General features: G+C 34.4%; 59 protein-coding genes and 2 tRNA genes (1 of these 61 running past the window's edge). 42 read left to right on the top strand and 19 right to left on the bottom strand.

Features of this window, described 5'->3' with window-relative positions; genetic code table 11:
- Positions 1-1,059 carry the 3' portion of an ATP-grasp domain-containing protein gene (locus QZV68_RS05270; RefSeq protein WP_296879269.1) on the top strand. The gene continues 33 nt to the left of window position 1, outside the view, so only the last 1,059 of its 1,092 coding nucleotides appear in the window; its start codon lies off the left edge, out of view; the stop codon is at positions 1,057-1,059.
- A 2-nt stretch (positions 1,060-1,061) separates the two neighbouring features.
- Positions 1,062-2,084, top strand: coding sequence for a hydantoinase/oxoprolinase family protein (locus tag QZV68_RS05265; protein ID WP_296879267.1), 1,023 nt, complete (start codon positions 1,062-1,064; stop codon positions 2,082-2,084).
- A 28-nt stretch (positions 2,085-2,112) separates the two neighbouring features.
- On the opposite strand, the gene QZV68_RS05260 is transcribed toward QZV68_RS05265, so the two are convergent.
- From QZV68_RS05260 to QZV68_RS10245, 3 genes are all read right to left on the bottom strand, one after another.
- Positions 2,113-2,673, bottom strand: a complete 561-nt coding sequence (locus QZV68_RS05260; RefSeq protein ID WP_296879265.1) for a CDP-2,3-bis-(O-geranylgeranyl)-sn-glycerol synthase — start codon at positions 2,671-2,673, stop codon at positions 2,113-2,115.
- 182 nt (positions 2,674-2,855) lie between these two features.
- Positions 2,856-4,010, bottom strand: a complete 1,155-nt coding sequence (locus QZV68_RS05255) for an NCS2 family permease (protein ID WP_363136998.1) — start codon at positions 4,008-4,010, stop codon at positions 2,856-2,858.
- Positions 3,968-4,192: a hypothetical protein gene (locus QZV68_RS10245; RefSeq protein WP_363136996.1), complete on the bottom strand. Its 225-nt coding sequence runs from the start codon at positions 4,190-4,192 to the stop codon at positions 3,968-3,970. Before QZV68_RS10245 ends, QZV68_RS05255 begins: the two co-directional genes overlap by 43 nt.
- Positions 4,193-4,534: 342 nt before the next feature.
- Here QZV68_RS10245 and tes point away from each other — a divergent pair, with 342 nt between their 5' ends.
- The 7 genes from tes to QZV68_RS05220 all read left to right on the top strand — a co-directional run bounded on the left by tes (position 4,535) and on the right by QZV68_RS05220 (position 9,200).
- Positions 4,535-6,040 (top strand): tetraether lipid synthase Tes, encoded by a 1,506-nt coding sequence (gene tes, locus QZV68_RS05250; RefSeq protein WP_296879264.1) that lies wholly within the window; start codon positions 4,535-4,537, stop codon positions 6,038-6,040.
- A gap of 92 nt (positions 6,041-6,132) precedes the next feature.
- Complete coding sequence (gene hacB / locus QZV68_RS05245; RefSeq protein ID WP_296879262.1) at positions 6,133-6,618, top strand: homoaconitase small subunit; 486 nt, start codon at positions 6,133-6,135, stop codon at positions 6,616-6,618.
- 24 nt (positions 6,619-6,642) lie between these two features.
- Positions 6,643-7,269 (top strand): HVO_0476 family zinc finger protein, encoded by a 627-nt coding sequence (locus tag QZV68_RS05240; protein ID WP_296879260.1) that lies wholly within the window; start codon positions 6,643-6,645, stop codon positions 7,267-7,269.
- Positions 7,270-7,272: 3 nt separating this feature from the next.
- A complete protein-coding gene (locus QZV68_RS05235) occupies positions 7,273-8,550 on the top strand; it encodes a tRNA (N(6)-L-threonylcarbamoyladenosine(37)-C(2))-methylthiotransferase (protein WP_296879258.1) in 1,278 nt (425 codons plus the stop codon).
- A 145-nt stretch (positions 8,551-8,695) separates the two neighbouring features.
- Positions 8,696-8,893 (top strand): histone family protein, encoded by a 198-nt coding sequence (locus tag QZV68_RS05230; RefSeq protein WP_296879273.1) that lies wholly within the window; start codon positions 8,696-8,698, stop codon positions 8,891-8,893.
- A 159-nt stretch (positions 8,894-9,052) separates the two neighbouring features.
- Positions 9,053-9,124: transfer RNA gene (locus tag QZV68_RS05225), tRNA-Val, on the top strand.
- A gap of 3 nt (positions 9,125-9,127) precedes the next feature.
- Positions 9,128-9,200: transfer RNA gene (locus QZV68_RS05220), tRNA-Phe, on the top strand.
- Between the two features lie 96 nt (positions 9,201-9,296).
- Here QZV68_RS05220 and deoC read toward each other — a convergent pair.
- Positions 9,297-10,016, bottom strand: coding sequence for a deoxyribose-phosphate aldolase (gene deoC, locus QZV68_RS05215; protein ID WP_296879256.1), 720 nt, complete (start codon positions 10,014-10,016; stop codon positions 9,297-9,299).
- A 57-nt stretch (positions 10,017-10,073) separates the two neighbouring features.
- On the bottom strand, positions 10,074-11,738 hold the full coding sequence (locus tag QZV68_RS05210) for a tRNA uridine(34) 5-carboxymethylaminomethyl modification radical SAM/GNAT enzyme Elp3 (protein WP_296879254.1): 1,665 nt from the start codon (positions 11,736-11,738) through the stop codon (positions 10,074-10,076).
- A 111-nt stretch (positions 11,739-11,849) separates the two neighbouring features.
- Here QZV68_RS05210 and QZV68_RS05205 point away from each other — a divergent pair, with 111 nt between their 5' ends.
- Together QZV68_RS05205 and QZV68_RS05200 are read left to right on the top strand one after the other, a co-directional pair.
- Positions 11,850-12,125, top strand: coding sequence for a PRC-barrel domain-containing protein (locus QZV68_RS05205; RefSeq protein WP_296879252.1), 276 nt, complete (start codon positions 11,850-11,852; stop codon positions 12,123-12,125).
- Between the two features lie 25 nt (positions 12,126-12,150).
- Entirely contained in the window at positions 12,151-12,450 is a 300-nt protein-coding gene (locus QZV68_RS05200) for a DUF2098 domain-containing protein (RefSeq protein WP_296879250.1), read from the top strand.
- 26 nt (positions 12,451-12,476) lie between these two features.
- On the opposite strand, the gene QZV68_RS05195 is transcribed toward QZV68_RS05200, so the two are convergent.
- On the bottom strand, positions 12,477-14,558 hold the full coding sequence (locus tag QZV68_RS05195; protein ID WP_296879248.1) for a DEAD/DEAH box helicase: 2,082 nt from the start codon (positions 14,556-14,558) through the stop codon (positions 12,477-12,479).
- Between the two features lie 131 nt (positions 14,559-14,689).
- On the opposite strand from QZV68_RS05195, the gene QZV68_RS05190 reads away from it, so the two are divergent.
- Positions 14,690-14,950, top strand: coding sequence for a thioredoxin family protein (locus QZV68_RS05190; RefSeq protein WP_296879246.1), 261 nt, complete (start codon positions 14,690-14,692; stop codon positions 14,948-14,950).
- Between the two features lie 32 nt (positions 14,951-14,982).
- Positions 14,983-16,065: a cobalt-precorrin-5B (C(1))-methyltransferase CbiD gene (gene cbiD, locus QZV68_RS05185; RefSeq protein ID WP_296879243.1), complete on the top strand. Its 1,083-nt coding sequence runs from the start codon at positions 14,983-14,985 to the stop codon at positions 16,063-16,065.
- Here the strand turns inward: cbiD and QZV68_RS05180 are convergent.
- Both QZV68_RS05180 and QZV68_RS05175 read right to left on the bottom strand, forming a co-directional pair.
- The gene (locus QZV68_RS05180; RefSeq protein WP_296879242.1) at positions 16,062-16,607 is read right to left on the bottom strand and encodes a DUF2115 family protein; all 546 of its coding nucleotides are present in this window, start codon (positions 16,605-16,607) and stop codon (positions 16,062-16,064) included. The genes cbiD and QZV68_RS05180 overlap by 4 nt on opposite strands.
- Positions 16,608-16,632: 25 nt before the next feature.
- The gene (locus QZV68_RS05175) at positions 16,633-17,100 is read right to left on the bottom strand and encodes a DUF2115 family protein (protein ID WP_296879240.1); all 468 of its coding nucleotides are present in this window, start codon (positions 17,098-17,100) and stop codon (positions 16,633-16,635) included.
- A gap of 151 nt (positions 17,101-17,251) precedes the next feature.
- On the opposite strand from QZV68_RS05175, the gene QZV68_RS05170 reads away from it, so the two are divergent.
- The 11 genes from QZV68_RS05170 (at position 17,252) to QZV68_RS05120 (ending at position 29,884) form a co-directional block, all read left to right on the top strand.
- A complete protein-coding gene (locus QZV68_RS05170; protein WP_296879238.1) occupies positions 17,252-18,331 on the top strand; it encodes a glycosyltransferase family 4 protein in 1,080 nt (359 codons plus the stop codon).
- Between the two features lie 2 nt (positions 18,332-18,333).
- Positions 18,334-19,200, top strand: a complete 867-nt coding sequence (locus tag QZV68_RS05165) for a shikimate kinase (protein WP_296879236.1) — start codon at positions 18,334-18,336, stop codon at positions 19,198-19,200.
- A complete protein-coding gene (locus tag QZV68_RS05160) occupies positions 19,197-20,639 on the top strand; it encodes a succinylglutamate desuccinylase/aspartoacylase family protein (RefSeq protein ID WP_296879234.1) in 1,443 nt (480 codons plus the stop codon). The genes QZV68_RS05165 and QZV68_RS05160 overlap by 4 nt, the downstream gene beginning before the upstream one ends.
- A gap of 25 nt (positions 20,640-20,664) precedes the next feature.
- On the top strand, positions 20,665-21,204 hold the full coding sequence (locus QZV68_RS05155) for a 30S ribosomal protein S17e (protein ID WP_296879232.1): 540 nt from the start codon (positions 20,665-20,667) through the stop codon (positions 21,202-21,204).
- 251 nt (positions 21,205-21,455) lie between these two features.
- Complete coding sequence (locus QZV68_RS05150) at positions 21,456-22,676, top strand: aspartate kinase (RefSeq protein ID WP_296879230.1); 1,221 nt, start codon at positions 21,456-21,458, stop codon at positions 22,674-22,676.
- On the top strand, positions 22,673-23,566 hold the full coding sequence (dapA, locus tag QZV68_RS05145; RefSeq protein ID WP_296879228.1) for a 4-hydroxy-tetrahydrodipicolinate synthase: 894 nt from the start codon (positions 22,673-22,675) through the stop codon (positions 23,564-23,566). Before QZV68_RS05150 ends, dapA begins: the two co-directional genes overlap by 4 nt.
- Before the next feature lie 12 nt (positions 23,567-23,578).
- Positions 23,579-24,400 carry a 4-hydroxy-tetrahydrodipicolinate reductase gene (gene dapB, locus QZV68_RS05140; protein WP_296879226.1) on the top strand — a complete coding sequence of 274 codons (822 nt, stop codon included), beginning with the start codon at positions 23,579-23,581 and terminating at the stop codon, positions 24,398-24,400.
- A gap of 9 nt (positions 24,401-24,409) precedes the next feature.
- Positions 24,410-25,459: an aspartate-semialdehyde dehydrogenase gene (gene asd / locus QZV68_RS05135; RefSeq protein ID WP_296879224.1), complete on the top strand. Its 1,050-nt coding sequence runs from the start codon at positions 24,410-24,412 to the stop codon at positions 25,457-25,459.
- A 230-nt stretch (positions 25,460-25,689) separates the two neighbouring features.
- Positions 25,690-26,847 (top strand): hypothetical protein, encoded by a 1,158-nt coding sequence (locus QZV68_RS05130; protein WP_296879222.1) that lies wholly within the window; start codon positions 25,690-25,692, stop codon positions 26,845-26,847.
- 378 nt (positions 26,848-27,225) lie between these two features.
- Positions 27,226-28,839, top strand: coding sequence for a thermosome subunit alpha (gene thsA, locus QZV68_RS05125; RefSeq protein ID WP_296879220.1), 1,614 nt, complete (start codon positions 27,226-27,228; stop codon positions 28,837-28,839).
- A gap of 43 nt (positions 28,840-28,882) precedes the next feature.
- A complete protein-coding gene (locus QZV68_RS05120) occupies positions 28,883-29,884 on the top strand; it encodes an adenosylcobinamide amidohydrolase (protein WP_296879218.1) in 1,002 nt (333 codons plus the stop codon).
- Positions 29,885-29,921: 37 nt separating this feature from the next.
- Here QZV68_RS05120 and QZV68_RS05115 read toward each other — a convergent pair whose 3' ends face one another.
- The 3 genes from QZV68_RS05115 to xseA form a co-directional block, all read right to left on the bottom strand.
- Positions 29,922-31,082, bottom strand: coding sequence for a KamA family radical SAM protein (locus tag QZV68_RS05115; RefSeq protein WP_296879216.1), 1,161 nt, complete (start codon positions 31,080-31,082; stop codon positions 29,922-29,924).
- 139 nt (positions 31,083-31,221) lie between these two features.
- Positions 31,222-31,440 (bottom strand): exodeoxyribonuclease VII small subunit, encoded by a 219-nt coding sequence (locus QZV68_RS05110; RefSeq protein WP_296879214.1) that lies wholly within the window; start codon positions 31,438-31,440, stop codon positions 31,222-31,224.
- Entirely contained in the window at positions 31,440-32,693 is a 1,254-nt protein-coding gene (gene xseA / locus QZV68_RS05105) for an exodeoxyribonuclease VII large subunit (RefSeq protein WP_296879212.1), read from the bottom strand. Before xseA ends, QZV68_RS05110 begins: the two co-directional genes overlap by 1 nt.
- A 209-nt stretch (positions 32,694-32,902) precedes the next feature.
- Between xseA and QZV68_RS05100 the strand changes: the two genes are divergently transcribed.
- Genes QZV68_RS05100 through pyrE form a run of 3 tightly spaced genes read left to right on the top strand, consistent with a single transcriptional unit; the run spans position 32,903 to position 36,332 of the window.
- On the top strand, positions 32,903-35,545 hold the full coding sequence (locus QZV68_RS05100; RefSeq protein WP_296879210.1) for a PEP/pyruvate-binding domain-containing protein: 2,643 nt from the start codon (positions 32,903-32,905) through the stop codon (positions 35,543-35,545).
- A gap of 29 nt (positions 35,546-35,574) precedes the next feature.
- Positions 35,575-35,805: a PRC-barrel domain-containing protein gene (locus QZV68_RS05095; RefSeq protein ID WP_296879208.1), complete on the top strand. Its 231-nt coding sequence runs from the start codon at positions 35,575-35,577 to the stop codon at positions 35,803-35,805.
- Complete coding sequence (pyrE, locus tag QZV68_RS05090; RefSeq protein WP_296879207.1) at positions 35,805-36,332, top strand: orotate phosphoribosyltransferase; 528 nt, start codon at positions 35,805-35,807, stop codon at positions 36,330-36,332. Before QZV68_RS05095 ends, pyrE begins: the two co-directional genes overlap by 1 nt.
- Before the next feature lie 34 nt (positions 36,333-36,366).
- Here the strand turns inward: pyrE and QZV68_RS05085 are convergent, their stop codons facing one another.
- From QZV68_RS05085 to QZV68_RS05070, 4 genes are read right to left on the bottom strand one after another with little or no spacing between them, the layout of a single operon-like run.
- Positions 36,367-36,873 (bottom strand): molybdenum cofactor biosynthesis protein B, encoded by a 507-nt coding sequence (locus tag QZV68_RS05085; protein ID WP_296879205.1) that lies wholly within the window; start codon positions 36,871-36,873, stop codon positions 36,367-36,369.
- Positions 36,874-36,888: 15 nt separating this feature from the next.
- Complete coding sequence (locus tag QZV68_RS05080) at positions 36,889-37,191, bottom strand: ArsR family transcriptional regulator (RefSeq protein ID WP_296879204.1); 303 nt, start codon at positions 37,189-37,191, stop codon at positions 36,889-36,891.
- Complete coding sequence (locus tag QZV68_RS05075; protein ID WP_296879202.1) at positions 37,178-37,993, bottom strand: winged helix-turn-helix domain-containing protein; 816 nt, start codon at positions 37,991-37,993, stop codon at positions 37,178-37,180. Before QZV68_RS05075 ends, QZV68_RS05080 begins: the two co-directional genes overlap by 14 nt.
- Positions 37,994-37,998: 5 nt before the next feature.
- Positions 37,999-38,784, bottom strand: coding sequence for a winged helix-turn-helix domain-containing protein (locus QZV68_RS05070; protein WP_296879200.1), 786 nt, complete (start codon positions 38,782-38,784; stop codon positions 37,999-38,001).
- A gap of 295 nt (positions 38,785-39,079) precedes the next feature.
- Between QZV68_RS05070 and QZV68_RS05065 the strand changes: the two genes are divergently transcribed.
- Genes QZV68_RS05065 through QZV68_RS05050 form a run of 4 tightly spaced genes read left to right on the top strand, consistent with a single transcriptional unit; the run spans position 39,080 to position 42,519 of the window.
- A complete protein-coding gene (locus QZV68_RS05065) occupies positions 39,080-39,586 on the top strand; it encodes a type II toxin-antitoxin system VapC family toxin (RefSeq protein WP_296879198.1) in 507 nt (168 codons plus the stop codon).
- Entirely contained in the window at positions 39,583-40,704 is a 1,122-nt protein-coding gene (locus QZV68_RS05060) for a DUF2117 domain-containing protein (RefSeq protein ID WP_296879196.1), read from the top strand. The genes QZV68_RS05065 and QZV68_RS05060 overlap by 4 nt, the downstream gene beginning before the upstream one ends.
- Positions 40,705-40,720: 16 nt before the next feature.
- Positions 40,721-41,695: a methanogenesis marker 2 protein gene (locus tag QZV68_RS05055; protein ID WP_296879194.1), complete on the top strand. Its 975-nt coding sequence runs from the start codon at positions 40,721-40,723 to the stop codon at positions 41,693-41,695.
- Between the two features lie 11 nt (positions 41,696-41,706).
- Positions 41,707-42,519: a DUF4013 domain-containing protein gene (locus QZV68_RS05050; RefSeq protein WP_296879192.1), complete on the top strand. Its 813-nt coding sequence runs from the start codon at positions 41,707-41,709 to the stop codon at positions 42,517-42,519.
- Between the two features lie 9 nt (positions 42,520-42,528).
- Here QZV68_RS05050 and QZV68_RS05045 read toward each other — a convergent pair whose 3' ends face one another.
- Positions 42,529-43,275 (bottom strand): thermonuclease family protein, encoded by a 747-nt coding sequence (locus QZV68_RS05045; RefSeq protein ID WP_296879190.1) that lies wholly within the window; start codon positions 43,273-43,275, stop codon positions 42,529-42,531.
- A 126-nt stretch (positions 43,276-43,401) separates the two neighbouring features.
- Between QZV68_RS05045 and QZV68_RS05040 the strand changes: the two genes are divergently transcribed.
- From QZV68_RS05040 to QZV68_RS05015, 6 genes are all read left to right on the top strand, one after another.
- A complete protein-coding gene (locus QZV68_RS05040) occupies positions 43,402-44,949 on the top strand; it encodes a methanogenesis marker 3 protein (RefSeq protein ID WP_296879189.1) in 1,548 nt (515 codons plus the stop codon).
- Complete coding sequence (locus QZV68_RS05035; protein ID WP_296879187.1) at positions 44,921-45,391, top strand: methanogenesis marker 6 protein; 471 nt, start codon at positions 44,921-44,923, stop codon at positions 45,389-45,391. Before QZV68_RS05040 ends, QZV68_RS05035 begins: the two co-directional genes overlap by 29 nt.
- Positions 45,392-45,399: 8 nt before the next feature.
- The gene (locus QZV68_RS05030; RefSeq protein ID WP_296879185.1) at positions 45,400-45,855 is read left to right on the top strand and encodes a methanogenesis marker 5 protein; all 456 of its coding nucleotides are present in this window, start codon (positions 45,400-45,402) and stop codon (positions 45,853-45,855) included.
- 4 nt (positions 45,856-45,859) lie between these two features.
- Positions 45,860-47,101, top strand: a complete 1,242-nt coding sequence (locus QZV68_RS05025; protein WP_296879183.1) for a methanogenesis marker 15 protein — start codon at positions 45,860-45,862, stop codon at positions 47,099-47,101.
- A gap of 16 nt (positions 47,102-47,117) precedes the next feature.
- A complete protein-coding gene (locus QZV68_RS05020; protein ID WP_296879180.1) occupies positions 47,118-47,678 on the top strand; it encodes a methanogenesis marker 17 protein in 561 nt (186 codons plus the stop codon).
- 66 nt (positions 47,679-47,744) lie between these two features.
- Positions 47,745-48,611, top strand: a complete 867-nt coding sequence (locus QZV68_RS05015) for a radical SAM protein (RefSeq protein WP_296879178.1) — start codon at positions 47,745-47,747, stop codon at positions 48,609-48,611.
- Between the two features lie 84 nt (positions 48,612-48,695).
- Here the strand turns inward: QZV68_RS05015 and QZV68_RS05010 are convergent, their stop codons facing one another.
- Both QZV68_RS05010 and QZV68_RS05005 read right to left on the bottom strand, forming a co-directional pair.
- The gene (locus tag QZV68_RS05010; RefSeq protein WP_296879176.1) at positions 48,696-50,588 is read right to left on the bottom strand and encodes a PP2C family protein-serine/threonine phosphatase; all 1,893 of its coding nucleotides are present in this window, start codon (positions 50,586-50,588) and stop codon (positions 48,696-48,698) included.
- The gene (locus QZV68_RS05005) at positions 50,585-50,965 is read right to left on the bottom strand and encodes an ATP-binding protein (protein ID WP_296879174.1); all 381 of its coding nucleotides are present in this window, start codon (positions 50,963-50,965) and stop codon (positions 50,585-50,587) included. The genes QZV68_RS05010 and QZV68_RS05005 overlap by 4 nt, the downstream gene beginning before the upstream one ends.
- A gap of 385 nt (positions 50,966-51,350) precedes the next feature.
- Between QZV68_RS05005 and QZV68_RS05000 the strand changes: the two genes are divergently transcribed.
- The 4 genes from QZV68_RS05000 (at position 51,351) to QZV68_RS04985 (ending at position 54,430) form a co-directional block, all read left to right on the top strand.
- Positions 51,351-52,271 carry a manganese-dependent inorganic pyrophosphatase gene (locus tag QZV68_RS05000; RefSeq protein WP_296879172.1) on the top strand — a complete coding sequence of 307 codons (921 nt, stop codon included), beginning with the start codon at positions 51,351-51,353 and terminating at the stop codon, positions 52,269-52,271.
- 230 nt (positions 52,272-52,501) lie between these two features.
- A complete protein-coding gene (gene mtnA, locus QZV68_RS04995) occupies positions 52,502-53,431 on the top strand; it encodes an S-methyl-5-thioribose-1-phosphate isomerase (protein WP_296879170.1) in 930 nt (309 codons plus the stop codon).
- A 148-nt stretch (positions 53,432-53,579) separates the two neighbouring features.
- On the top strand, positions 53,580-53,792 hold the full coding sequence (locus QZV68_RS04990; protein ID WP_296879168.1) for a hypothetical protein: 213 nt from the start codon (positions 53,580-53,582) through the stop codon (positions 53,790-53,792).
- Between the two features lie 311 nt (positions 53,793-54,103).
- The gene (locus QZV68_RS04985; RefSeq protein ID WP_296879166.1) at positions 54,104-54,430 is read left to right on the top strand and encodes a hypothetical protein; all 327 of its coding nucleotides are present in this window, start codon (positions 54,104-54,106) and stop codon (positions 54,428-54,430) included.
- Between the two features lie 141 nt (positions 54,431-54,571).
- Here QZV68_RS04985 and QZV68_RS04980 read toward each other — a convergent pair whose 3' ends face one another.
- Positions 54,572-55,585 (bottom strand): class I SAM-dependent methyltransferase family protein, encoded by a 1,014-nt coding sequence (locus QZV68_RS04980; RefSeq protein WP_296879164.1) that lies wholly within the window; start codon positions 55,583-55,585, stop codon positions 54,572-54,574.
- Between the two features lie 35 nt (positions 55,586-55,620).
- Between QZV68_RS04980 and dph5 the strand changes: the two genes are divergently transcribed.
- Entirely contained in the window at positions 55,621-56,412 is a 792-nt protein-coding gene (gene dph5 / locus QZV68_RS04975) for a diphthine synthase (RefSeq protein WP_296879162.1), read from the top strand.
- Positions 56,413-57,671 lie beyond the last annotated feature (1,259 nt).

Genomic DNA, 57,671 nt, shown 5'->3' with positions numbered 1-57,671 from the left:
TTTGAATATTTCACTGCTTCTGGCGAAAAGGACAAATGCATAATTTCAGAAGCAGAAGCTCTGATATTTGCACTTTTAGATGATTTGAAGGATTTTAATATTGATTTGGTCATTAACGAATCTTATGAGGGTGCCGTTAAGGACTATGAAAATGTCAATCCGATTTTCATAGATGTTGATGTTGTCGACTGGCTGAAGGACAATGCAGAAAATTTCACAAAGGCTATTTTCATATCTGCAGAAAACGACAACAATCTTTTTAACATCACTGAAATCCTTGAGAAAAATAATGTTGAAATATATAACTCTTCAGCGGATGCCTGCCTAAAATCTTCGGATAAGTCACTGTCCTATGAGGCTCTTTCCAATATAGTTCCTCAGCCAAGGACGTTTCGCTTTAAGATAGACCCTAAAGGATACTGGAAAAGGGCAATTGAAAATTTACATGAAAAATGGCAAGCCGAAGATCCTTTAACACAGTTGAAATTAATTATAAAGCCTTTGACAGGTGTGGATTGTGAGGATATTGTCATAATTGAAAAAATTGAAGATTTAACTTTGGATTTGGATAAAATATTCCGTCCGGGTTCCAGAGTCATAGTTCAGGAATACGTTGAAGGAACAGATATTAGTGTCAGCCTGATTTCAGATGGCAAAAAGGCAATTCCAATAAGTTTAAACAAGCAGTTCGTAGAGCTTAAAGATGATAAGGCAAGATATCTTGGTGGAGAGTTGCCTTTTGAAAGTGAATATCGTGATGAGGCATTTGAGATAGCTACAAAGGCAGTTGAATCAATTGATGGCCTGAAAGGATTTGTGGGTGTTGACCTGTTAATCAATGCCGATGAAAAGGATATCTATTCAGTCTATCTTTTAGAAATCAATTCAAGATTCACAACACCTTATGTCGGACTTAAGGAAATTGCCAATTTCAATATAGGCAAATCAATAATTGATTTGATTGATGGAAATGTAAGTATTGATGATATTGATGTTTCCCTTGATGGAAAAGTGGAATTCAAAAAATCCGGAGACAATCTGGAAATTAGGAGAATCTAATCATGAAAGTAGCTGGTTTTGACATCGGTGGAGCAAACACTGATTTGGCGGTAATCGATTTTGACGGTGAAGAAATCAAAAGCATTGAAGTTGATTTTGCATATCTTCCAATGTGGAGCAACAACGACGATTTGTCAGGAGTTCTGGTAGAACTGATTGAAAATATCTGTCCGATAAGTGAAATAGATGCTGTTGGAATTTCAATGACTGCAGAACTAGTCGATGCATATGACACTAAAAAAGAGGGTGTTCTGGATGTGGCTAAAAAATGCGAAGAAACCTTCGACTGTCCTGTCGCTTATGTGGGAATCGAGGGGATGATGTCAATTGAAGGAACTGAAAAAGACCCTCTTAAGGCAGCTGCGGCAAATTGGATTGCTACAGTTCAGATTGCAACTCTGATTTCAGATGACTGTATATTCATAGATACAGGAAGCACAACAACTGACATCATACCGGTCAAAGGAGGTAAGGAGTGTGCTATTGGCAAATCTGATTTTGACAGGTCTGCTACTGGAGAGCTGGTTTATACAGGAACATTGAGGACAAATTTGGCCAGTTTCCTGGACAAGGTGGAATTGAAGGGAAAAGAATATAGAGTTGCTTCAGAATTGTTTGCGCAAACCGCTGATGTTTATATGCTTTTGGATTTGATAAGTGAAGATGATTATGTCTGCGACACTTTTGATGGTGAGTCAAAATCAAAAATAGACTGTGCAAAAAGAGTTGCCCGTGTTGTCTGTGCAGATTTGGAAATGCTGTCTATGGATGAGGTTATTGAAATGTGCAGATTCATACATCAAAAGCAAGTTGAACAGATTGCAGATGGCTTGAAACAAGTTCATGAAACACAAGGCATTGATTTGGTTGTAACAACTGGTTTGGGCAAAGATATTTTAGATAAGAAAGCTGCTGAATTGCTTGGACTTAAAGTTAAGTCCATGGGTGATGTTTTAACTGATGAAGAATGTGTCGTTGCGCCGGCTGTCGGAACTGCAGTGATGATGAACAAGTATTTGAAATAGAGGTATAAGCCTCTAAAAACTATTTTTTTTAGTACCATACATCTTTTATTCCGAGCAGGTAAGCTCCTCCGTTTGCTATCAGATGTATAATTAAGGTCAATAGGATAGCAGTTACAACGAATAACAGGTTTAGTTTAACTATTGGGGAAACCAATATCAATGCAACTATTATAAAATCAAGCTGATCAAGGAATGGTGCAGGCTTTCCTCTGCCAATTCCAATTCTTCTTTTTAAAAAGCTACCCAGTGCATCTCCAAGCAATGCACCGAAACCGAGAAGGAATCCTATTAGTATTCCGCTGGATACATCGGTCACTATTGGGGTTATGAGGTATGGTCCTATTGAGGGAAGTATAAATGGGGCAAGGTATCCTTGGATTGCTCCGGTAAGCATTCCGATTAGTGTTCCTGCAGCAAGGCCTCTCCAAGTAACTCCGTCACCTATCCATCTAATGCCTTTGCTGTCTGTCTTTCCGAAATCGACTGGTGTTCCTCCGCCGAATGCAAGTGCTCCTCCGTTTGAAAAGTAAGCTGGGAGTATGAAGTATAATGTTGTCAAACAACCCAGTAGTAAGATGCCTATTTCCATTAAGTTTTCTCCATTCTATTTTAGTATATATATGTTAGAGGTAGTATATATTAATTAAGTTGTAACATTATATGATTTAAAAATTGGTTTTTCATCATAGTAATTGCGTCAGTTACAGCTGATTTTGTTTTTGCTATTATTATTTAAATTATAAAAATGATGGTTAAACTCACATAAGTGAGTTAAAGTCCAAAGAATATGTAAATTCCAAATATAATCGCCAGTATACATACTCCCACATTGATTTCTTCGAATTTTCCGGTAGCAATTTTTCCAACAGTATATATTATGAATCCCCATGCAATGCCTAAAGAAATCGAATAAGTCAATATCATCATAATTATTGTCATAAATACGGTGGAAGTAACCGTCATGTCATTCCAGTCAATAGCTTTTAATTGTGTAATAATCAGGATACCAACAATTATTAAAGCTGAAGTTGTAACAGATATTTTAAATAAGGACAGGATTAACGGTGAAATGAAAATTGATAGAATAAACAGTATGCCGATTACAATGGCTGTTAAACCTGTTTTTGCTCCACTTTCAATGCCTGTTGCACTTTCAATAAATGTGGTAACTGTGCTTGTACCAAAAATTGAACCTATAATTCCTCCTAAAGCATTGGAAAGTAATGCTTTTTTAATTCTTATAGGTTTACCTTCTTCATCAAGTAATCCGCATTCTCTGCCTAATGAAATTAATACTCCTGTTGCATCAAAGAAACTAATTAACACAAGGGTGAATAATATTATGATTAAATTGGGTATATTTGAGAATAATTCTCCAAATCCTCTTGTAAATCCGCCAAATAATGTTAAATCAAAGGTGGTAGTTATTGCTTGTTTAGGTAATGCCGGCATTAATTCGTTTCCTGCACCAAATCCCATTGATACCATAATCAATCCAATGATTGATGTGATAATCATTCCAAGGAATACTGCTGCTTTTACTTTTCTAAGGTATAATATTAAAGTGATAAAAAAACTAATAAGGGCGAGCAATACTGGCGGTGAAAATAAGTTTCCTAATGAAACTAGTGTTGTTGGATCTGATCTTATTATTCCCGAATCTGAAAGTCCTATGAATGCAAGATAAAATCCGATTCCAGCACCAATGCCTATATTTAAATCAAGGGGTATGACATTTATAATAGATTCTCGTATTTTTGAAACGGCAAGTATTAAAAAAATCATGTTTGATAGGAATATTGCAGCTAGTGCGGCTTCCCAGGAGTATTTCATCCCAAGTACAATTGTATAAGTAAATAGTGCGTTAATTCCCATACCTGGAGCTAATCCAACCGGATATCCGATAACAATCCCATTACAATACATGCAATTCCTGCCGAAATGGCAGTTGCAAAGAATATTCCTGCTGCAGGCATTCCAGTTGCCGATAACATTGTTGGATTTAATCCTAAAATATATGCCATAGCAAGAAAAGTGGTAATGCCTCCAATTATTTCGGTTTTATAATCTGTTCCATGTTCTTTTAATTTAAAATAACTGTCCAACATATTTTCCCTTGGCAAAATAAATTAACTTTGAGATAATGTTATTTCTATAATGTAAAGTATTTTAACTTATTCCTATTTTTTTAATTTAGTAATTCGGATAATTATGAATATTGTTTATGTCGGTTTATATTCAAGTTTGGTTTTAAAAAATTTTAAATTAGCAGTGTAAATTGGTTTTCTATAGTATAATGGATAAATAATAATATTCACTTTAAAAGAGAGGGTGCATCTGCAATGCCTTACTAAAATTTCCAATTAAGTATAAATATAATATTGATTTAAATATAGTATATTATGTAAGTGTTTTACTAATAATTTATATTGTTAGTGAGGGTGATTTTTTTGAAAATTAAAGATACAAAAAGTTTATGTCCTGAGTGTGGTAAATCATTGGATGCTGAGGTCTATGATGAAGACGGCAAAGTCTTAATCAAAAAAACTTGCGATGAGCATGGGGAATTTATTAACACATATTGGAGCGATAAGGAATTATATGACAAAGTTAGGGAATATGTTCCTTCAATTTCCCATATAGAAAATCCTTCTGTTGAAGATGTGGCAAGTTGTCCTAGCAACTGTGGTTTATGTTCCAAACATGAAACTTCTACAGTTCTAGGTTTGATTGATGTAACCAACAGGTGTAATTTAAGATGTCCTGTTTGTTTTGCCAATGCGGCTGTTGCAGGTTATAAATATGAACCTTCTCAAGAGGAAATCAGAGCGATGCTTAGAAACTTGAGAAGCCTAAAACCTCATCCATGTCCGGCTATTCAATATGCCGGAGGAGAACCGACCGTAAGAAAAGATATAGTTGAACTTGTTAAAATGGCAAAAGAAGAAGGTTTTACTCACGTACAAATTGCAACTAATGGTATAAGATTGGCTAAAAAGGAAAGTTTGGCAAAAGAATTGAAAGAAGCAGGATTAAATACTGTTTACCTTGCTTTTGATGGCGTAACTCCAGAACCTTATATTAATAATAGGGGTAGAGATCTACTTCCATTCAAACTTGAAGCCATTGAAAACTGTAGGAAAGTGGGTTTAGGTATTGTTCTTGTACCTACATTGGTTAAGGGAGTCAATGACCATCAGGTTGGTGAAATTATCAAGTTTGCCTTTGACCATAGTGAAAATATTTACGGTGTTAACTTCCAGCCTGTTTCATTTGCAGGAAGGACTCCGGCAGACCATGTGGAAGAGCAAAGAATTACAATCTCAGATTTTGTTAATTTAATTGATGAAGTAACTGACGGTCAAGTTCCGACCAGTTCATTTTATCCACCATCCTCTGTTGAGCCGATTGCAGAGTTCATATCATTATTGGATGAAGAGGATACTGCTAAAGTTACATTGAACTGTCATGAACACTGTGGAATTGCAACATATGTGTTTAGAGAAAAAACAGATGGTCCGGGCAAGGATAAATTAATCCCGATTACTGACTTTATTGATGTGGATGACTTATTCAACAAATTGAAAGAGTATAATATAAAACTTAAGGAAGGAAAATTCGGGTCCCGCAAAAGGGTTTTAGCCGGTTTAACTGGAAACCTTCCTAAAATGGTTCACACCAGCAAATCTCCTGAAGAACTGGATATTACTAGGACATTGATTAATGTATTTGCCAGGGGAGATTATGATGCTTTAGGTAACTTCTCCAAAGATGCAATGCTTATTTCATGTATGCATTTCATGGATCCGTTCAACTTCGACCGGGACAGGGTTAAAAAATGTGTTATCCATTATGCAACTCCGGATGGCAGAATCATCCCGTTCTGTACTATGAATTCATTGTACCGTGAAAGCGTGGAGCAAAAATTCGCTCAACCTTTAAGACAAAAGAAATAAAAACTCAAACAAAAATCACCTAACTTATTTAGTATTTGGCAAATTCCAAATACTTTCATTTTTTTATTGATTAATTTTTTATTGTGATAATAATGGACATTATTAAAGGAAAAACATGGACTTTTGGGGAAAATATTGATACTGATGTAATCATCCCCGGCAGGTATTTGAGAACATTCAACCCTCAGGATTTGGCAGACCATGTCTTGGAAGGAGAAAGGCCAGATTTTACTGAAAATGTAAAAAAAGGGGATATCATTGTTGCCGATGAAAACTTTGGTTGTGGTTCATCAAGAGAACAGGCTCCTGTAGCTATCAAAACGGCAGGAGTAGATGCAATTGTAGCCAAATCATTTGCAAGAATATTTTATAGAAATGCAATTAACATTGGCTTGCCTGTAATCGTTTCAGATATTGAGGCAAATGATGGCGACATTATCAGCATTGACCTGTCAAAAGGAACATTGGTTAATGAAACCAGTGGGAAATCAGCTACATTTGAACCATTCAAGGAGTTCATGTTGGAAATTTTAGAAGATGATGGTCTAGTTAACCATTATTTGAATGATAAAGAATAATTTATTTTATTAGGAGGCATAAAGATGGATTGCCCTATTTGTGGTTCAGATGATGTCGTAATATTAAAATCAAAGCAGATATCATCCAAGAAAAAGATTATGGAAGAATATTTATTAAAATGTGAAGAATGTGGACATGTTTTTAAGGACATGTTTTCAGCTAAAAAACCAAAACCATACAGATTAATTATTTCAGAACAGGATAAATCTCATAAGACTACTATTGACTTATCTCCAAGTGATGAACTGAAAGTTGGAGACACTTTACTTTCAGATTTGGGTCAGGTTGAAGTGACCAGCATTGAAGTAAACGATAAAAGGGTCAATAAATCTATAATTGAAGATGTAAGTACTATTTGGGCATCTTCTGTTGAAATTCCTGCACGTATCGGATTTTCCGTAGATTTGCATGGGGATGTGGATTCATATAAACTTGACTTGGACAGGGATTTTGAAATAGCTCCTGGAGATATTGTTAAAATTGAAAAACACATCGTAAAGGTCCATGTTATTAAAACTCAGGAAAGAAAACTCACTTCCGGTTTTGCAAAAGCCGGAATAATTAAGAGGGTTTACTCAAAACCTGTCAAATTCAACAATTACGACTATGACTTAACAAAAGACATTGTCAAAAAGACTATTAGAGAATAAAGCATGAAAGTATATATTGATTCTTACGGATGTACATTCAATAAGGCTGATGCACAAATTATGGCTGGAGTTCTTGTAGAAAATGAGATAGAGATAGTTGATTCTATCCAACAGGCTGATGTCATTATTGTAAACACATGTTATGTTAAGTTGCCTACTGAAAATAAGGTCGTTTACAAAATTCAAAAACTTCAGGAGGATTATCCCGACAAGAAGATTATCGTCAGCGGATGTATGGTTGAAATAGACCCTGAAAAGTTGGATAAGATCGGACCGAACTGTTCATGGATTGGACCGCACCAGTTGAATAAATCTGCCGAGGTTGTCAGCGGCGCATATTGTGGTGAGGTTATTCGTGAAACAGGTTTTACAAAAGAAAGCAAAGTTGGAGTTCCTAAACTTACTGATGATAGTCTAATTCATATCATACAAATTTGTGAAGGCTGTTTGGGTGCATGCGCATTCTGTTGCACTCGTTTTGCCAGAGGACCGTTGAACAGTTATCCTATTAGTGATATTGTTGATGAAGCAAAGGAAGCCATTGCAAATGGTGCATGTGAAATTCAGCTCACTGCCCAGGACACTGCAGCTTTCGGAAGGGACAGTGGTGAAAAACTATCTGATTTAATCAAAGAAGTGGCTAATTTGGATGGAGATTTTCGTGTTCGTGTTGGAATGATGCACCCTAAAAACATTATGGGTGAAGTTGATGAAATAATCGATGCAATGAAACATCCGAAGGTATATGATTTTATACATTTGCCGATACAGTCTGGCAGTGATAAGGTTTTATCTGAAATGAGAAGGGGTCACACTATCGATCAGTATCTGGATATCGTGTCTAGATTCAAAAGTGAAATTCCTGATTTGACTTTGGCTGTGGATGTCATTGTAGGATATCCGACTGAAACTGATGAGGATTTCAATTTGACTGTTGAACTTCTGGAGAATGTGAAGCCAAGTTTGATTCATTTGTCAAAATACCAGCACAGGAAAGGTGCGGCATCATCTTCACTTAAGGAAATTCCCCGTCACATCATGAAGGAACGTTCCAAATTTTTATCTGAAATAAAATCAAAAATAACTGAAGAAGAAAACCGTGAATTGGTAGGATCTTATCAGGAAGTATTGGTTGTTGAAAAAGGTTCTAAAGGTGGATTCATTGCAAAAACTAATTCATATATTCCAGTTATTGTTGATGATGTTGAGTTAGGAACTTTTGTTGAAGTAAAGATAACTGAAGCAACTGCAACTTATCTTAAAAGCGAATTAGCTCAATAATAATTTTTTTTATATTTAATTATTCTTATTTTCATATTTACGCCCAGTTTCTATCCTTTAATTATTATTAATATCTATATTTTTTTCTAGTTTTCAAAAGTATTTTACGATAGGGGCACTACTAAAATATGGGGGTAGAATATTCATTTTTACCGATACCTTTATATACTATTGTGTCTTAAAAAATGCTGGCGCACAAAGAATTAGTGATGATGCAAAAATTGCATTAGCTGAAGCATTAGAAGAAAAAGGTGACGAAATCGCACAAAAAGCTGTAAATTTCGCACGCCACGCTGGTAGAAAAACTGTAAAAGCTGAAGATATCAAATTAGCAATCAAATAGATTCGTTAATTGATTATTTTCAAAAAAAGCTTTATATAATAAAATCTATTGGCCATTTTTCTTGGTCAATTTTTTTTATTTTTAAATTATTTTTATAGTCCGGTCTTTATTTTAGTAAGATTTATATATTACTTTTGATAAATTATTGTATGTTGTATAGGACCGGTGGTCTAGGGGTATGATTCCTCTTTGACGTGGAGGAGATCACGAGTTCGAATCTCGTTCGGTCCATATGCCATGGTAGTTCAGATGGGAGAACGCTAGACTGAAGATCTAGATGTCGCTGGTTCAAGTCCGGCCCATGGCATCCTTTTAACTCTTTTTTTTAGTTTTTTTATTATCCTGATTATTTTATCGATAAATTTTTAAAAATAGTATTTTTGGTGATGGTTTTTGGTCGTGTTTATAAGGTAATAGGTTTTGGTTTTACTTGTGTGTTTTCTCTTAATTCTTTATATTGTTTTACAATTTCGTAACCGTAATTGCTTGTAATCTTATCTGCTCCAGCAGTTAAAACTTGGTTGGCTATTTTGTAGCTGTCTATACCGCCATAAATATCAATCTTAATTTTTGGAGCATATTTTTGGATGATGTTGATGTCGTTTACAATCTCGTAAATGTGACATGGGCTTACAAATCCTGTTGCGGTTTTTACAAAGTCTGCTCCAGCTTTTTCAGCAACCTGGACAATTGCAGATTTTTCAGCATCGTCAAGTGCTTTGACTTCAATGTTGACTTTTAAAATTTTGTCTCCCATAGCTTCTTTTATCGCTTCAATTTCTTTTCCAATCAGGCCATATTTCTTATCTTTCAAATGGCTTAAATTGATTACGACTTCCAGTTCGTCTATGCCTTTATCAATCAAGGTTTTTGTTTCTGCCAATTTGCTTTCGCTATCTTCAAAACCTAGAGGGAATCCAACAACGCTTCCAATTTTAATGTCACTGCCAGCTAAAATTTCCTTTGCTAATGTGACATATGTTGGTGAAACGATGACTGAATTAAAGTTTAATTCCTTTGCTTTTTCAAGAAATTCTTTCATTTCATCTTCTGAGATGATATTATTTAAATTAGAATAATTGATATATCCTGCTAATTCTTTTGAATTTTTTATATTGTACATGATAATCACTCTCACATAATTAGTTAGTATATATACGAATGAACTATTTAAATATTTTCATATTAATTTTTTGACCATGTATGGTCCGACTCTTTCGTATCCGAATTTGCGGTAATAATTTCTGGAACCTATTCCACTAATGATAGCTATCTCATCTTTCCCATTTTCAATGGAGAGATTTTCAGCTTCTTTTAGAAGTTTTTCACCAAATCCAGTATGCTGACCTATTTTAGGATTTTTACCGCCAATTTTTATCATATTTCCATAAACATGCAGTTCACGCACAAGAGCTGTTTTGTCGCTGATTTCTCCTCGGAAATGATTTTTGGATGGGAAGCGCAACCTTAAAAATCCGGCAATACTTTCTTCATTCACATCTTCAATGGATAAGAAGTTTTCTTCACCGTTGCATGCGGTATATGTTTCCTTAAACATTTCGAAATCATCCAAAGTGTATTCTTGTGATGTCTTCTTGTGGCCAATTTCACGGCATCTTATGCATTGGCAGTTGATGTTTTCCTCTTCCAGCCTATTGTAAACGAGTTCTCCAAGGTTGGACTTTTTAACGCCTGCTTCAATTAATGTTGATGGTATGTCTCTTTGAATGCGCATTGTCCTAACCCACTTTGGAAGAATCTGCTTTATTTTGACAATCAGCTCGACGGCCTCTTCATCGCTGTAGGGTTCATAACCTCCGTTTTGCCATAGATCATACAACTCGCTTCCTTCAGTAACGAGGCAGGGATATATTTTAAGCATGTCTGGCTTGAAGTTTTCATCAGTGAACAGCTGCTTGAACATTTTTAAATCCTGCTTTTCGTTAACGAACAGTCCTGGCATCATATGCATAGCTACTTTTATCGCTGAATCCCTTAAAAGTTGATTTGCCTCGATAACATCAGCTATTGTATGCCCTCTTTTAATTTTAACATACAAATCGTCGGATAATGTTTGAACACCCAGTTCAACTCGCGTAACTCCAAAATCCAACATTCTATTGATATGTTCCTTTTTACAGTAATCTGGACGTGTTTCAAATGTCATTCCAACACATCTTACCTTTGAATTCTCATTTGCCCTTTGAACATCATCAATCAAAACATAATCGTTTGGAGGATATGTTTTAAGAATTCCTTTTTCGAATGTTCTGATTTCATCAAGGTCTAGGTTATAATCATAATTGTCTGGTTTGTTTTCAATTATTAATCCGAAATCGGTCATTGCCTTAAGGCATTGTGAAGTGAACCATTGCTGATAACATAAATCTCTTGAGGGAAATGTTCCTCCCATTATGATCAGTTCAACCTTGTCAATTGGATGGCCTATTTTTTTAAGCTGCTTTAACCTATTGAAACATTGAATATATGGATGAAATTCGTACATCCTCCCTCTTAATGCTGCAGGCTCTTCACCAGTATAGCTTGGGGGTGCAATATCGCTTTCAGGACAGTAAAAGCATCTTCCATGAGGGCATTTGTGAGGGTGGCACATTACTGCAACAATAGCAACACCGGACATTGTTCTGGTCGGTTTTTTCTTCAGAATTCCAGAAACTCTTTCCTTTTCTTCAGGTTTCGCATATTCCAAAATGTCGGCATTACTCATAAATCGTGATAACTTTAAATCACGGCAAAGCTGTCTTTTTTCGACTTCTAATTCACGTCGAGTGGATATTTTACCATTTATAATATCGTCAATAATTGTTCGACATGCTTTTTCCATTTTTTTACACCTTGTTAATTAATAGTTAATTTTATATATCCGATTCATTTAAATAGTTAATGTTTTATTATATAATATTCAAATATAATTTTATAATAAAAAGGTGATACTATGAAAATTAAAGAATTTATAGGTTCTACTGTATTAGATAAAAATGCAAACGTAGTAGGAAAAATTGACAATGTAGATTTTGACACTGAAACCGGTAAAATAGGTGCTGTTGTTTTAACCTTGCAAAAAAATATCTTCTCTAAAGATGAACTTGAAATCAATTTTGAGGATATTGCAACTATTGGCGCATATGTCATTTTAAACAAAGAAATTCCTAAAGAAGCAGATGCAGAAGAAGAAGTTAAAACTACTACTGTTGAAATCGAAGATGAATAAATTTATTTAATCTATAGGTTTTAGTATGGTTCTTGATGCAAGAGATAAGGAAATTGCTCTTGGCAATCATGTCAGATATGTTGATACTGGAACTATCGGTGAAGTTATTGATATAAAAACTAAAGATGGCATTGATTGGGTAAGAATTAAAAAAACTGAATTATGGTATCGCTCAAAATTAGTGGAATTGCTTGATGATAAGGATTTAAAGAAAGAATCCTTTGATGATGGTGATGATGAGATTGATATTGATGCATTGAAAAAGCAATCATTAGACTTTGAAAATATGCAAATGGACTCTAATGTTGCTGAAGGAGGAGGTTAATCTCCTCAACTTTTTTTATTTTATTTTTAATTGTTTTCTGCAAACAGTTTGATTTTTGAAGCTAATTTTGGACCTATTCCATCTATTTTTTGTAACTCTGATTCGGAGATGTCTGTCAAATCGTTTCCGAATATTTGAACCACATTTCTGGCTCTTTTTCTTCCGAGACGTTTGACTCCAACGACCAATGGGATGATATCCTCTTTAACTCCATAGTATAATCTTGCTGAAAGGAAGTCAAAGTCTTTCAGGTAGGAATACTCGCCTAAAACTTCAGATGTCTTTTTGGCAAATATCACAAGTCTGGAAGCTTCATAAGCGGACCTTCTTGTAGATGCAGAATAGACATTGTATTTGTTTTCTATATCATATTCGCTTCTCTCATTAATCCATTCAATCAGTGAAACAGTTGTTGCCTCAGGATTTCCGATATCCACAGCAAATAGTCCTGATTCAGACAGTTTTTCCTGGACAGGATCTTTTGATTTTCTTCCTTTAAATGTAATCAATGGCAAATCAGGGGTTTCGGACAAGGCATATATGAATTCATCTGGGTTGAATTCGTTCATGCCGTTTAGATATTCCTTGATTTTCACTGCTGTTTCAACAGTATAATTTGACCGGGCTATCAGGTTACCGAATTCTGTTGTATTAAGGCCTTCTGGTGTTGCTCTAATTATTCCGTTTTTAAGCAAAAAGTTCAATGCTGTTTCAAGTTCATATTTCAGGCTTTCTTCGGCAAAAAATGACATTGACGGATTGTTATTCATCTGATATCCGTAAAGTGTCTTTCCGAAGAAATCTGTTAGGTCATCCAGATTTTTTGAAAGTGATGAGGCAATCTGTGCAATAATCTGCCTGTAGATTGCGTCCTTATTGTCGACCAATTTTGAATTTGTCAGTTCAATGTCTCCTTCAATGTAGAACGCCTCAAGGTTCATTGCTTCATCCATTGTTTTTGCAATGAGGTAGGAATATCCTACGTCATCGTATTGTGGCCTTCCCGCCCTTCCGGACATTTGCTCATAATCGAAAACAGGAATTGATTGTGGGCCGTTACTTGTCCAGCGGGTGTGGTCCCTTATAACAACTGATTTTGACGGTAGATTGACTCCATACATTAAGCTTGGAGTTGCTGTAATCATGAGTATGTTTCCATTTCTGAATTCATCTTCAATAATTTCCTTCTGTTCATTGAAAAGTCCTGCATGGTGAAATGCAACGCCCTTTTCAGCAACTTCCGCCAGTTTGAGGCAGGTGCTTGTTGGAAGTGATCCTTTCTTTTTGGGAACTTCGAGAAGCTTTTCGGAAACCTCTTTGAATTTTTCCCTCTGCACCTTGTTGATTTTCTTGTTTATTTTTCCAGAAACGTATGTTGCCAGACTTTCGGTAAATCTCCTTGTTGAGACAAAAGCCAATGCTTGTGACTTATCGTCAATCGCCTTTTCAATTACCTTGACGACAACGTCATTCTTATTTTTTGTGTTGAACATTTCAGCATCAAGCACTTCCTTGTGCAGCGGAACCGGCCTGTAGTCATGCTCAACGCATTTTCCTTCAAGCCAGCCTTCAATCTCCTCTATGTTCCTCAAGGTTGCAGATAACGCAATTATTCTCATGGAAGGATTAATTATTTTTGCTCTTGTTATTGCAGCTTCAAGGGTTGGTCCTCTTGAAAATTCTCCAATCATGTGGAATTCATCGATAATTAGTGTATCCACATCTCGAAGCGCATCCCATGAAAATCTTGTAAGCGCATCGAATGACTCAAAAACCATAACTGATAAATCTGCGCTGGACGGATGTTTGCCTACATTGATGCCGTGTTCCTCAAAGGCTTTGAATTCTTTTACTTTTTCATTTTGTATTGATAGGAGAGGTGCGGCATAAACTGCTTTTCCACCTGCAAGTATTGTTTTAAGTGCGGGAAGCACTCCTAAAACTGTCTTTCCGCTTGCTGTTGGAATGCAGATGATGTAGTTTGATTTGTCATCCAGATATCCTGATTCGATTACTGCCTTTTGGGCAGGATTGAACTCTTCAATGTATGGATATGCGCTGTTAATTATTTTTTTTATATCAGTTGGTAAGTTTTCCATTTTAATCAATTAAATTTTATTTTCTTATTAATAAATAAATATTTGTAGAGCATTTGAAAAGTAATATGGGTGGTAACAGTTATATATAACTAATTATAAATTAGGTTTAAATAAAACTTAAATTAAAGGAGATTAAAATAATGGCAATTAAAGTAGAAGTATTTTCAACAAATTCATGTCCTCATTGCCCTGCAGCTATTGATGCTGCTCAAGTCGCTAAAGATAAATTGGGCGATGCCATTGATGTTGAAGTTCTAAAAATAGATGAAAATGAAGAAAACAGACAAAAAGCTATTGGTTATCAAATCATGGCAGTACCTACTATTGTTATAGATGGTGAAGTCGCTTTTGTAGGTGCTCCAACTGAGGATGAACTTATAGAAAAACTCGAATCTTTATAGATTCGCTCTTTTTTTATTCTTTTTTTTATAAAATGACTAATGATAATTATACTGGAGTTACAACAGGTACTGTAGCTACTGCTTGTTCTTTAGCGGCATTGGATGTGCTTTTGGAATCTGAAGAAATTGCTTGCGTTAAAGTCGAAACTCCTAAAAAAACATTAGATATCATTATTGATGAGTGCAAACGAGTATCTTCTTTTAAAGCTTATGCTGTAGCTCATAAAAATCCGTACAATGATCCTGATGTCACTGTAGATTTGGCTATTGTTGCTACTGTGGAACTTTTGGACAGAAACGATGATTCCGATGAAGTCATTATAACCGGCGGTGAAGGTGTAGGCATAATTACAAAACCTGGTCTTCAAATTCCTGTTGGCGATTATGCAATCAATCCTGTTCCTCGTAAAATGATTGTTAATAATTTAAAAGATAAAGTTCCTAAGGATAAAGTTGCTAAAGTTACTATTTCCATTCCAGAGGGTGAAAAAATAGCTAAAAAGACCATGAATCCCAAGTTGGGGATTGTTGGTGGAATATCAGTTCTTGGAACAACAGGCATTGCAAGGTCAATGTCCAGTGAAGCATATAAAAATTCCATTGTCACCCAATTGGATGTGGCTTTGGCATCAAATGTTGAAAATCTTGTTTTTGTTCCCGGAAACATTGGTGAAAAGCTGGCTTTGAGTAATTTAGATATCACAAAAGAACAAGTTGTTCAAACGGGTAATTTTGTAGGTTTCATGTTTGAAGAGGCGGCCAAAAGGGGAATTGTCAAATTCACTTACTTCGGCCATATTGGCAAATTAATAAAAGTTGCTGGGGGAATATTCGATACAAAACACGCAGTGGCTGACGGCCGGCGTGAAATAATGGTTACTCATGCAGCCCTTTGTGGTGTAGATAAAAAACATCTTCAGATGCTGTTTGATTCCAAAACAACTGATGACATGATGTCTATCCTGGATGAAATTGACATGTCTTTAGAAGTTTGCAACAGTATTGCATCAGCTATTCGTGAAAGGTGTATGCAACGTTTTGATTTGGATTTGAATGTTGTATTGGTTGATATGGAAGGCAATTATCTAAACGATAATATGAAATTCATCAATTAGAACTCTAATTGCTCGGCAAGGCAGATGTTGCATACGGCATTTGGGGTGTCGATATTTGCATCCCTTACAGGACAATAGAATGTTCCGTTTTTTTGTTCAACTTTTAGGGATCCTGGAAATGGGGTTCCAACAGGGTGAATTGGCTCTTCTAAAAGAAATGTGGCGTATAGTGAAGCAATATAAAAAATCAGCAGGTTTTTGCTTTTTGATGTCTCGCCGGCATGGTTTACTTTTAAAGTGGTGATTGCATTATCTAATGATTGTCTGTCAATGTTTTTGCTGTAATCTGATGTATCTTGGGGAATGTCTTTTACCCGGTATAAAAAAGACTCTATATATGATTTTTGGCTATCTTCCCTATAATTTTCCTGAACATATTTGTTTTCTTCAATCACTTGGGAACTGAATGCCATCATGTCAAATACGGAAATGTTTGATGAATATTTTTTCAATATTTCAAAAAGTGAATTTCCCGATATGCTTTCATCATTTGCTATGAGATTTGAAAAATCAGCACACATCTCCAAATATTCATCCGACATAATTAAACTCCATTAAATTTTTAATTCAGAATCCAAATGAATAGCCTGCATTTTTACAGACACAATAACGGCACAATGAATTTTCATCTTTGATACTTATGATTCGGGTTTTGCATTTATATTCTCCATTTTCTAAAAAGACCTGATCTTTTGTTGGATTATCTCCAACAGGATGCAAAGGCCTTTTAGCTATCAATGCCAAATAGAGGGAGATGTATTTTGTAAATTCCCTTGTTTCTTCATCTCCTCCAGCATATGTTTCAAAATAAAAATCTATGTCGTTTTTGATATTTTCGATAACCACATCTTTAATTTCGTAGTCTTCAGAAATATTCAGGGCAAAAATTTCGTCCCAGGTTTCTGAATTGTATTTGGCAAGTTTTTTTGTTAGAGGATCCTTGTATCGGTCATCTGTAACTTTATTTCTGAGATATTCAATAGGATAATCTTTCAGTTGTTCTCTAATCTCTTCAAGTAGTTCAGTTGCTTTCATGATGTACACCTTTTTTTTAAAGAATTTAAGTATCTTGAGTAAATTTAATTAAATGGTATTATATGTTAGTTTCTTTTTTGGTACTATTTTAATTAGAATATTATTTATGCAACAATTTTAAAATATAATATTAATAAAGGAGTTAATTTTTATGAAAATAGCTATGGTTGGTCAGTTTCCACCTCATGTTGGTGGTGTTGGTGTTCATATTCATACATTATCAAAGGAACTTGTCCGCCAAGGACATGAAGTTTATGTAATCACTTATCCCCATAAGGATATTAAAGATATCGATGGAATACATGTTATAGGTACTAAAGGGCTTAATATTCCTGGTGTTAGGGGTTTGATGTTCAAGATGAATGCAAAAAAAGCATTGAAAAATCTTGTTGAGATGGAGGATATTGATATTATTCATGGGCACTATCTGTTTCCCGCCGGTGCGGCTGCTGTTGAGGTTGGCAGGGAGTATGGAATAAAGACTTATATAACCGCACACGGTTCAGACATGTTTGAAGTATATAAGAAACAGCCATTAATGAGGTCAACCATAAAAAAGGTTTTGAAAGGTGCGGATGTAGTTTTGGCAGTTAGTAATGCGTTACGGCATGAAATTATTGCTACTGGAGTTAAAGGCATTTCAGATAAGACCAGATTGTCATGGAACTCTGTTGATATTAATAAGTTTTCAGATGGGAGAAATGATTATTTTAAAAGGGAATATCAGCTGTACGACAAGCCAATTGTTCTTTTTGTAGGCAATCTAATCAAAAGAAAAAATGTTGATTCCCTTCTGGAAGCTAAAAAGATTTCAAGCACAGATTATTATTTGGTTGTTGTAGGTGACGGTCCGCTATTCAAAAAACTCAAAAAGAAAGTTAAAGAGGAAAATATACGTGATGTGATCTTCACAGGATCTCGGGATGATGTTGAAAACATCATACCTAGCTGTGATGTTTTAATTTTACCTTCTTACTCTGAAAGCTTCGGATTGGTTTTAATCGAAGCGTTGGCATGTGGCAAACCTGTTATTGGTAGTGATGTTGGAGGAATCACTGAAATCATAACAAAGCATGTCGGTTTGCTTGTCAATCCGAATAAAATATCTTCAATTGCTATGGCTATCGATAAGGTAATTGGGGACGATGATTTTAGGTATATGTTGTCGTTGAATGCAAGAGATAGGGCAATGGACTTTTCCACTGTAACTATTCCATATGATGAGGTTTAATTATGAAAGCAACTTTTAGGTCACCGGGTTCAGCAACCATAATCAATGCAATAGCAACAGGTTTCGGTTCTGCATTCGGTATTGGATTGGATATTGTATGCGAAGCAAAAACTTCATCTGATTCTATCGAATGTTCAAATGATGTTGGTGCTGATAACTATTTAATGGAACTGTGCGCCGAAAAGGTGTTTGACTATTATGGCATTGATAAGGATGATTTTGGAATTAGTTTAAAAACTAAATCAAGTCTTCCGATGGCATCTGGTCTTTCAAGCAGTAGCGCTTCATCAAACGTAATTGTCAAAGCTACTTCTTCAATAATCTGCGAAGAATTTGATTTTAAACCACTTACAGATTTGGAGATTATAAATATGGCTATTGATGCATCCCTTGATGCTGGAGTTACAATTACAGGGTCATTTGATGATGCAACAGCATCTTATTTTGGAGGTGTTGTTGTAACTGACAATAGGAATAGGGAGTTTATAGTAAAAGAAAAAATGGACGATTATCCTATTTTGGTTTATATGCCTAATTTCTATTCAAAATCTGGAGATTCAAATCCCGAAAGGATGAAATTATTGGCACCATTAGTTGAAACAGCATTTAATTTCGCAAAACAGGGAGATTACTTTAAGGCTCTTAATTTAAACGGGCTGATTTATTCCGCAACTTTGGGATTCGATTCATCAATTGCAATTGATGCACTGGAGGCAGGTGCAATTGCTTCTGGACTGTCGGGAACCGGTTCATCATTTGTAGCTGTTGTTAGTAATGAAACAATTGATGATGTTGCTCAATCATGGGGCAGGTATGAAGGTGAAGTTTTTAAAACAAATGTAGATAATAGGGGTTGTATTAAACTATGAAAAAAGCATTAATTTTTTCGATTATAATATTGTTCCTATCAGTCTCTGCCGTTTCCGCATCTGAAAATATAACTGATGACGGATTAATTTGTGCAGATAACAACTTTGAAAACGATTATCCATTGGAAAATGTTTCCTCTGAGGAATATGTTCCGTCAGATGATTTCAATGTTGGGAATAATATTTCAGACAACGATAATGAAAGTAATTCAACAGTTTCACAGGAAATCCTCATCAAATCCAAAAATCTCGTAGCATACTATAAATACAAGCCGGTTTACAAGGTTCAAATTGTAGACACTAAAGGGCATCCGGTTTTCAATAAGAAGGTTAAATTTAAATTTAAAGGTAAAACATACAATAAATTCACTAATAAAAAGGGTTTTGCATCCCTGAAAATCCATTCTAAACCTGGAAATTATAAAATTAAGGTAATTTGTGATGATTCTTCAACCAAACGCACAATCAAATTGTTCAAATCAAGAACATCATCCAAAAATATCAAGACTGTCTATGGCAAAAGGGTTAATTATAAGCTGAGGGTTGTTGATAATTATGGAAAGGCAATGAAAAGAACATTGGTGAAATTTAGAGTAGATAAAAAAGCTTTTCGAAGATACACCAATAATAAAGGTATTGCCACATTGAAATTGAATCATAATTCAGGAAAGCATGTGATACGCTATCATGTCAAGGGGATTCATGGCAAGAATTTTTACATTGTCAAGAATAGAATTTCATTGAAAATTTTAAAATGGGGCATTACTGGAGATCACATTAAAATTCCATTAATTAGAAAAAACATGCCTAATAATTATTGGGTTAAAAAAGCGGTTGCAGCAACCAAACACGGTTTGCCTTTGCTGGTTTTTAAAGGAGGAAAGGGCAAATCAGTTTTCATTACTGCAGGAGTTCATGGAAATGAGATTCCTCCTCAAGTTGCAGTGATGAAATTGATTAAATATCTGTCTGTAAAGCCGATTAAAGGAACGGTTTATGTCATTCCTTTTGTTAATATAAAGGCCGCTTACCATCAGCTAAGATTGACTGAATTTGATTTCAATAGGGTAGCCGATGTGGGAGGAACAGTTTCAAATAGGATTGTTAATCTGATTGTTAAATTGAAATGTGATTATTATGGTGATTTCCACAGCACTGAAAGTCCGGGAGATCCTGGCCTGAATATTGTTTTAGGTTTTGACCATACGAAAAAGTGCGAAAAGCTTACAAATTATTTGGCAAAATCATGCGGTGTACACAAGAGATTCCATTATCCTGGAGGCATTCACCTTTGGACATTGGTCGATTGGGCCAATTATAGGGGTGTTCCATCAGTACTTTGTGAGGTTATAAGCAACGTCAATACAGTTTCACATGAAAATGCAGCACTATCTTATAAAATGATGTATCAGTTTTTAAGATACAGTTCGATAATATGAGTATTAAACATATAGTTTAAATACTATGATAATAATAAATTATATTATTATCATTATTATCAAAAATGGTGATTTTTTGGCTGAAGATTATGAGATAAAATCGTTTAAAAATAAAGAAGAAGCTGAAGAACTTCTTAAAAAGTCTAGAAATCGCATTGATGAAATTGATAATGAATTATTGGATTTGATCTCTCAGAGAACTTCTCTTGCTGCAGATATTGTTCTTGCAAAGGATTATTTGGGTATTCCAATTTATGATAAGTCTAGGGAAGATGCAATACATAAAAAAATTAAGAAAGCCTCTGAAGAAAAAAATCTTGATGCGGATATTATTGATCAAATCATTGATATGCTGACCACTTTAAGTAAAACTAATATTAGAACTTCATTTGTTAAACGTTTAGCAAAAGAACTTATTGAAACTCACAAAGGTGTTTTCACTACTGATTTTGAAGAAAACAAAAAATTAGTACAAGAATACTCTACTGTAAGTACTAAACATTTAAGAAATAAAATTGCTGGATATGTAACAAGGCTTGTGAGATTAGAACAAACTCAAGAATAAGCTTTTTTCATATTTCTTACTCTTTTTTTTATTTAATCTTTTTTTTAATGTTCTATTTTTTAACAGATTGTCCAATTATTTGTATAATATTGACTATACTTTTTTGAAATTTAGTTTAATTTTTTGATATTTTTTCGTTTTGTTTAAGTATAAAGTTTATTAATATGGTTATATAGAAATATATATGAATAGTTTATTTATTGGATATTTTAACAAAATTTCAATGAACTTCTAATGAAATAGGTGAACTTATGGATTTATTAGTAGCAAAATTTGGAGGAACCTCGGTTGGTGACGGTTCCAGAATTAAGAAAGCAGCCCAGTCTGTTGTTAATGAATATATGAAAGGTAATCAAATTGTCGTTGTAGTTTCTGCAGTAAATAAATCTACCGATGAGCTTATTGGATTGTCTGATGATGCTGTTGGCGCAGGATTAACTGATAAGCAAAGAGCAGGAATTGTGGCAATGGGTGAATTGACCAGTGTAAGGTTATTTTCCGCAGCTATTGAGTCATTAGGTGTCAAGTCTGAATATATTGATCCTTATCATGAATTATGGCCGGTCATTACTGATTCTAACTCTTTAGAGGCTAAAATCGATTTTAAATCCACTGAAATTAAAATGGAAGGAATCAAAACCTTACTTAATCAGGGCATCATACCTGTAATCTGTGGATTTTTAGGAAAAGGTCCTCTAGGTGAAATTACCACACTTGGAAGAGGGGGAAGTGATGTTTCAGCATTTTTGATAGGACATTGTTTGGAAGCTAATGAAGTAATTATCGTCACTGATGTGGATGGTGTCATGTCAACTGATCCGAATAAGATAGAGGACGCCAAATTATTGGATGAAATTTCAGTTGAGGAAATGAGGGATTTGGCCACTCATGGAGCGCAGGTTCTCCATCCTCATGCATTGACCTATAAAGATCCTCTAATCAATGCCAAAATTATAAATTTCGCTCATGGGGATTTAACTTCCAAAGGTACTCGTATCGTTGGTCCCTATGAAGGAGATTTGCTAAAAGGTGTATCACTTTATAAAAATCCTATTTCTCTTATAGCTGTCGTTGGTGAGGGCATGATTAAAAAAAGCGGATTGTTTGCCGGTTTAAGTGGATGTCTTGCTAAAGAGGATATTAATATCTTCGGTATTTCCGCAGCTCAGAACTCAATGTCAGCTTTTGTAAATAAATCCGATTCAAACAAGGCATATCATTTATTACACCAATTTGTTGTAGAAACTGACGTTTTAAGTTCATTGTCATTGGGAAGAGATACTGCAATGATTACATTTTTCAGTCCTGATATCATTGAAAAACCGGGTATCATATCTGATATTACTGAACCATTAAGAAAATCAGAAATTAATATTGTAGAAATTATTTCATCACAAACAGCAATTGTGCTATTTGTAGATTGGAAAGATGGTGAAAAAGCATACGAATTAATTAAAGAGGTTTTAGAATGAAATTTGAAGGAACATATGTTGCAATGGTAACTCCATTTGATGAAAACGAGCATATTGATGAAGAAGGTTTCAGGTCTAATATAAATTATTTGATAGACCAGGGCGTAAACGGTTTGGTTGGAGCAGGAACCACAGGTGAGTCTGCTACAATTGACCATGATGAACACAAAAAAGTAATAGATATTTTGGTCGATGAAGTTGATGGCAGGGTAGAAACAATTGCAGGAACAGGCAGTAATTCTACTTATGAAGCTGCTGATTTAACTGCGTATGCTGCTGATGCAGGTGCTGATGCTGCATTGTTAATCACTCCTTACTATAATAAACCTCAGCAACACGCTTTGATTGAACATTACCGATTTGTTGCTGAAAAGGCGGACTTGCCAATTATTGCTTATAATGTTCCGTCCCGTACAGGCGTTGACATGTCTGTTGAAACCATTGTGGAATTGGCTAAAATCGATAATATTGATGCTATTAAGGAAGCTAGCGGAAGTGTTGATAAAATATCTGATATTTACAGGGCACTCCAGCATGAAGGGATTGAAGACGATTTCAATATCCTTTCCGGTGAGGATTCCTTAACATTGCCTATAATGGCAGTCGGAGGAACAGGTGTTATCAGCGCATCAGCTAACATTGATGCAAGAAGAATGGTTCTTATGGTTGACAGCATATTAAACGATGACTATACAAGGGCAATGGAACTTCATTATGAAATGGTTGAATTAATCAGGGCTCTTTTCATCGAAAGTAATCCTGTACCTGTCAAAACAGCAATGAATCTCATGGGTCTTCCTTCAGGACCTTTCAGATTGCCGTTAGTTGAAATGAAAGAAGAAAACTTGGAAGTTCTTAAAAAAGCATTGAAAGATTCTAATTTAATTTAAAAAGGTTTTATCATGATTAAAGTAGCAGTTACTGGGGCTGCAGGAAGAATGGGCTCCGGTATTATTAGAAAAATCTCAGAACAAGAAGATATGGAAGTTGTTGCAGCTATTGAAATTCCGAATACTCCTCTCGAAGGAAAGGATGCGGGTGTTCAAGCTGGAATCGGTGAAATTGGTGTTAAAATCACAGGCTCTCAAAATCTTGAGGATGCATTAAAGACATCCGGCGCTGATGTTCTTGTTGATTTCACAATTGCTCATGCAGCTGTAGATACAATCAAAAGAGCTACTTCATGCGGGGTTTCTGTTGTTGTTGGTACAACTGGATTCAGCGAAGAGCAGATGGATGAAAACATTAAAAACATTAAGGACAATAATGTTTCAGCAGTTATTTCATCAAACATGGCTATTGGTGTTAATGTCTTTTTCAACACTTTAAAGAAATTAGCCCCATTGTTATATGATTTTGATATTGAAATTATCGAAGCTCACCACAATCAGAAACAGGATGCACCATCCGGAACTGCAGTTACTGCATTTGAAGTGATTGCAGAAGCACTTGAACGTGATCCTGAAGAAGTGGGAATCTACGGAAGACATGGAATGGTTGGCAAAAGGACCAAAGAGGAAATCGGTATTCATGCAGTCCGTGGTGGAGACATTGTCGGTGACCATACTGTAATGTTTGTTGGTGACGGTGAAAGATTGGAAGTTAAACATCAGGCACATACAAGGGAAGTGTTCATTGCCGGTGTTATCAGAGCTATCAGATTTGTTCCTACTGCCGAAAAAGGTGTTGTAAGCAGTATGAATGATGTTTTAGGTTTAGAATAGGTGATTATTATGGTTAATGTAGGAGTTTTAGGTGCAACTGGAATGGTTGGTCAAAGGTTCATACAATTGCTTGCCAATCATCCTGATTTTGAAATTACTGCTTTGGCGGCTTCATCTAGATCCGCAGGAAAAAGGTATGAGGATGCAACTACATGGTATATGGATAATGAAATGCCGGAATCAGTCAGGGACATTATAGTTACAGAAACTAATCCTGATGCTATGGACAATGATGTGGATATTGTATTTTCATCTCTCCCTACAGATTTTGCGCTAAAAGTTGAAAAGGAATTTGCAAAGGATTATGTTGTTGCAAGTAATGCGAGTGCACACAGGATGAAAAAGAACATTCCATTGGTAATTCCTGAAGTCAATCCGGACTGTCTGGATATGATTGATGCTCAGCAAAAGGAAAATGACTGGGATGGATTCATAGTTACCAATCCTAACTGTTCCACTATTGCTTTAGCTTTAACATTAAAACCTATTGTGGATAATTTTAATGTTAATTCAGTTAGAGTATCAACCATGCAGGCCGTATCTGGTGCAGGATACAATGGTGTTCCATCAATGGCCATTGTAGACAATCTTGTTCCTTATATTGGTGGGGAAGAGGAAAAGATGGAAAGTGAATCCCTTTACCTGTTAGGTTCTTATGACGGAAATGATGTTGTACGTGCAGATTTCAAATTGAGTGCATCATGTCATAGGGTGGCTGTTATTGATGGTCATACCGAAGCAGTATTCATAGAATTGGATGATGACTTTGACATTGCTGATGTTAAAGATAGCATGGCAAACTTTAAAGGATTGCCACAAGAACTTAATTTATTCTCAGCTCCTGAAAATCCTGTGATTATAAAAGAGGAAGAAAACAGGCCACAACCAAGAATGGATAGGAATGCAGGTAACGGTATGGCTGTTAGTGTTGGCAGATTAAGAAAAGACCAAGTATTTGATAACAGCTTTAAATATGTGCTTGTAGGTCATAACACTATTCGTGGTGCTGCTGGAGCTTCTATATTGAATGCTGAATTGATAAATGATAAAATACTCTAATTTTATCAATTTTTTTTATTTATTTTTTTTAATATTTTCTATTTTTTAATTCTTTTTTCTATATGTTTTTAATTTTATTTTTAAGTTAATTTAAGGGTTTAATTTAAATAGTATAAAATTAATATTTTATATCAAGGAATTATATTGTACAATATATCGAAATTTTTAAATTCGTTAATAGTTGTAATTTGAATTCGATATTGGGATAAAAATTTTAACTAAGGGATAGAATGGAAATAGGAATTGATGCTGAAAAAGATACTCTACAATCTTTAATTCGGTCTTGCCTATTGGAGCTTAATCGGCTTAAATTGGAGTTAACAAAGTTAGAAGTCGAAAAATCAAATGATAATACTCCATTGAGGATTAAAGAGCTCGAAAAAGACATTGTAGAAAAAGAAAAAGAAGTTTCTGTTATTAAATTCAAAGCGGAAGATGAGATTAATCTTTTGAAAAAGCAACTTGATGAAAAGGATATTCTTATCAAAAATCAAGAGGACAGGATTTATGAATTGGATTATGTCAATAATTCTCTTGATGAAATTAAGGATTACTTCGCTGAACAGTTGAAGGAGTATAAGAAAAAGGAATTGGCTGATGTCAATGAAAGATTGAACGAATCCTTCAGGAGCGTTGCTGAAAAGGATGCGCAAATCAACTCTCTTTCAAGAACAATTGATGAGTATAAAATCAAAGTAATCAAGTTGGAGAATAACGTTGAATCTCAGAATCAAATTTTGGAACTTGAAAAGCAAATCGAGCTTAAAAACAATGAGCTTACTCTTAAAGATACTGAAATTTCCAAAAAAGAAAGTGAGCTCTCTCTTTTAAAAGAACAAACTATCCCTAAAGAGGAATATGCTCTGCTACAATCCAAATTTGAATCTGAAATCAGTGCAATGGATACTGAAATTGCTAATTTAAAAGAACATACTATCCCTAAACAAGACTATGACAATTTACAATCCCAATTTGAATCTGAAATTAGCAATTTGGATACTTTATTAAATAATCTTAAAGAAAAAACAATTCCTAAAGAAGAGCACATATCAGTTATTAATAAGTTGGAAAATAAACTTGCAGCTACAAATACTGAGCTTGAATATCTAAAAGAAAAGACTATTCCTCGTGAAGATTACATTTCCCTTCAAACTAAATTGGAAGGAGAAATCATTACAAAAGATAATGAACTCAGGTATTTGAAGGAACGAACCATTCCTAAAGAGGATTATCTTAAACTTCAAAATGAGTTGAATAGGAAAAATGATAAGATCAAAAGGTTAGAGGAAATCAATACATTCTTCAATGAGCTTCAGGAAGAACAAGATGCTTATGAAACTATGGATGTAACTCCACCTTTCAGATTAGAGAAAAAACAAGGTAGATAATCCTACCTGATTTTTTACTTTTTTTTTAAAATATTCTTAATTGCTTCTTGTATAACTAATCCTATACATGTCTTCAGGATTATTTTATTTTATCATGATTAACTTACGAATAATTAATTATTGTTGTAAGTATTTTGATAGTTATGATGGGTCATGTTAAAATAATCAAAGCTATATGTCATAATTAGTGGTTTATTTTTTGATGCTGTTGGAGGTTATTTTTTTTCTTACTTCAATTTACTTTATACCATAAAGTATTTATATAACCTTAAACTCATGTATTATGTAGAAAGGTTTAGTCAACACTATAACTTATTTTCTCATGTTGATAATTAAACTGATCTAATTATTTATAAAATTAAAAAAAGGTGATTATTAATGGCACAAGGACAACCAATTTTTATTTTACCGGAAGGTACTAACAGGTCTGTCGGCAGAGATGCTCAAAGAAATAACATTTTAGCTGGAAAAGTATTAGCTGAAACTGTAAGAACTACTTTAGGTCCAAAAGGAATGGACAAAATGTTAGTCGACGGACTAGGAGATATTGTAGTAACCAACGACGGTGTAACAATCTTAAAAGAAATGGATATTGAACATCCTGCAGCAAAAATGCTCGTAGAAGTAGCAAAAACCCAAGAAGATGAAGTTGGAGACGGAACTACTACTGCAGTTATCATTGCTGGAGAATTATTGAAAAAATCCGAAAGCTTACTTGATTCAGACATTCACCCAACAATCATTGCTATGGGTTACAGAAAAGCTGCAGAAAAAGCACAAGAAATTTTAGACGAAATTGCAATTGATGATGTTGACTCTGAAATTTTACTCAAAGTAGCTATGACTGCTATGACTGGTAAAGGAACTGAAGCTGCACGTGAACCATTAGCAAAATTAATCGTTGAAGCTGTTGAAGCAGTCGAAGACAACGGTGAAGTTGACATTGACAACATCAAAATTGAGAAAAAAGACGGCGCTGTTGTTGAAGAATCCAACTTAGTTGAAGGTGTAATCGTAGACAAAGAAAGAGTACACCCAGGTATGCCATCTGAAATCAAAGACGCAAAAATCGCATTAGTCAACGCTCCATTAGAAGTAAAAGAAACCGAAATGGACGCTGAAATTACCATTACTGACCCTGCTCAAATGCAAGCTTTCATCGAACAAGAAGAAAAAATGGTTAAAGACATGGTTGACAAAGTTGTTGCTGCTGGAGCAAACGTATTGTTCGCACAAAAAGGTATTGACGACTTAGCACAACACTACTTATCCAAAGCAGGCGTTTTAGCAGTTAGAAGAGTTAAAAAATCTGACATTGAAAAATTATCCAGAGCAACCGGTGCAAATGTCGTAACCAACTTAGATGACTTAACCGAAGACGATTTAGGTATTGCTGGTACTGTAGAAGAAAGAAAAATCTCCGGCGAAGACATGATTTTCGTAGAAGAATGTAGCGGAGCTAAATCTGTAACCTTATTCGTAAGAGGAAGTACCAAACACATCGTAGATGAAATCGTAAGAGCAATCGAAGATGCAATCGGTGTAGTAGCAGCTACTGTAGAAGATGACAAAGTTGTTGCTGGTGGAGGAGCTCCTGAAATTGCAATGGCTAAAAAACTCAAAGATTACGCAGAATCCATTTCTGGAAGAGAACAATTAGCTGTAAACGCATTTGCAGAAGCTTTAGAAATCGTACCTAAAACCTTAGCTGAAAATGCTGGTTTAGACAGCATCGACTCATTAGTAGACTTAAGAGCTGCACAAGAAGACTCTTTCTACATGGGATTAGATGTATTTACCGGTGAAGTTGCAGATATGAAAGAAGCTGGTGTAATTGAACCTAAACGTGTCAAAAAACAAGCTATCCAATCTGCATCTGAAGCAGCTGAAATGATTTTAAGAATCGATGATGTAATCGCATCAACCAAAGGCCCTGAAGACATGGGTATGGACCCTGCAGCAATGGGCGGAGGAATGCCTCCAATGATGTAGATTCAAAGAAATTTTCTTAATTTCTTTTCTTTTTTTTATTTTTATGAAACATAGAATTATTTTTAAAACATCGCTTGGCGATGAAGTATACTATTTGAAAGATACTATTTTTGTTAAATTTGGTGTTGACCGTAATGGAATATCCACATCTAAGTTGAATGGAGGATTTTCATCTAATTTTAAAAGCGTTTTCAATCACCATCTCTCACAGGAAAACATTGATTACCTGACTGACCATGACCTATTGCAATATTTGATTGATCATTGTAAACTTTTAGATATTGATTACAGAAAATCAACAGGTCTTGTCACTCTTGCTGAAATGAATCATACAAGCATTTCAACAATGTCATTTAAAAATTTGAAAGTCACTGCAATTACAACTGCCGGTGTCAGAACAAACGCTTCAAGGGCGGGAGACCCTGCATCCTATTATGAAGAATATGGCAAATTTGGTACAATCAATACCATAATTCTGACTAATATTCGTTTGGCTGAAGAGACATTGATTGATGCAGCTGTTACTGCAACGGAAGCAAAGGCAGTTGCATTAAATGATTTGAAAATACCTTCACAGTATTCCAACGGTTATGCTACAGGAACAGGTACTGATGGTTTATGCATATTCTCTAATTTGGAATCTGACAATGTTTTAACCAATGCAGGAAAGCATTCAAAGTTAGGTGAACTGATTGGACAGGCAGTCATTGAATCTGTTAAGAAGGCTGTCAGAAAGCAGGTTTGGATTTCTCCTAAATCTCAATCTAATGTGCTGGTTAGATTAAACAGGTACTCTTTGGACATCAATGAATTTTATGAATCTCTTGACTTTGATAAGAAGGAATTCATAATGATGCTTCAAAAGGAAATGAAAAAACAGGACAATGTGGCAATTGCAAGTTCTATTTTGAATTTGATGGATGAGATTGAATGCGGTCTGATAAAAAAAGATGAAGCATTAGCTTTAGCTAATAAGACGCTTGAAAATTGCAACAGTTATCCAATAAAGAAATTGCTGGAATATTGGATAGATTATTTCATTTAAAGTTAAGCAAAAATTAAATTAGTATAATGGAAAGAATTTACTTCTTGAAATCTTTCCTGATAATTTTGTTTTCCCATGTGGTGAATACGTATCCGTTTTCATCAGAGACGATATTTTCCATAGGCACTAAAGGCACTTTGCCGAGACCTCCCGGTGAATTGTACACATAGGTTGGTTTACACATTCCGCTTGTCCTTCCTTCCAGATGCTTCATGATTTCCAATCCTTTGGAAATGTCAACATCGAAGTGCTGTGTGCTTTTAACATCTTTAGGATGGAAGAGATAATATGGAATTACACGATACTTATGCAATTCTTCATTGGTTTTTTGAATGCAGTACTTGTTGTCATTTATGTTGTGCAATAATACCATCTGATTTCTCACAAGCACTCCATGATCCACTAATGTATCGACTGCCTTTACGGCTTCGGGAGTTATCTCACAGGCATGGTTGAATTGTGTTGAGACATTGACTTTATATTTTCTAAGTAAAACTGCCAGTTCATCATCTATTCTAAATGGGAGTGTTGCCAATGTTCGTGTACCAACTCTCAGAACTTCAACATGGTCAATCTGGGATAATTCATTGAAGATATTTTCTAATTGATTATTGGATAAAAGCAGTGCATCTCCTCCTGTTACCAAAACTTCCCTGATTGTCTCATGGTCTCTTATGAAATCAATTGATTCGTCAATGTATTTTTTGGAAGTGTTTTTGTCGAAGTTGCCTATTAGTCTGCGGCGTTGGCAGTGCCGGCAATACATTGGACATGCATTGGTTACATTAATAATCAGTTTGTTAGGATATCTTCTAGTGATTTTTCCTGACGGATTGGATTGCTCTTCATTCATCGGATCCAATTGTCCTTTATCATCCAATTCTTCAACGCTTGGAACTGACTGTAATTTTATTGGACATTTGGGATTGTCAAAATCAATCAATGAAAAGTAATATGGTGTTATAGCAAATCTGTATTTTTCACTAATTTTTCTTATGTTTTCACATTCTTCTCTTGTGAGGTTTGTATATTTCAAAAGTTCTTCAGCATCACTAATACGATTTTTTAATTGCCATTTATAGTCATTCCAGTCATTTTCACTTGCATTCAATTCGTTTAAAACCTTGTTTTTGTTTTCTGAATATATTTTCCTGGAAAATTCGCTAAATCCGATTCTGATGTTTGCTTTGTGATTCATATCATCAAGAGCTATTCTATCAAGTTCGTCTGATCGAATTAATGATTTTTTTCTATTGGAGTTTATAATACCTACCTCATTTAGAATGATTTTTTGAAACTACTATTCATAATTTCATTTATTTACAATATATTATTTTCTATTCATTAATATTAAAATCTTCTATTGCTCCATTATCTTGAACTATTTTTGCGATAGATTCTTCGGCATTATTTAGTTTTGTATTGCATATTTTAACTAACTGCATCGCTTTTCCAAATTCATCAATAGCATCATCAAGTGGCACATCACCGTTTTCTAATTTGTTTACAATTTCTTCTAATTGTTCTAGACTTTCTTCAAAACTTAATTCTTCCATTATATCACCTTTGTATTAACTGTTCCGTCATCAAATTCAATGTCCAGTTCATCTCCACTTTCGACATCTTTTGCACTTGAAATAACCTTATCATCGATTTTGGCTATTGAATATCCTCTTTTCAATGTTAAAAGGGGGTCCAAAATTGTTAACTTGTCGACATTTCTAAGAAACAGTTCCCTTTTGGTTTTGGTTACCTCTTTAGGGTTTCTTAAAATTGCCCTTGACTCTATTTTGAGCAGTTTATTTTTGTTTTCGGAAATGATGTCTTTGGACGTGAAATTTAATTTGCCTATCAGATTATCCAAATGCATTTGCTTTATTTCATAAATTGACTCGGGAGTTTTGAAAATCTGTTTTTGAGAGATGTCATCAACTTTCTGTTTACTTTGAATCAGTTTGTCATTAATGCTTTTGTTGATTCTTTGATTTAACTGAGTGACTTTATACTTTATTTCGTTTATTTCGGGCACTGCAATTTCAGCTGCTGCAGTTGGTGTTGGGGCTCTTTTGTCTGCAACAAAATCAGATATTGTCCAGTCGGTTTCGTGGCCGACAGCACTGATTACAGGTATTTTGCATGAATGAATTTCGCGTGCAACAATCTCTTCATTGAATGGCCACAAATCTTCAATGCTTCCCCCGCCTCTTCCGACAATTAATGTGTCGATATTGAAGTTTTGAGCATGTCTTATTTGGCGCACAATTTGTCCTGAGGCCATTTCTCCCTGTACGAGTGTTGAGAAAACTAAGATTTCACAATAAGGATATCTCCTTTTGATGGTGGTTATGATATCTTTTACGGCAGCGCCTGTTTGTGCTGTAACAACTCCAATTCTTTTTGGATATTTCGGAATTTCTTTTTTGTGGGCATCGTCAAATAATCCTTCCTTGTCAAGCTTTTTCTTCAGCTGTTCAAAGGCAATATGCAATTCTCCAAGTCCATCTTCGGTAATGCTGCTGGCATACAATTGATATTTGCCGTCTCTTTCATAGACTTCAATTTTACCTTTAACAATTACCTTCATACCGTTTTCGGGTTCAAACTTGAGGTATCGCCTTCTTCCCTTGAACATCACTGCAGGGATTTGGGAATTTTTGTCTTTTAAAGTGAAATAGCTATGTCCGCTTGGATATGTCTTGAAATTTGATATTTCTCCTTTGACATAAATGTTTTTGAGGTTATTGTCAAATTTCAACTTCTTGTTGATATAGGCATTGATTTGAGATACTGTCAGGTATTCGTTCTCCATACATTCACCTTTTAAGTAATGTTGTTATTATGTTGTTTGCAATTAATACAATTTTTCATTCGGGGGTCATTTATGGTGTCTGTCTGTAATTCGGAAGTTATTTTGCCGACAAATTAAATAATATTCAATATTTTTATATATTAAATTGAATATACTTCAAAATAGGAATTAATTTTAACTAAAAACTGAACATTCATGGAGTTTTTATTATGGCAGCTTTTGAAAGGGTAAAATCAGGAATTGATGAATTGGACGAAACGTTGGATAATATCCGCTTAGGCGATAATGTAGTTTGGCAGGTTTCAAATTTAAAGGAATTTTCATATTTTGTAAATCCTTATGTCAAACAGGCATTGGAGGATAAAAGAAATCTTATTTACATAAATTTTGGTCAGCATGAACCTTTGATTGAGATGAGTGATGATGATTTTGAAAGATTGGAAGAGGAAAGGAAAAATCAGGATTCCGAGTTTGCAATGATTGAAAAGGACGGGATTAAAATCTATAAGGTTGACCCGATGGAACAGTTCGAGTCCTTCACATTGGAGGTTCACAATATCATTACAAAGGAAGGTTATGATGCATTTTATGTGTTCGATTGCCTTTCTGACCTTCAGGCCGCATGGGCAACCGATTTGATGATGGGCAATTTTTTCAGGGTCACATGTCCATATCTCTTTATTTTGGATACTGTTGCATTTTTCCCGGTCATCAGAGGAAAGCATTCTTTCGAATCAATTGCAAAAATTAGGGAAACAACTCAACTCTTCCTGGATGTATACTCTAATAATGATGATGTTTATGTACATCCTTTGAAAGTATGGAACAGATATTCTCAGACAATGTTTTTAGGACATAAGTACAATCCGGAAACCGGTGAAGTTACAACTCTGACTGATGGTCTGGAAGTTTCCAAATTTTATCAGGTAATCAATTCAGCCTCTGCATACAACAATGAGCAGAATACAGACAGTTGGGAGCGATTTTTCACAGCTACCGAGCTGCTGCATCAAAATGGTGTTGATGTCTCGGACAGGTGCGACCTGATGTGTGGCATGATGATGGCAAAGGATGAGAAGGTAAGCGAGAAGATAAAGAAATACTTCGACTATGAGGACTATATCAGCATCCACAATAGGCTGGTTGGAAGTGGAATGATTGGGGGTAAAGCATGTGGAATGCTTTTAGCTCGTAAAATCATTGAAAAAGAGCGTCCTGACTTATATGCCAATTTTGAGCCTGACGATTCATTTTATATAGGTTCCGATTTGTTCTATACATACATTGTTTTCAACGATTTGTGGAACATTCGCGTAAAACAGAGAACCAAGGAAGGATACTATGAAGCAGGCCGTGAACTGGAAGAAGGATTGAAAAATGGAGTATTTCCGGATGATATCAAGAATGAATTCCGACGGGTTCTGGATTATTTCGGTCAAAGCCCTATTATTGTGCGTTCAAGCAGTCTTTTGGAAGATGGATTCGGAAATGCTTTTGCTGGTAAATATGAATCAGTGTTCTGTGTCAACAGAGGGTCTCTTGAAGAGCGTCTACAGGCATTTGAGGATGCAGTCAAAACAGTATATGCAAGTATGATGAATATTTCCGCATTGGAATACCGGTCTTTAAATGATTTGGATGACTGTGATGAACAGATGGGGCTTTTAGTTCAGAGAGTTTCCGGATCATACTATGGAGATTACTTTTTCCCGACAATTGCAGGTGTAGGATTTTCATATTCTCCATATTCTCCTGAACCTGACATGGGACGTAATGGCGGAATGCTCAGGCTTGTTATGGGTTTGGGTACAAAAGCTGTGGACAGGACACAAAATGATTATCCGAGAATAATTAACCTTGATAGACCTCATGCAATTGACCACCCTGATGTTGCGGAGCGACACAAATACTCTCAGCACTCCCTTGACGTTCTGGATTTGAAGGAAATTTCACTGCATGAAATTCCTGTCGATGAAGGTTTGGAAGTTCTTCCAAGATATGCCAAGCGTCCTGTAATTGAGCACGACAGCGAGGCAGAGAGAAGATTTAGGGAAAGAGGTCAAAGAAGGGAAATAGTGTTCGTGAATTGTAATGGTATTGTAAACAATGACCGGTTCATTGGAATGATGAAGGAGCTTCTAAAAACTCTTGAGATGGCCTATGACTATCCTGTCGATGTTGAATATACTGTAAATATTGGTGAAAACAACTCATTTGTAGTTAATCTTCTGCAGTGCAGGCCACTTCAGGTTTCAACAACAAAGGAAATCATTGAAATACCAAAAGATGTTGGTGAAACATATTTCCATATTAAAAAGGCATCAATGGGACGTTCAAGAAAAGAAAACATAGATACGCTGGTCTATGTTGATTCTCATAGGTATTATGAATATCCATATGCTAAAAAAAGCTTGATTGCCAGAATAATTGGCGAAATAAATGAGTACTGCAAAAACAATGAAAGGACATCCATGCTGATTGTTCCCGGAAGAATAGGAACTTCATCACCCGAACTTGGAATTCCTGTTGTATTTGCAGAAATAAGTCAATTCAGTGCCATTCTTGAGGAATCCTACAGTAAGGTGGGATATGTTCCTGAATTGTCATTTGGAAGCCACATGTTTCAGGATCTTGTTGAAGCGGATATATATTATGGGGCTATTTTTGAAAATGAAAAGAGATTGGCCTTCAATAAAGACATGATTGAAAAGTATCCTAACAGGCTGGTTGATATCAACCCAGAGCTTGATGATGATGTCTATGAAATGATACATGTCGTTGACTTCGATGAGGATAATCTTGAATTTTATCATGATATGGAAAACGATGAAAGTAAATGTATTTTAAACTGAAACTACATATTATTTATTAGGTGTTCCTAATGAGAATTAAAAATGAATTATTTGGAAAGGAAATTCTGGATGCTGATATTCAAATTGTAGGTAAAGTCTCTGATGTTATCTTTGATAAGGACACATTTGAGTTAACTGACCTTGTTATCAAAAAATCAGGGTTTTCTGAACAGATTAAAGCTAGTGAAAATGTTATTCCAATTGAGCTTGTAAAAGTAATTGGGGATAAGATTTTACTTAAGGGTGAAGATGATTTATAATGACTTCAAAAGAATACTTAATTGATTTATTAAAGAAAAATGAAGTATTTCTTGAAGGTGATTTTACTTTATCTTCAGGAAAGAAAAGCAATTATTACATTAACATGAAAAAAGCCATTACAGAACCTGACATTCTGTCTACAATTTCCAGTTTAATCACTGACAAAATCAAGGATGATGAAATTGATAAGGTTGCAGGTCCTGCTTTGGGGGCAGTTCCAATAGCTACAGCTGTTTCTCTTGAATCAAAACTTCCATTATTGATGATTCGTAAGGAAAAGAAAGGATATGGTACTTCAAAATTGATTGAAGGCGAACTTTTAGAAGGTGATAACGTTATTGTTGTTGAAGACGTGTCAACTACTGGAGGATCACTTTTAAAAGCAATCAAAGCCATTCAGGACAATGGAGGTAATGTAAAAAGAGCTTTTGTTGTTGTAGATAGACAGGAAGGGGCTATGGAAGAGTTTGAAAAAGAAGGCATAACTCTTGAGCCTTTGATAACTGTCAATGAATTTTTTGATTAAAAATGATGATGAAATTTGATTTCATCATACATTACTATTTTTTCACGTGATGAACAAAATGTGGGAGTTCATCGATGATAATACTTAGAGCAGTTTTTACTGCATTTGGTGAGCCGGGCATTGAAAAAATTACCGTATTTTTATAAATTCCTGCTGTTGCTCGGGATAATAGTGCGGCAGCACCGATTTCTTCATAAGATTTGACTCTAAATATCTCACCGAATCCCTCTAATTTTTTTCTGAAAAGTGATTCAACGGTTTCAACTGTAATGTCTCTTGCATCCAATCCAGTTCCGCCGGTTGTTAAAATGACATCAATGTCATCGTCTACCATTTCATTAATTGCATTAATTAAATCTTTGCTCTCATCAGGGATTATTTTTCGTGAATTTAATGTGTATCGTGTTTCAATTTCTTGCGCAATATATTTTCCGGACAGATCCGCTTTTTTTGATTTTCTACTGTCACTAAGTGTTATTATTCCACAACTAATGTCTTTGGATGATTCTTTTTGATGTTCTTTTGCAGTTTCACTTTTCATGATTCATCACATTTTTTATTTTTTAAGTAATTTTTTTATCTGTTCATACTCATTTAAATTATTTATCAATTTTGAAGACGGATAAAAAAGACTGCCATAGTTTACTTCACTTTGTACAAATAATTCTGATTTTAAAATCAGGTATATGTGATATTTTACTGTATTGTAGTCCAAATTCAATTCATTAGATAATTGATTGGTATTGTGTGGTTCTTTTAAGATTTTATCGATAATTTTAACAGTGGTTTTTCCGCCTTTTCGTCCCAATATTAAATTATTCATTTTTCTAACGATTGGGGTTAAATTATTTTTCTTCATGATTCACCTCCTTATATGTTGAATAGAGCTCAGATGCCCATTTTAGACTATTTTCAGATTTTCCAATTAATATCTGAGAATCGTCGTAATGACCATCTTTGAAAAAGAGAGTTAAGGACATAAACTCTGGTGAATAGGTCAAAAATATTTTCAAATTCTTTTTCACACAAATTATCTTCACTTTTTTATTTCTAAGCAGAGCTTTTTTCAATGATTCGTTTAATCTTATTGAGCTTAGAATTTCTTTGCTTATGACCAATTCCAGATAATTTAATTTATTTTCATTTAATAGTCCTATAATGTGCCTAAAGTGATTTTCAGAGTATATGGGCATTATTATTTTCAGTTCTTTGGATGTTGAAATTAAGTTTATGTACTTGTTGAACGCATTGGACAGGTCGCTGGTTGTTGATGTGATGTATGTCGCATCCTTTAAAAGATGCATATTTTTTAAAAGTTCTTTAGGAATGCCCTTCAGGTCATGATTGTCCCAAAATGAAGTATTTTTATTTATGGATGACCAGTTTTCAATAAGTTTTATCATATTGGTGGCCAATAAAAAGCCATTTGATGTTAACTGGTATTTCTTTTGAACTTTCCGAATCAGGTTTTTGGTTTCAAGTTCCTTAAGTCCATGCAGTATGGTGGCTGATGGCTTTTTCAATTCGTTTCTTAATTCTTCCAAATTCTTGGGGCTCCTGTACATTGCTAAAATTAATCTTGATCTCATTGTGGATGTTAAAATATATTTAATGTTCTTATATTCTTCATTTAATTGGCGTTTAGTCTGTATGTTTGTCATTATAATCACATTTTTTCTTTCATTGTTGTAAAAAGATCGTCTGCCCATTTTTGTGATTTTTCGCTGGAGGATATTAGGATTCTATTCTGGTCGAAGCTGCCGTCATTTTTGAATAATCCCAAACTCATTGATTCATCACATAATGTCAAATATAATTTTAATTCATCTGCAGTTGTATAAACTTTCAGCCGACCATTTTTGGTGGCGGATTTGCGTATGTCCTCTTCAATTTCCAATATCATCTTTTTAAACATGTTTTTTGGAATTATAAGTTCAACTGTTCCGTCATTTTCCAGAATATTTTCAATCAGTTGGGGGTATTCAGGGTGGAGATAGGGGAAAATGGCTTTGATGTTTCTTGATTCGATAATCTTTTTTTTAATGGTGTTGTGGGTTTTGTATATGTCCAGAGGGCTTGTTTTCACCAGCTTGGAATCTTTCAAATCAATGATGTTCTGTATTGATTCGATGCTTAATTGATCGATGTTATGCTTGTTCCAGAAGTCATTGAAATCATTTATCAAATCCACACTCATTTTAAAGTCCATCAAATTTTTGTAATAGATTTCGCTCAGAGGATTCAGGTAGTATTTGTTTTTCTTTTTGGTTACGTAGTTGTGTTCTTCAAGCTTTGTTAAGTTGCTTGAAATGGAGCTGTATGTAATTTTAGTTGTTTTTACAAGGTCTTTTACTGATTTGGGTTTGTTTTGCAGTTCACTTATAATTTTCAGCCGAATTTCTGATTTTGCAAGAAATTTTATGTCGCTATTTAAATCATAATGGCTAATCATTTTTTTTCAACCTCCATTGTTTTGCAATTCATGAATGTAATATATTTATTTCATAAATATTTTACAATAGTAGATTTAATTTTTAAATGTTAAATATATTATTCAAATTTCCCTACAATTTTCCTCCAATTTCCCTCCAAATTTCCTCCAAATTCATTCCAATTTATATCAAAATGAATATATTGTGTAGACTTGAATTTATCTTTAATTTCATAAATTTTAAACAATTTTTCAATATCGCGTCATTATAAATATTTTGCCAAGTTTTATTAAATCTGTTAAATAAACTATGTTTATGGAAATTTGTTATGTGTTGGATGCATCGGCATTCATCAATGGGTTTCAATTGGAATCTAAAAATAATTTTACAGTCCCGGAAATCACATCTGAAATTAAAGATTTCGAGTCACGCTTAAAATTTGATGCTGCGCTTGATGAAGGAAGGTTAACCATTAGAGATGTTCCTGAAAAATACATAAAATCTGTCGAGGGCATCATTTCCAAATCAGGTGATGTTTTGAGATTATCTCTTCCGGATAAGAAGCTGATTTCCCTGGCATATATGATGTCTGATGAAGGCAATGACGTTAAGGTAATCAGTGATGACTATACAATTCAGAATACGTTGAAGATAATGAATATTCCTTATTCTGGGGTCATCACCGAAGGAATCAAAGGTGTTTACAATTGGAAAAAGGTCTGTGAAGGATGTAAAAAGGAGTATGATGATGATTATCCTTTTGATGACTGTGAAATTTGCGGATCCAAAATATTTAAGAAAAGAATTAAGGTGAACGAATGAGAATTGGCGTTGTGGTTCACGGTCCTAACATAATCGATTCTGGTTATGCGTTAAAGTTGATTGATTTGCTCAAGGAATATGGTGATGTCTCTGCACGGCTTGGCGGAACTATGGGCAGGACAGCTGTAATCGATGCGAGCCTTGAAAATGTCATAGACATTGGAAAAAAGTTGGTTCCAAGCGATTCCTTAAAGATGTTTCATGATGATTGTGTGGATGTAATATTTTTACTCAATTATGGAAAATCTGATGTTACCGGTCAGGTTTTTGGATATAAGGTTTATAATCATTATGTCGAAAAGGTAGATGATAATTCAATTCCTGTTATTCAAATTGAAAGGCCAGGCGAAGACGATGGGAGCATAATATCATGGAATGGGGATTTAAAATTATCTGAAGTATTGTCGCAAAAGCTAAATCTGAATGTGGTTTCACCGGAGGAGGTTTACAACAGTCATATAAGGCAGGATGACATTTCGGATAATATGACTTGCAGGGTTGTTCATGGTGTGAGTCCCGGTGAAAATATCATGGTAAACAGTGTTGTCATAGGAAAAACCGATTCTGACAGGCTCACTCTGATTGCAGAGGACAATCGCATTGTCGATATTGTCGGCGGAACTTTAAAAGGCCATGGCGTTGAGAAGTTAGGTGAAGTTGATTTGGAAAGTGCAATCATCAAAACAGGACTTTTAAGGAAAGCCAAGGTCAAACCCCGTATTTTGCAGAGAGATATTAATGACTGTTTTGAAGTTGCATTTCTAGACCATGCCGGCGAGGACGTTTATAAATTCCGGAAGTGCGATGTGGTCATAACGGTTGGTGATGACACAACATTGATATCTTCTGATATTTTATACAGGTTTGATATACCTATTGTTGGAATTACTGATGGTGATTTGGATAAGGTTGTAGAAGATGGGTTCAAGGCTCAAAATTCTATCATCTTTGAAGTTGAAAGTGGTTTTGATGATGTCTGCGGTCAAGCTATTGAAAAGGAATTGTTTTGCGAAAATCATGTTAATGTCAGTTTTTCGAATATATCTCAGGTTGAGGAAAAAATCATTGAAATAATAAATAATATTAATTGCAAATACAAAATTAATTATATTAATTAAACAGGGAAGTGTTTAAGTGGATTTGAAGAGTCTTGTAAAATCTATTCGTGAATTTGAAGGGGTGTCCCGTAAAAGCTCAATTGATAATGTCATCTCCCTTTTAAAAGAATCATATAATGTTTCAGGAGATGTGGTTATAGATATTGGTGATGATGCTTCTGCAATTGACATTGGTAATAATCAGGTTGTATTGGTTGCAGCCGACGGTATTTGGGGACAGATAATGAATATAAACCCTTACTGGGCAGGGTATTGTTCAGTTTTAGTAAATGTAAATGATATCGCTGCAATGGGTGGTAAACCTTTGGCAATGGTTAATATAATGTCAATAAGCAATGATGATATTTATGAAGATCTTCTTAATGGAATCAAGGACGGATGTTTGAAATTTGGTGTTCCTATGGTTGGAGGACATCTTCATCCTGATGGCGACTGTGATTCTTTGGGTGTTGCTATTGTGGGAATTGCACAAAAGGACAAGATTATCACCAGCTTCGGTGCTGAAGTTGGCGACAAGGTAATTGTTGCAATCGATTTGGATGGCAAACCTCATGAAATGTTCAGCCTGAATTGGGATACCACTTACGATAAGGATGCGAAGCTAGTGCAGGACCAGATTACTGCCGTTCAATATTTGGCTGAAAATGACTATATCAAATCAGGAAAGGACATTTCAAATCCGGGAATTCTTGGAACTTTGGAAATGCTTCTGGAAACATCCAAAAAAGGAGCAATCGTCAATCTGGATGACATTCCAAGAAATGAAACTGTCGAATGGGTGGACTGGCTTAGGGTCTATCCAGGTTCAGGTTTTGTTTTCACAGCCGATGAGGAGTACTGTGAATACATCATGGAATATCTTTCAAGATTTTCCATTGAAGCGGCTGTCGTAGGTGAGGTAACAGACTCCAATTCCCTTTATCTTACTCATGAAGGCGAAAAAATCGAAGTTTTCAATCAGGATGTTAACCCTGTTTTCATTTTTAAATAGTGGTGATATACATGGATTTAGGTCAGATTATTTCAAATTCATTCAAATACCCTTTCTACGATTTTAAAAGATTGGTCATGGTTTGTATTCTATTTGCATTGCTTTTGATTTTACCGATTGGATTGATTTTTAATTCGGATATTGTTCAGATTTTAGGACTGATTGCAATTTTAGCATTCATGTTGATTTTTCCGGGATTCGGAATATCAATCATCAGGAAAGGGTCAGTTCAATCAGAAGAAATTCCATCTTTAAGGATTGGCAGGAATATTGTTGATACACTCAAATTATTGGTATTGAGAATTTTATATATGCTTGTTCCAATAATCATATTTTTGGTCATGATATTTGCGCTCGGCATTGGAATTAGTGGTTCAGGCCTTGATTTTCAGATTAGTTATGCATTATCATCTTTTGGAACAATTTTCATTATAAGTTATATAATCTATCTGCTATTTTCATTGTTGTCAGTTTTGGCAAAAGCCAGATTTGCAGCTCATAACAGCTTAGTTGAAGCTTTAAAGATTCATAAGGTGCTGAAGGATATCAGTGATATTGGTATTGGCAGGGTGATTGGATGGTTTATTCTTATGGGGGTTTTGTTAGGCATACTTTCATTTGTCTGCATATTTATTCTGTTCATTCCATATGTAGGATTCATATTATATCTCTGTTTCGCATTGCCTATTATTCTGATAATTGACAGTTATTCTTTAGGTCTTCTGTATTCAAGCATCTCTAATGATTATGTTGATGTAGATGATGGTGAATATGATTTGGATGAGTTCGAAAAAGAAATTAAGAGATTGAAGTATCTCAATTAAAAGATTAAATTAGGGATTGCATATTTGACATGGCACATATCCTTGATTTATGGCTTCATCCCTTGTATTGAAGAAAACTTTATTGCCTTCAGACATTTTGCTAACGCTTTTGCAGCTTGCTTCATGGAATTTTCCGCTATTTGCATTACCTACGTAACTTGCAGAATCAGAAGTGCTGGTTGAAGTATCGTCCGTTGCGGTGTGGGTGGAGGACGATGAGCTGTGGGAGCTTGCTACATGAGTATCTCCGTTTGCCCAGTCATATGGATAGAACTCGCTTGGAGGCATATACATGATTTCTGCAAGACCTTCCTTTAGAAGCATTTCATTCACATTCTTGCCGTCAACAATAACGACAGCAAGGGTTCTTCCGTAGCGATCATTGTTTTTGGAATTGTCAATGTCAATACCGACTTCCTTGTTCAGACACAGTTTCTGAACAAAATTTTTGGAGGTAATGTAACCTTCGACACCTCTTTCAGGAGTATTTACTCCAACGAAACGGATTTTTTTACCATTGTCCAGATAAATTGTGTCTCCATCGACTACGTTGGTACATACAGCTTTTTCTTCAACATGACAATCTGTATCACTATATTTGCTTAGAATATCTGAATCTGACATGTCTGAGTATTTTGAACTCGGAATGTTGTGTGAAAATCCTGTTCCGGTATATGCGCTGGCGATTGAAATCGCTGAAATAGCTATGATTAGAATAATCAGTAAAGAAAAAAGATGCTTTTTTTGAAATTTCATTTTTTCCCTCCATTGTTTAATTGTTATAATTTTGTGTTAATATAATTTTTGAAAATCAAATAAATAATTTTAATATATAATAACTTAATAAATATATAATATTAAAAATTCTTATTAGGAGATTGTATGTTAATTAAAATTAATGGAGAAGAAATAGACGTGGCAGATGCTTCTACAATTCAGGACGTAATTGATGAAACAAATGCCCCATATACTCCTGGTAGTATTGTTTGTTTGATTAAAGGTAAAAAGGAACTTGAAAAGAATATAAGCAAGTATAAAATTAAAACAAATAAGGGTTCTATAATCATTCAATTGGATGAATCCGATGAAGCAAAGCCTTTGGTTGATGTTTGGAAAAGTCAATATGATGATTTTGTTGACTTGTCCATCAGATGGTCCACTCCGCATGAAGTGGCTATCGGACCTATTGTCACTGATTTGGAACCTACTTCCGATGAGTTCAAATATTATGAGGGGGATGTTGTTTTAAGTTTGTCTAGTTTTAGTAATGAGTCCACTCACTTGGTGATGCTCAAGGAAAACACAACAAATGTCTACAGTGTGCCTCCATATAATAAGGGTATTTTTGCTAGAGTTATCGGTGGTAAAAAAACTTTGGACATTTTGACTGATGATGATTCAGTGAAGGGCATCGAACCGATTATCGAGAGAAGCACTACAACAGATAGTTCTTCCTTTTCAGATTTGAGCACAGTTCTTGAAGAAGGAAATGAATTGTATACCTACATTTCCTTTGACATTGATGAATCTTCACCGATTTGCGTTGAACATTTGTTTTCACTTATTAAGGACGGCAGAATCAAAGTTTCATATGATAGTGAATCATTTATAGGTTTTTATGATTTGGCAGGATTGGAAAAACCTCCTGAAAACACTACTCAAAGGACAAGAGGAACCATTACTGTCAGGAATAATGGTGTCGGTATTGGAAAGCTTTTCATTTATCGTGAAAATAGAGTGCTGACTCCAAATCATACTACTGTGGGTAAAATTGTAAAAGGTATGGAAATTATTGACATTGCCAAACAGAATGATTTCATTACTGTTAAATCCGAACAGAAAAGGTTAATGCTATTGAACAAGACTCAAAAGGAAGCTACGGAAATATTGTCTGCAGCTGGTGTTGAGCACATGATTGATGGATTAATCGATGATGATGCAATCATTGTCGAACAAATCCCAAAACATACAATTGACATATTAAAAGAAGGAAGGGTTGTAACCAAAGCAGTAAATAAAGATGATTTATGTCTAATCAAATTCGTGGAAAATGCACCGAGATCAGTAAGGTACTTCAAATTGCTCTCAGGCCTTTTAGAAAATCCTGTTGGTCAAATCAAGGTTCATTTTGCAGTGCCGGGTATGCACATTGTTATGTTTGAAGGAAATAAGAAATCCGCTAAAGGTTTAATACCTGAAAACAACCCGGTGGATAAGGTAATCAGAGGTCAAATTGGTATTACTAACATGGCTTCAAAAAGTGCCGGTTTGATTGGTATCAGATTTGAGGATAATTTTGAATTTGGTCCAACCGCTGAAAGTTTTGAGGCAACCAATATTATTGGAGACATTGTTTCAGATTATGATAAGCTTGAAAAATTAAAAGAAGGAGTTGTAGTGTATGTCACAGAATCTAACCATGAGTCCTGATTTAGGTAAAGAAGATTGGGATCCTGATGTAATTACTCGGATGATATTTATTGGGCCAGGAGCTCATGTGAGCGAACAGGAAATTGTAAGCGAGTTTCATATGCTTGGATTGCCTCTTACAATTAAGAACACTTGTTATGGATCTATGATTAGTGGTAAAAGTGCAGATGTTTACAAAGCTATTGAGGAAATAAGGAAACTTGACCCTGCACATATTTTCACTAAGGAAAGAGGATTCGCTCCTGGAGACCCAAGAAGATGCAGAGGTCACAGATTCGGGCCTAGGGAAGGTTTCCACCAAATGGAAAAAGAGTACAGAATACTTGGTTTTGTTTCTGAAGCTTTGGAAAATCCTAAAGAAGTCGAAGTAGAAAAGAAAAAACCAATTGATGTTGATGAATTTAAAAAACTCATGAATGAGTGTTTAGATAAAGAAGAATAGGTGAAATTATGGTTAAAATCGCTGTTTATCCTCCAAACTCATTAATCTTAGCAGATTTACTTGAAAGAAAAGGTCATACTCCTTTAGTTTTACAAAAACAAATCAGACAAAAAATTAAAGACCCTGAAATTGATTCTCCACCAATGAATATTACCGAAGAGGATCCAATTAAAGGACTTAAATACGCCGCTATTGAAGTTCCTTCCGGTGTTCGTGGAAGAATGGCAATTATCGGGCCAATTATAGACGAAGCGGAAGCGGCTATTGTGGTTGATGGGGCTCCTTATGGTTTTGGATGTATTGGTTGTGCAAGAACTAATGAACTGTCAATATTTTTACTCAGAAATAAGGGCATTCCTGTTTTGGAATTGGATTATCCAACTAATCAGGATGAAACATATGTTATGGTGAATAAGATAAATGAATTTGTAGATTCACTTGAAGAAACTGTTGGGGAGGAATAATAATATGGTTAAAATTGCTTTAGTTTCATGTGGAACAGAATATAGTGGAATTCAAAAAGAGATTGAAAAAGCAGCAAACAAGTTCGGTGCTGAAATTGTTCTTCCTGAAATTGATTTGGATTATATTGATGAATCTTATGAAAAATTTGGATTTTCAGCTCAAAGTTCAAGTTTAAAATTAATGATTGCAAGGGCTATGGCTATTGTTGAAGGCAGATCCAAACCTGATGCAGTATTCATTGCTACTTGTTTCAGATGTGCGGAAGCGGCATTGGTTAGAAATGAAGTGAGGAGATTTATTCAAAACAATACTCGTATTCCCGTAGTTACTTATTCATTTACTGAAAGGACAAAGGCGGATGAACTGTTCATTCGTATGGAAGCATTGGCTACTACAGTAACTCGTAGAAGTATTCTTGCTCGTGAAAAGCAAGAAGGTCTTACCCTTGGGCTCGACTCAGGTTCAACCACTACAAAAGCAGTACTTATGGAAAACAACCAGGTTATTGGAACCGGTTGGACTTCCACTAAAGACATTATTGAATCTGCAAAAACTGCAGCTGCAGAAGCATTTTCACAGACAGATTACGATTGGGATGACCTTGACGGTATTGGAACTACTGGTTATGGTAGGTTTACCATGGGTCAGGAGTTCAAAGCAGAACTCATTCAGGAGGAATTGTCCGTGAATGCTAAAGGTGCAGTATACCTGGCAGATTGTCAAAAAGGAGAAGCTACTGTACTTGATATAGGTGGTATGGACAACAAGGTTATTACAGTTAACAACGGTATTCCGGATAACTTTACCATGGGAGGTATCTGTGCAGGTGCATCCGGAAGGTTCCTGGACATGACTTCTCGCAGATTGGATGTGGACATCACTGAATTAGGTCCTTTGGCGGTTCAGGGTGACTGGAGAAAAGCGATGCTGAACTCTTACTGTATTGTATTCGGTATTCAGGACCTTGTTACCACACTTGCTGCAGGGGGTTCCAAAGCGGATGTTGCAGCTGCTGCATGTCACTCCGTATCAGAACAGGTTTACGAACAGCAGCTTCAAGAGATTGATATCCGTGAACCGCTGATTCAGGTAGGAGGTACAAGTTTGATTTCAGGTCTTGTTGAAGCTGTAAGTGAAACTTTAGGCGGAATCGAAGTTATTGTACCTGAATATTCTCAACATATCGGTGCTGTAGGAGCAGCTCTTTTAGTATCTGGAATGGGACACAGACAAGATGATAAATAGATGAAGGGTTGATTTAATGTTAGTTGAATGCTATGATGAAAGAGGTGCTGAAGTTTATGAAATCATCATCAAGCAGATATTTCAGGATTTGGTTCTTGGGTCTTCTGTAGATGATTTGAAAGCTTATGTCAATCCTGATGACCCGGTATTTGTCTTAGCTATTAAAATGAAAAAAACATCTAGTGTTGTTTTATTTAAGGATGTAGCTAATTTAACTTATGATAAGGAAAATGACATTACTAGAATTTTAATTGATAATGAGAATTATCTTCCTAATATCCTGAAAATGCTATGGAGATCATTTTCAAGGGATGAAATCTATCAGCCGAACAGATATCAGCTGGAAATATCCGGTGACCATATGGATTTGGAAACCGTGGTGGTTGATGACCCACATTCCAACTTGCAAAGACGCATTTACGATGCAGTATTTAGAATATTGCCTGAAGGATTTAAGATAATCAAGGATATGTCTACTGAAGATATCGTGTGTGTTGTGGCTACTGATGAACTAATCAAGGATGCATGGATTGAAAAAGCTAATGAGTATATCGCTGAATTAAATGAAGGCATATAGAAAAGTTTATATATTTGTTCGTATCAATACAAATTAACAGTTGTTATATAGAGGAGAAGTGATAGTATGGCTGAACACAAAGGTTCAAGATTTGCACATATAACTAAAGCGCATCCATGTTTTAATGAAAAAATGCATGATAAAGTAGGTAGGGCACATGTACCGGTAGCACCAAAATGCAATATATTCTGTAACTTCTGTACAAGGGATATAAACAATGAAGAAGACAGGCCTGGTGTCACCAGCTGTGTCATGAATCCTGATGCGGCGATTAATCATGTTAATGAAGTTACTGCAGATGGTCCAATTTCTGTTGTTGGGGTTGCAGGTCCGGGAGATTCCCTTGCTAATGAGGAAACTTTCGAATTCTTTGAAAAATTGGCAAAAGAGCAACCTGACCTAATCAAATGTATGAGTACTAATGGGCTTTTGCTACCAAAATATGCAGATAAGCTTGCAGAAATTGGAGTAAATTCTGTTACTGTTACAATAAATGCAATAGACCCTGATATTGCTGTAGATATTTATTCTTTCATTAACTATGAAGGAAAGATATACAAAGGGTATGAGGCTGTTGAAATTTTAATTAAAAACCAATTGGATGGTGTTGAAAAGGCAGCCGCCAATGGTATGGTTGTCAAAGTTAATTCCGTTTTGATTCCAGGATTGAATGATGATCATATTGTTGAAATAGCCAAGGAAGTTAAAAAAAGAGGTGCTTCTTTAATGAATGTTTTACCTTTAATTCCTTTAGCTAAAATGAAACATTATTCTCGTCCGGACTGTTCCATGATGGAAAGCGTCAGAGAACAGGTTGAAGAGATCATACCTGTATTCAGGGCTTGTACCCAATGCAGGGCAGATGCATACGGAATACCTGGTAAAAAGAGTGAAGACCACCATTTAGGAATGACTCCACAAAGTCATTACTAACATTAAAAAAGTTATTTTGACTTTTTTATTTTTTTTTTCTATTTTTGACATTAAAATTCTATTGCATTTTCAATAGTGGATTAATTATTTTGTCTTAAGATATAATAATGTCATGTCATCATATTGTTCTTGTTCTTTGGTAAACTTATTGATGTCTTTTAATAATGGTTCAATAGGTTCATCCTGTTTAAATGAATTAAAGAAGTTTAAAAGCCTATCTTCACCGTACATTTCATTGTTGGCATTGTTTGCATCAGTTATTCCATCAGTGTATAGCACTATTTCATCTTTTAAAGTTATTTCATTTTTGCTAAAGGCAAAATTTTCCATTATTCCCAGAACTATTCCCTGATCTGAATTTAAATATTTGAACTTTCCATTTTCTTTTATTAATGGAGGATTATGTCCTGCATTTGTAAAAGTTAGTTTTCCGGTGGATTTATTGTAAATTCCAAGCCACAATGTTATAAACATTGCTTCAGAATTATTTTCACATAATTGGTTATTTATGGAATATATGACTTTTGAGGGATCTAATTCAATTTTAAGCAACTGCTTTATCATAACTTGTGTATTCATTGCAAGTAATGCTGCAGGAACACCTTTTCCTGATGCATCACCAATTGTAATGACCAAATGGTCTTTATCCAAAGGATAATAATCAAAAAAGTCTCCTCCAACTTCTTTTGCAGGTTCTGAATATCCGTCAACAGTGTAATCGTCATTTGTAAGTACGTCAGTTGGGAGGTTTGATGCTTGAATTTTTGTTGCAATATGAAGTTCCGCTTCAATTCTCTTTTTTTCGCCTTGGATGTCTTGAATATTGTCTATATAGTTGTTGTTAAATTTAATTAGGTCAGTATATGAACGGGCAAGTGTTCCTATTTCTGTTTCTTCAGGCGCATATCTTGAATATATTTTCACTAGTTTTTCAGAGTCTATTTTTTCATTTTCTTCGATGAAATCTTCAATTTTTGAAAAGGACAATATTGGATTTATAACCTTTATTTCAATATATTTTAAAACAGTAAATGATGGAATGAAGAAGATTATCAGTAACAGGTCAATTAACAGCATCATTGAAATCATGATTCCATTTATGTTTAATGGGATGAGTTTGTTAATGGCTGAAATCATTATTCTGTCATAGGATATTATAATTCCGATAATTATGATGAATAGTATTGCTAAATGGAATATGTTCATTATATCTTCAGGGATAGACCTGGAATTATCATCAGATACGTTAATTGTATTTGGCTTTGTCAGATATGCACATAAAAGTAATGTAGTCACTATAAGTTCAGCAATTATGATGTTTCTATTTAAATCGATGCTGTAGTTGATTACTATTGTTGCAGCTACTGATATGAGCAATAAGATTTCCAAAGCCAGATATGCTTTTTCATTGACTTTTTTGCTGGATGTTTTTGGAATGAGTGTCAAATCACGTTTATTGGAAAGCCATATTCCAATTATTCCAAAGACGAATGCTGAGTTAATAAAGTTTAGGAAGTATCTGAATTCGATGAGATTCTTTATTGGAATGGTGTCAGGATATGCTAGATAAGCCAATTGTCCATGCATCACTCCGTATAATACTCCACAAATTAGAATGAGCTCTATAAATATGAGGATATTGGTTGTATTGTTTATTTTTGGTCTTGTAACTTTGGTCCTCTTGTTATGGTTGCTGTACCATAATTTATATGCCAGATAGGATATTGCAAAACTAATGATAAAAGAGGGTATAAACATTGTTGCATTGTATCCTCTTATGATATCACATATGAGGTTGGCACAAGCAGATCCGATAGCTCCATATGGTCCGAATAGTAATCCGGAAACAAATAGTACGCCAACATGTGGGCTTAGCCCTCCCCCTAAATTTTCTCCATTTGTCAGATAATAAACACCTAAATTAAAAATTATCATTAATATAAAGGGAATTAAAATCTGTTTCAGCTTTTTTTTCATTCTTTCACATTCTTAACAATTTTCAAGTGATTTTCACTATTTTTGTATTCGTAGGACATGTCATCAGACATTTGCTTAGTTAAAAATATGCCTAAACCACCAATTTTAACTTCATCAATATTATCTGATGTTTCTGGATCTTCAGTTAAAAGAGGATTAAATTCTATTCCATTATCAATAAACTCAAGTGTCACTGTATTATCGTCAAATTCGACATTAACGGTTATAATGTCTGTTTTTGAATAGTTGATGATATTGACAAATATTTCTTCAACAATTAGATTAACTTGAAGGTTTTCCTTTCCAAGTTCATTTGAAATAAACTGGTTTAAGGTATTCAATTGTGATAATTCTGGTTTTAAAGTTATTGAAGTCATTATTCTATTTTTTTGTAGTTGTAGTATCAATATTGTTTTTGACAGACGAGTTAATTTCTTATAATTTTTTAAGATATGTCCTGATAATTACTGATTGTATTTTTGTTCAATATTTATTTTAAATATTTTGTTTAAAAAACTTTTTGTATAATTAATTCATTGATGTCATTCAAATTGGGTTATGGGCAATTGAAGAAATTCAGGTAATGTCGTTAATGTTAATCTAACCGATATTCTGTAAAATTAATTATACTAGAATATTGGGTTTAACAATTGGGTATTCATAATTAAAAATTTAATTGTGATTTTTTTGATTCATATATCGCAATATTAAATATGGATGAAAAAGATAGTTTAATTAGTATAATTTTGAGGAAAAGATACTATGGTTGAAACATATGTTTTTGGACATAAAAGTCCTGATAGTGATTCTATTACATCAAGTTTAGTAATGACTAACTTAGAAAATGAATTAGGTAACAGTGAAGCAAAAGCTTACAGATTAGGTAATATCAATAAGGAAACTGAATTTATCTTAAATTATTTGGACATGGAAGCGCCTGAACTTTTGGAAGGTGTTGAAGATGGTGCTAATGTAATTTTAGTTGACCACAACTCTCCTGCTGAATCAGTTGATAACTTGGAAAATGCAAATATTTTAAAAGTTGTCGACCATCATAAACTGGCTTTGGAAACATCTTATCCATTGTTTCTGAGATTTGAACCTGTTGGATGTACTGAAACAATTTTGTGCAAATTATATGAGGAAAATGGTGTTGAAATAACCAAAGAAATAGCTACATTGATGTTGTCAGCTATCATTTCAGACACTTTGCTTTTAAAATCACCAACAACAACAGATGATGACAAATTGGCTGTTGAAAAACTTGCTGAAATAGCAGGAATCGATGCAGAGGAATACGGTTTGGAAATGCTTAAGGCTGGGACTGACTTAAGTAGCTTTTCAATCGATGAAATCTTATCTTTGGATGCAAAACAAATTGACTTCAAGGATGTCAAGTCTATAGTAAATCAGGTCAATACAGCAAGCATCAGTGATGTTTTGGAGATGAAAGATGAATTGGAAGCCGGAATGAATAAAATAATTGAAGAGGAAGACTTGGACTTATTCATGCTTTTAATTACTGATATCGTTAACAGCAATTCTCAGGTTATTGCACTTGGTAAAGATGCAGAGCTTGTTGAAAAGGCATATGATGTCAAATTAAAAGATAATACTGTATTGCTTGAAGGTGTTGTGTCACGTAAAAAACAAGTAGTGCCAATAATGACAGAAAATGCATAATATTTAGGTTTTTCTAAAAAAATTCATTTTTTTGGCATTCGTATAAAGATTTATAAACTAGTTTGATGAAAATATAAATTAGATGTATTTTTATACATCTCTAATCAATCCGTTTTGGATATTATTAGCGGAGAGCATAATTAAAAAATTGTCTATAAATGGACTTAGAAACTAACAATTAATTATGCTTTCAACTATTTTTTACATATTTTTTTACAGGGTGTTAAATTATGAAAACACTTGAATGGGAAGATAACAGATTAAAACTTATTGATCAGACAAAGCTTCCTGATGAACTGACTTATGTTTGGTGTGATAATTATCAGGATGTCATTGTTGCTATTCGTGATATGATTGTGCGTGGAGCCCCTGCTATTGGAGTTACTGCAGGATTTGGAATGGCTCTTGCAGATATTGAAGGCGTTGATTTGGATAAAGCTGCCGATGAGATTAAGGCCGCCAGGCCAACTGCAGTTAATTTATTTTGGGCAGTGGATAGGGTATTGAACAGTGATGATCCGTTGAAAGAAGCTTTGAAAATGTATGATGAGGATATGGCAACAAATAGGGCTATTGGAAAATTTGGTGCTGAAGTAATTGACGAAGGAGATACAATTTTAACCCATTGCAATGCTGGAGCTCTTGCATGTGTTGATTATGGAACTGCTTTGGGAGTCATAAGGGCTGCTCACGAACAGGGAAAGAATATTGATGTGATTTGTGATGAAACTCGTCCACGTGGTCAGGGAGCCAGTTTAAGCGTATGGGAGATGCAGCAAGAGAATATTCCTGTAAAATTAATTCCGGATGTGGCTTCAGGATTTTTAATGTCACAAGGTAAAATTGATAAGGTTGTAATCGGTGCTGATAGAATCGCTAAAGGCGGTGTTGTAAATAAGGTAGGTTCATTCATGGTTGCACTTGCTGCAAAACATCATGATATTCCATTTTATGTGGCTGCACCGTACTCAACATTTGATAATGAAATATCTATTTTTGATACTGTTATTGAAGAGAGGGACGGTGATGAGGTAAGATATTATGGGGGAGCAAGAATATGCCCTGAAGGAACTGAAGTCATCAATCCTGCATTTGATATAACTCCAAAAGAGCTGATTACGGGCATTATTACTGAAAAAGGTATTATAGATCCAATCTAGATAGAATTTTTCGGTCGAATTTCAATTGGTGATGCTTTCGATTTTTAAGAGTATATGGCGGATGATATTGAATTCATCGTAAAGGATGCAATATGCATAACAATTAAAAATCCGCAAGAGGGCATTTTATTAATGAAGTTTTCAAAAAATGCCCGAAGGCAATGGAATTGAGGATAAATATAAACGCAAGGGATTCAACATCCCATCTTTTTTAATTGTAAGCATTACAGGTTCATGCAATCTTATTAAGGAAAGTTCTATTCTTGAATCTTTCGAGTCCAAATTTTTCCGGTCTATAATGGATGGCAATATTCTTAAGGAAGACCATGATGTGGTTGAGTATTGTTTGAGCAGGGGATAAAGTTGAAATTATTGGATACTGATAATTGATGTGATTCGAATTCAATAACAATGTATATTAATCTTTACATTTTTTTAGATTATTTCAAATTAGATTAGTTTTTATTGGTGAAATGCTTATTTTAGTGGTTATTTGGTTGTTTTGATTGATTTTTTTTGGTTTAAAGTTTTTCAATAACTATTTAAATAATAAATTTTAAATATTAATATAATTTCTAGGCAATTTATTCATAATTCTTTGCTTATATGCAGTTTTGATATTGTGTATGCTATGAGATTTTAACTTGTTAAATGTTGTTTGAGGGATTTAGTATGGAAATTAAAAGTAATAAATCAGCAAATTATCCTTTATTGATAAAAGATTTGGTTAAAGAATTGTTAAAAGATGATTTTGTCCATTTTAAAATTTTATGTGCAAATGAAGTTCATCACTTTAATAAAGAAGACGAATCAATTATTGAGTTTGAAGAAACTTATGTGAAGGAAACCAGCGAAAACGGTGACATGTTGTACATTCCTTATCCGGATATCTTCAGAGTTAAATTATATAGGGATATGGAACAATATCTTGAAGACGAAAAGAAATTTAACGCATTCAATGATGATGATGACTGGACTGGAAACAGAATCCAGTTCTAACTATTTTTTTTTATTTTGCTCTTTTTTTTCAATTTTTATATTTTTAGAAGTAATGATTTTAAATAACTTTGATTAAATAATTTAGAAAAAAGATGGTTTTTTAAAAATTAATAATTTAAGGTTTAAAAATATTCTGTTAAATTAATCATCTGATTTTTCAATAACTTTTCCGTCAATGGCTACATGCCACTCTCCGGGACTTGTGGATTTGACTTTGCGGGTATTGATGATTTCCACATCCTTTCCGATATTGCTGCAGGCACTTTTCAATCGATTAATTCCCTGTTCATATGAATCAGAAAATTCATAGTAGTTGATTATTCCACCATCTTCAATTAAATCAACCGCAACATCAAGGAAAGTATATGCAAGACCTGGGAGGTTCATAATTATTCTGTCAAATTTTGTGTTAAATGATTTACTAACTTCCCGAACATCTCCGCAGTATGTTGTGATGTTTCCTTTCAGTTTGTTTAGCTTAATGTTTTCATCCAAATATCTGATTGCGGATTCATTTATGTCAACTGCGATTATGTCTACGTTTCTGTTTTTAGCAATTACAATTGGAAAAGGTCCAATTCCGCAAAACATGTCTAGGATTTTTTCACCGTCTTCAACACTTTCCATAACACGTTTTCTTTCTGTTGCGAGTCTCGGTGAAAAATAAACTTCTTTGACATCCAATTTCAATCTTGCACCATGTTCCTTATGGATTGTTATGGAGTCATCCTCTCCTGATAGGAATTCCAAATCTCTGATGCGTATTGTTCCTTTTATTGCACTTTTTTTCATATAAATTGCTTTTCTTTTTGTAAATTTAAGTGCTGCATCCCCTATAATCTGCTTTTTGCCAATTAGGTTTTCAGGAATTTCCAGAATAACAATATCTCCGATGGTATCGAAGGATGTTCTGAGGTTTTCAATTTCTTCCGAGGTCAATTCATCTTCAAGCAATTCAGAAAAATTGTGGGCAGTTCGTTTTAATGGCTCTAACTCGATGTCTACGATTTCATAATCATCAACATCTTCATTGACTGGAATATATCCGTATTCATTACCTGCTTTTATTCTATATTCCATATTCATCTGGCCATTTTCCATCAGTTGTACACGGGTATCATTCAGCTGTCTTAATGGAACTTTTACACATTTCATAAGATTTATTATGTTTAAATTATTATATAATGTATATGTTTTATTTAGTGGGTTTAGGTTTATTTGACCATAAGGATATTTCTATTAAGGGTTTAGAGTGCTTGAAAAATGTCGATAAAATTTACGCTGAATTTTTCACATCAAGACTGTTCGGTTCAAGTTTTGAGGCTATTGAGGAATTGGTGGGTCAAAAAATTGAAATATTGGTTAGAAATGAGGTTGAAGAGGAGTCTAAATTTATTGAAGAGGCAAAAACTTCTGATGTTGCTCTGATTACTGGAGGGGATCCTTTAATTGCAACCACACACAGCGATTTTTTAGTGCAGTGCAGTAAAATGGGAATTGATTATGAAGTTATTCACGGATCTTCAATTTTATCTTCAGCGCCTGCGATTTCAGGTCTTCAGGGATACAAGTTCGGTAAGGTGACAACAATACCTTTCCCAGATTATAATTTTTACCCCAAATCTCCTTATGAAGCTATCGAAGAGAATTTAAGAATGGATTTACACACTCTTGTTTTGCTTGATATTCAGGCTCACAAAGACAGGTACATGACTGTCAATCAGGGTTTGGAGTACTTGATGAGCATTAAGGATGATTTGGATCGTGAAGGTTTGATTACGGAAGATACATTGGCTATGGGGATTGCCCGTGTCGGCTCCAGTGATGTCGTTGTAAAGGCAGGTAAAATTTCCGAACTGATTGATTATGATTTTGGAGGGCCTCTTCATTGTATCGTAATTCCATCCAAGCTCCATATTGTTGAAGCGGAATATTTGGTGGAGATAGCAGGAGCTAACCCTGAAATTTTAAATGAAAATTAGTTTAAAAGGGGGGGAGTGGAAGTAGTCGTGTTTCTACTTCCCAAATAATGAAACATATTCTAAACATTTTGGAGATTATAAAATGGTTGACTGATGTTCACATTAGATATGAAATTTACTTCACATCGTATATTAGTTATATTTTTATATTATATAAATGTTTTTATTTTATTTTTCATTAATTTAATGAGATTATTATTAGTTTATTCATTAATAATTTCATATTAAATTTTTTTTGGATAATAAAAAATTAATTTTTTATTCAAATTTTTAGTATTTTTTTAGTAATCCTATACATGTTTTCTTTTTTAAGGGTGTTGCGGGGTTTTTGATGGAGTTTGCGATATTGAATGTAAAAAAGTAAAAAAGAAGAATTCTTCTCCTAGGTTAATGAGGTTTTTGTCAAATTTTGCACAGATGTTGGTAGATGGCAGGTTCTGTTCTTCATAACTGTATTCAAAAATGCTGGCTGTAAGTAGGATGTTTACATATTGTATTTATATTCAATTATTGTTTCGGCAACATGATATTTCTATATTAATATTCGTTTTTACACATCAAACTGACCTAAAAAAACACTGACGCATTTATTAACTAGTATACACAATCTAATTGTATGTCTAAAAACAAACGCGTAACTATAAGCATCAATAATGACATTGACTTGAATTTTCGTAGAATCGCCTCCAGTAAGATGCTATTTAAAACGGGATGGTATTCAAAGGCTATTGAAGAGGCAATGTTATTGTGGATTGAAAAAGAAGAAAAATAATTTCTTATTTTTTCTTTTTTTCTCTTTTTTTACTGTAAAGGGTGTCCGCCAAAATTGATTTTTGATTTTTCGTCAAAAAATTTTTTAGCTTAATTTTTATTATTTTTACTATATTCTTTTAAATTTTTATTTATTTTAATTTTTATAGATTATTTATTTTTTAAATCGTTATTAGATTTCATATTGCTTTTATTTTATGTTTTAATTGATTTTTAGATAGTTAGGTTTATATACTTTGTTGTATATATTTTATATTAAGTATAAGTTGATTTGGTGTTGTTTTTTATGGTTAAAAGAAAGTTAAATAAGAATCAGAGAAAATTAGGTATTAAGACACTTGATTAGAATGTTCCAGCCAACCATATTTCTCGTTTTGTCGTGGAATTTGTTGAAGAAGTTTTTCCACTTTTAAATATCAAAGAACCCAAGAAAAAGAAAGGAAGAGACTCCCTTCCAGTAGATTCAATGTTAAAACTACTTATTTATG

Origin of the sequence: uncultured Methanobrevibacter sp., assembly GCF_902801725.1 — an archaeon.
Lineage (GTDB): Archaea > Methanobacteriota > Methanobacteria > Methanobacteriales > Methanobacteriaceae > Methanocatella.
The sequence above is the reverse complement of the archived record's forward strand: the minus strand, read 5'-3'. Positions and strand labels throughout refer to the sequence as shown.

Bases quoted from the DNA above. Each gene is read 5' to 3' on its own strand.
- QZV68_RS04990 (WP_296879168.1), top strand. From the start codon at position 53,580: ATGCCCGAAGGCAATGGAATTGAGGATAAATATAAACGCAAGGGATTC.
- dapA (WP_296879228.1), top strand. From the start codon at position 22,673: ATGAAATTTGAAGGAACATATGTTGCAATGGTAACTCCATTTGATGAA.
- QZV68_RS05100 (WP_296879210.1), top strand. From the start codon at position 32,903: ATGGCAGCTTTTGAAAGGGTAAAATCAGGAATTGATGAATTGGACGAA.
- QZV68_RS05005 (WP_296879174.1), bottom strand. From the start codon at position 50,965: ATGACTTCAATAACTTTAAAACCAGAATTATCACAATTGAATACCTTA.
- QZV68_RS05045 (WP_296879190.1), bottom strand. From the start codon at position 43,275: ATGAAATTTCAAAAAAAGCATCTTTTTTCTTTACTGATTATTCTAATC.
- deoC (WP_296879256.1), bottom strand. From the start codon at position 10,016: ATGTACAATATAAAAAATTCAAAAGAATTAGCAGGATATATCAATTAT.
- QZV68_RS05080 (WP_296879204.1), bottom strand. From the start codon at position 37,191: ATGAAGAAAAATAATTTAACCCCAATCGTTAGAAAAATGAATAATTTA.
- QZV68_RS05040 (WP_296879189.1), top strand. From the start codon at position 43,402: ATGTTAATTAAAATTAATGGAGAAGAAATAGACGTGGCAGATGCTTCT.
- QZV68_RS05065 (WP_296879198.1), top strand. From the start codon at position 39,080: ATGGAAATTTGTTATGTGTTGGATGCATCGGCATTCATCAATGGGTTT.
- QZV68_RS04980 (WP_296879164.1), bottom strand. From the start codon at position 55,585: ATGAAATGTGTAAAAGTTCCATTAAGACAGCTGAATGATACCCGTGTA.
- pyrE (WP_296879207.1), top strand. From the start codon at position 35,805: ATGACTTCAAAAGAATACTTAATTGATTTATTAAAGAAAAATGAAGTA.
- QZV68_RS05160 (WP_296879234.1), top strand. From the start codon at position 19,197: ATGAAAAAAGCATTAATTTTTTCGATTATAATATTGTTCCTATCAGTC.
- QZV68_RS05000 (WP_296879172.1), top strand. From the start codon at position 51,351: ATGGTTGAAACATATGTTTTTGGACATAAAAGTCCTGATAGTGATTCT.
- QZV68_RS05175 (WP_296879240.1), bottom strand. From the start codon at position 17,100: ATGAAAGCAACTGAACTACTTGAAGAGATTAGAGAACAACTGAAAGAT.
- QZV68_RS10245 (WP_363136996.1), bottom strand. From the start codon at position 4,192: ATGTTGGACAGTTATTTTAAATTAAAAGAACATGGAACAGATTATAAA.
- QZV68_RS05010 (WP_296879176.1), bottom strand. From the start codon at position 50,588: ATGAAAAAAAAGCTGAAACAGATTTTAATTCCCTTTATATTAATGATA.
- QZV68_RS05050 (WP_296879192.1), top strand. From the start codon at position 41,707: ATGGATTTAGGTCAGATTATTTCAAATTCATTCAAATACCCTTTCTAC.
- QZV68_RS05170 (WP_296879238.1), top strand. From the start codon at position 17,252: ATGAAAATAGCTATGGTTGGTCAGTTTCCACCTCATGTTGGTGGTGTT.
- QZV68_RS05115 (WP_296879216.1), bottom strand. From the start codon at position 31,082: ATGAATCACAAAGCAAACATCAGAATCGGATTTAGCGAATTTTCCAGG.
- xseA (WP_296879212.1), bottom strand. From the start codon at position 32,693: ATGGAGAACGAATACCTGACAGTATCTCAAATCAATGCCTATATCAAC.
- QZV68_RS05155 (WP_296879232.1), top strand. From the start codon at position 20,665: ATGATAATAATAAATTATATTATTATCATTATTATCAAAAATGGTGAT.
- QZV68_RS05210 (WP_296879254.1), bottom strand. From the start codon at position 11,738: ATGGAAAAAGCATGTCGAACAATTATTGACGATATTATAAATGGTAAA.
- QZV68_RS05070 (WP_296879200.1), bottom strand. From the start codon at position 38,784: ATGATTAGCCATTATGATTTAAATAGCGACATAAAATTTCTTGCAAAA.
- QZV68_RS05015 (WP_296879178.1), top strand. From the start codon at position 47,745: ATGGCTGAACACAAAGGTTCAAGATTTGCACATATAACTAAAGCGCAT.
- QZV68_RS05060 (WP_296879196.1), top strand. From the start codon at position 39,583: ATGAGAATTGGCGTTGTGGTTCACGGTCCTAACATAATCGATTCTGGT.
- QZV68_RS05075 (WP_296879202.1), bottom strand. From the start codon at position 37,993: ATGACAAACATACAGACTAAACGCCAATTAAATGAAGAATATAAGAAC.
- QZV68_RS05085 (WP_296879205.1), bottom strand. From the start codon at position 36,873: ATGAAAAGTGAAACTGCAAAAGAACATCAAAAAGAATCATCCAAAGAC.
- QZV68_RS05130 (WP_296879222.1), top strand. From the start codon at position 25,690: ATGGAAATAGGAATTGATGCTGAAAAAGATACTCTACAATCTTTAATT.
- mtnA (WP_296879170.1), top strand. From the start codon at position 52,502: ATGAAAACACTTGAATGGGAAGATAACAGATTAAAACTTATTGATCAG.
- asd (WP_296879224.1), top strand. From the start codon at position 24,410: ATGGTTAATGTAGGAGTTTTAGGTGCAACTGGAATGGTTGGTCAAAGG.
- dapB (WP_296879226.1), top strand. From the start codon at position 23,579: ATGATTAAAGTAGCAGTTACTGGGGCTGCAGGAAGAATGGGCTCCGGT.
- QZV68_RS05265 (WP_296879267.1), top strand. From the start codon at position 1,062: ATGAAAGTAGCTGGTTTTGACATCGGTGGAGCAAACACTGATTTGGCG.
- QZV68_RS05235 (WP_296879258.1), top strand. From the start codon at position 7,273: ATGAAAGTATATATTGATTCTTACGGATGTACATTCAATAAGGCTGAT.
- QZV68_RS04985 (WP_296879166.1), top strand. From the start codon at position 54,104: ATGGAAATTAAAAGTAATAAATCAGCAAATTATCCTTTATTGATAAAA.
- QZV68_RS05020 (WP_296879180.1), top strand. From the start codon at position 47,118: ATGTTAGTTGAATGCTATGATGAAAGAGGTGCTGAAGTTTATGAAATC.
- QZV68_RS05110 (WP_296879214.1), bottom strand. From the start codon at position 31,440: ATGGAAGAATTAAGTTTTGAAGAAAGTCTAGAACAATTAGAAGAAATT.
- QZV68_RS05190 (WP_296879246.1), top strand. From the start codon at position 14,690: ATGGCAATTAAAGTAGAAGTATTTTCAACAAATTCATGTCCTCATTGC.
- QZV68_RS05260 (WP_296879265.1), bottom strand. From the start codon at position 2,673: ATGGAAATAGGCATCTTACTACTGGGTTGTTTGACAACATTATACTTC.
- QZV68_RS05255 (WP_363136998.1), bottom strand. From the start codon at position 4,010: ATGTATTGTAATGGGATTGTTATCGGATATCCGGTTGGATTAGCTCCA.
- QZV68_RS05035 (WP_296879187.1), top strand. From the start codon at position 44,921: ATGTCACAGAATCTAACCATGAGTCCTGATTTAGGTAAAGAAGATTGG.
- QZV68_RS05025 (WP_296879183.1), top strand. From the start codon at position 45,860: ATGGTTAAAATTGCTTTAGTTTCATGTGGAACAGAATATAGTGGAATT.
- QZV68_RS05240 (WP_296879260.1), top strand. From the start codon at position 6,643: ATGGATTGCCCTATTTGTGGTTCAGATGATGTCGTAATATTAAAATCA.
- hacB (WP_296879262.1), top strand. From the start codon at position 6,133: ATGGACATTATTAAAGGAAAAACATGGACTTTTGGGGAAAATATTGAT.
- QZV68_RS05200 (WP_296879250.1), top strand. From the start codon at position 12,151: ATGGTTCTTGATGCAAGAGATAAGGAAATTGCTCTTGGCAATCATGTC.
- thsA (WP_296879220.1), top strand. From the start codon at position 27,226: ATGGCACAAGGACAACCAATTTTTATTTTACCGGAAGGTACTAACAGG.
- cbiD (WP_296879243.1), top strand. From the start codon at position 14,983: ATGACTAATGATAATTATACTGGAGTTACAACAGGTACTGTAGCTACT.
- QZV68_RS05030 (WP_296879185.1), top strand. From the start codon at position 45,400: ATGGTTAAAATCGCTGTTTATCCTCCAAACTCATTAATCTTAGCAGAT.
- QZV68_RS05150 (WP_296879230.1), top strand. From the start codon at position 21,456: ATGGATTTATTAGTAGCAAAATTTGGAGGAACCTCGGTTGGTGACGGT.
- QZV68_RS05165 (WP_296879236.1), top strand. From the start codon at position 18,334: ATGAAAGCAACTTTTAGGTCACCGGGTTCAGCAACCATAATCAATGCA.
- QZV68_RS05205 (WP_296879252.1), top strand. From the start codon at position 11,850: ATGAAAATTAAAGAATTTATAGGTTCTACTGTATTAGATAAAAATGCA.
- QZV68_RS05180 (WP_296879242.1), bottom strand. From the start codon at position 16,607: ATGTCGGATGAATATTTGGAGATGTGTGCTGATTTTTCAAATCTCATA.
- QZV68_RS05120 (WP_296879218.1), top strand. From the start codon at position 28,883: ATGAAACATAGAATTATTTTTAAAACATCGCTTGGCGATGAAGTATAC.
- QZV68_RS05095 (WP_296879208.1), top strand. From the start codon at position 35,575: ATGAGAATTAAAAATGAATTATTTGGAAAGGAAATTCTGGATGCTGAT.
- dph5 (WP_296879162.1), top strand. From the start codon at position 55,621: ATGTTTTATTTAGTGGGTTTAGGTTTATTTGACCATAAGGATATTTCT.